Origin of the sequence: Burkholderia sp. BCC1047 (genome assembly GCF_902833155.1) — a bacterium.
In the GTDB taxonomy this organism is placed as follows: Bacteria; Pseudomonadota; Gammaproteobacteria; order Burkholderiales; family Burkholderiaceae; genus Burkholderia; species Burkholderia sola.
The window spans coordinates 1-54,116 of record NZ_CADFEH010000031.1; the positions used below are offsets into that span (position 1 = coordinate 1).

The following is a 54,116-nucleotide window of genomic DNA, read 5'->3' on the forward strand; positions in this document are numbered from 1 at the left end:
TCCGCCGGCCAGATACTCGTCAACGATGCCTTGTCTGAACTGCTCGTTGTACTTCGTCATGTAAAACACCCCAAAGGTTGGACTAGTGTCCAACTTTTGGGGTGCAGTTCACAACCGGCTGCCCTTTTCCGTTTCCGCGTCGCATCATGACCGGCAGGCGGCGTGCCGCCCGCCGACCGTCATTCGCTATCGCCGTCCTGCTCGTCGAGCGTCTGCTTCGGCGGCGGCGGGCGCTTGCCGATCACGACGTTCACGTCGAACTGCTTGCCCTTGCGTACGACGTGCACCTTGGTCGGCGTGCCCGGCTTGATCTGCGCGACGACGTTCAGCAGCTTCGTCGTGTCGGTGATGTCCTCGCTATTGACGCTCACCAGGATGTCGCCCGGCTTGATGCCGGCCTTGTCGGCCGGGCCGCCTTGCAGCACGCCCGCGACGATCGCGCCCGATTTCTGCTGGAGCCCGAACGACTCGGCGATTTCCGGCGTGACGTCCTGCGGCTCGACGCCGATCCAGCCGCGCGTGACCGAACCCGTCGTGATGATGCTTTCGAGCACCGTGCGGGCGGTCGAAACCGGAATCGCGAAACCGATGCCGAGCGAGCCGCCCGAGCGCGAGTAGATCGCCGTGTTGATGCCGAGCAGATTGCCGTTCACGTCGACCAGCGCGCCGCCGGAGTTGCCGGGGTTGATCGGCGCGTCGGTCTGGATGAAGTTCTCGAACGTATTGATGCCGAGGTGGTTGCGGCCGAGCGCGCTGATGATCCCCATCGTGACCGTCTGGCCGACGCCGAACGGGTTGCCGATCGCGAGCACGACGTCGCCGACGCGCGACTGGTCGGAGCGGCCGAGCGTGATCGTCGGCAGGTTCGTCATGTTGATCTTCAGCACCGCGAGATCGGTTTCGGGATCGCTGCCGATCACCTTCGCGGTGCCCGTTCGGCCGTCGGCGAGCGCGACTTCGATCTGGTCGGCGCCGTCGACGACGTGCTGGTTCGTTAGAATGTAACCTTCAGGGCTCACGATAACGCCCGAGCCGAGGTTGGCGGCCGGCTCGTCCTGCTGCTTGCGGGCGTTGCGGTCGCCGAAGAAGTAGCGGAACAGCGGATCCTTCGCGCGCGGGTCGGGCGGCAGCGAGCCGTCCTTGCTGGAGAACACGTTGACGACGGCCGGCATCGCCTTCTGCGCGGCTTCGGCATACGACGTGGTCGCCGGAGCGCCGCCGATGCCCGGCGCGACCTCGCGCAGCGCGACGATCGGCGTGGCGAGCTGCTTGCCGAGCTGTCCTTGCCGTTGCAGCCATTGCGGCTTGAGCGTCACGACGATGAACATCAGCGCGAGCAGTACGGTCACCGCCTGCGCAAAGAACAGCCAGAAGCGTCTAAGCATCTGAATGGATTAGAGGTTTATATGGATCGGATCGAACTCGAATTGTACTTGAACAATACCCTTGAAACCGCGCGCTTCAAGGACTATTGCCCGAACGGCCTCCAGGTCGAAGGGCGCCGCAAGATCGAGAAGATCGCCACCGGCGTGACGGCGTCGGTCGCGTTCCTCGAAGCCGCGCTCGAATGGGGGGCGGATGCCGTGCTCGTCCATCACGGCTATTTCTGGCGCAACGAGGCGCCGCAGATCACCGGCCGCAAGTATCAGCGGCTGAAGCTGCTGCTCGCGAACGACCTGAACCTGTTCGCGTTCCACCTGCCGCTCGACGCGCATCCCCAGCTCGGCAACAACGCGCAACTCGGCGAAAAGCTCGGCTTGATCGGCGAGCAGCGTTTCGGCGAAGGCGATCTTGGCTGGATGGCGACGCTGCCGATGCCCGTCACGCTCGAGCACTTCGTCGCGAAGGTCGAGCGCACGCTCGGCCGCACGCCGCTCGTGCTCGGCGATCCGGACACGCAGCTGCGCCGCATCGCGTGGTGCACGGGCGCCGCGCAGAGCTATTTCGACGCGGCGGTCGATGCCGGCGCGGACGTGTTCCTGACCGGCGAGGTGTCCGAGTCGACCACGCACGCGGCGGCGGAGAGCGGTGTCGCGTTCGTTGCGGCGGGGCACCATGCGACCGAGCGCTACGGAATCCAGGCGCTGGGGCGCCACTTGTCCGAGGAATTCGATCTCGAGCACCTTTTTATCGATATTCATAATCCGGTCTGAGCGGCGGATTTGCGGCGGTGCATCGAAATTTCTCTATGTGGCATCCGCTTAAAAGCGAAATGATTTAATCGCTCCGATAGTGGGGGATAACCCTTAACTATCAAACACTTCGAAGGGATTTTCATCTCCGGGCCTTGTAAATGGCGACTCCATTCGCGCAAACTAGCGGCGGAATGGAAAGTCGTGACGGAAAATCCAACTCAGAAGTGGGGCGTGTGATGCGAGACAAGGAAGAGAAACGCGTCGACAGCGGCCGCCGTACCTGGCTGATTGCGACATCCGTAGCAGGTGGCGTAGGAGGCGTAGCCACCGTCATACCTTTCGCGGCGTCGCTTGCGCCGTCCGCGAAAGCGAAAGCGGCCGGTGCACCGGTCGAGATCGACATCAGCGGCCTGAAACCCGGCGAAATGGTCACCGTGCCGTGGCGCGGCAAACCCGTCTGGATCCTGAACCGCACCGATTCGATGCTGGCCGACGTGGTCAAGGCCGACAAGGAAGTGGCCGATCCGACCACGAAATCCCCGTATTCGATGCCGTTGCCCACGTATTGCGCGAACGAATATCGGGCACGGGCCGATCGCAAGAACATTCTCGTCGTGATGGCCGTGTGTACGCATCTCGGCTGCACGCCTAGCCAACGCTTCACGCCGGGTCCGCAGCCGAACCTGCCGGACGACTGGCCGGGCGGTTTCCTGTGCCCGTGTCACGGTTCGACCTACGACCTCGCCGGTCGCGTGTTCAAGAACAAGCCGGCGCCTCAGAATCTCGACATCCCGCCCTACATGTTCACGTCGGCGACGACCCTCGTGATCGGCAAGGACGAGAAAGGAGAAGCGTGATGGCCGCCGACAACAAGGAAGTCTCCACGACAGGTTTCACCGGCTGGATCGACCAGCGCTTCCCGCTCACGTCCACCTGGAAGAAGCACGTATCCGAGTACTACGCGCCGAAGAACTTCAACTTCTGGTACTTCTTCGGCTCCCTCGCGCTGCTGGTGCTCGTCAACCAGATCGTCACGGGCATCTTCCTGACGATGAACTACAAGCCCGACTCGACGCTCGCGTTCGCGTCGGTCGAGTACATCATGCGCGAGGTGCCGTGGGGCTGGCTGATCCGCTACATGCACTCGACCGGTGCGTCGATGTTCTTCGTGGTCGTCTACCTGCACATGTTCCGCGGGCTGCTGTACGGGTCGTACCGCAAGCCGCGCGAGCTCGTGTGGATCTTCGGCTGCGCGATCTTCCTGTGCCTGATGGCCGAGGCGTTCTTCGGCTACCTGCTGCCGTGGGGCCAGATGTCGTTCTGGGGCGCGCAGGTGATCGTGAACCTGTTCTCGGCGATCCCGTTCGTCGGCCCGGACCTGTCGCTGTGGATTCGCGGCGACTACGTCGTGTCCGACGTCACGCTGAACCGCTTCTTCGCGTTCCACGTGATCGCGATCCCGCTCGTGCTGGTCGGCCTCGTGGTCGCGCACCTGGTCGCGCTGCACGAAGTCGGGTCGAACAACCCGGACGGCATCGAGATCAAGGCGAAGAAGGACGAAAACGGCATTCCGCTCGACGGCATCCCGTTCCACCCGTACTACTCGGTGCACGATTTCCTCGGCGTGTGCGTGTTCCTGATGGTGTTCGCGCTGATCGTGTTCTTCTCGCCGGAGATGGGCGGCTACTTCCTCGAGGCGAACAACTTCGTCCCGGCGAACCCGCTGCAGACGCCGCCGGAGATCGCGCCGGTCTGGTACTTCACCGCGTTCTACGCGATGCTGCGCGCGACCACCGACCCGTTCAAGATCGTGCTGATGATCGTGATCGCGCTGCTCGGCGTGCTCGCGCTGATCCGCGCGCGCGGCAAGTGGAAGATCGGGCTGCCGGTGCTGGCCGCCGCGATCGTCGTGTTCATGTATCTGACCGAGTCGAAGTTCTGGGGCGTCGTCGTGATGGGCTCGGCGGTGATCTCGCTGTTCTTCCTGCCGTGGCTCGACCGCAGCCCGGTGAAGTCGATCCGCTACCGGCCGCTGTTCCACAAGGTGTTCCTCGGGATCTTCGTCGCGGCGTTCCTGACCCTCGCGTTCCTCGGCACGCGGCCGCCGTCGCCCGCGGCGACGCTGATCGCGCAGTTCTGCGCGTTGATCTACTTCGCGTTCTTCCTCGGCATGCCCGTCTGGACGCCGCTTGGCACGTTCAAGCAGCCGCCGGAACGGGTGCGCTTCAAGCCCCATTAACGTGAGCGAGGAGAGAACGACATGAAGAAACTGCTTTCGACACTCGCGCTGATCGGGGCGACCGCCTGTGCGCTGCTGGCGGCGCCGGCCGTGCGGGCGGAAGGTAATTTTCCGCTCGACCGGGCGCCCGATAACACGGAAAATCTCGTTTCGCTTCAGCACGGCGCGCAATTGTTTGTAAACTATTGCCTGAACTGCCACAGCGCGAACCTGATGCGCTACAACCGTCTGACGGATCTGGGCATATCCCAGAAGGAGATCGAAACGAATCTCCTGTTCACGACCGACAAGGTCGGGAACACGATGTCCGTGGCGATGCGGTCCGACGACGCGAAGAACTGGCTCGGCACCACGCCGCCCGACCTGTCGGTCGAGGAGCGTGCGCGCGGCCGCGACTGGCTGTACACGTATCTGCGGAGCTTCTACCGCGACGATACGCGGCCGACCGGCTGGAACAACGCGGTGTTCGAGAACGTCGGCATGCCCCATGTGTTGTGGCAGCTGCAGGGGCAGCGCGTTGCCAAATTCGAAGACAAGACGGACGAGGAGACGGGCGAGAAGGCCCACGTGCTCGTCGGCTTCCAGCAGGTCACGCCGGGCACGCTGTCGTCGCCCGACTACGATGCTGCGGTGGCCGACCTCGTGGCCTATATGACATGGATGTCCGAGCCGGCCCAGCAGACCCGCAAACGCCTCGGCGTGTGGGTGCTGATCTTTCTCGGTGTCCTGACTTTCCTGGCCTGGCGGCTGAATGCCGCGTACTGGAAAGATATCAAGTAAACACGCCTGACCGGCGTGGGGCCGGCGCAAGGCGGAACCCGTGAAAGGGGTTGCGCCGCGTGCCGGCCCTCGGCTTTTTTGAGGAAACGCAAATATGATGGTTCTGTATTCCGGCACAACTTGCCCGTTCTCCCAGCGTTGCCGGCTGGTGCTGTTCGAGAAGGGCATGGACTTCGAAATCCGCGACGTCGACCTGTTCAACAAGCCGGAAGACATTTCGGTGATGAACCCGTACGGTCAGGTGCCGATCCTGGTCGAGCGCGACCTGATCCTGTACGAATCGAACATCATCAACGAGTACATCGACGAGCGCTTCCCGCATCCGCAACTGATGCCGGCCGACCCGGTGCAGCGCGCCCGTGCGCGCCTGTTCCTGCTCAACTTCGAGAAGGAACTGTTCGTCCACGTCAGCACGCTCGAGAACGAGAAGGGCAAGGCGGCGGAGAAGAATCACGAGAAGGCACGCCTCGCGATCCGCGATCGCCTGACGCAGCTCGCGCCGATCTTCGTGAAGAACAAGTACATGCTCGGCGAAGAGTTCTCGATGCTCGACGTCGCGATCGCACCGCTGCTGTGGCGCCTGGATCACTACGGCATCGAGCTGTCGAAGAACGCCGCGCCGCTGATGAAGTACGCCGAACGGATCTTCAGCCGTCCGGCCTACATCGAAGCACTGACGCCGTCCGAAAAGGTCATGCGTCGTTAATGTTGCAATGAAGGCATGACGGAGCGGGTGGCGGCGTGCCGCGCGCCCGCTCCGGGTTCGAGGATTGTGATGCAAGAGATTTCAACGAAGCCTTATCTGCTGCGCGCGTTGTACGAGTGGTGCACCGATAACGGTTACACGCCGCATATCGCGGTGAGGGTCGACAACTCGACGCGCGTGCCGCGTCAGTTCGTGCGTGACGGCGAGATCGTGCTCAACATCAGCTTCGAGGCGACGAGCCAGTTGCAGATGGGCAACGAGTGGATCGAGTTCACGGCCCGGTTCTCCGGGAAGGCGCACAAGATCGAGATTCCGGTGGCCAACGTGCTCGCGATCTACGCGCGCGAGAACGGGCAGGGCATGGCGTTCCAGGTCGATGCGGTTGCGGGCGAGGGGGCGGATTCGGGTGCGTTCGACGATGATGCCGCGCCGGCCGATGACGCGCAGCGCGACGAGTCCGTATCGCCGTTGGCGCCCGTCGCCGACAGCGGCGCGAACGAGGAGCCGTCCGAAGGCGCCGACGAACCGCCGAAAACCGACGGCGACGGCTCGAAAGGCGGCAGCAGACCTCGCCTCAAGATCGTGAAATGAGGTAGAATCTCGCGCTTACGCCGGCTTAGCTCATCTGGTAGAGCAGTTGATTTGTAATCATCAGGTGGCGGGTTCGAGTCCTGCAGCCGGCACCAATAAAATCAAGGGGTTACGTGAATTTCACGTAACCCCTTGTGCTTTCTGGGCGTTGAAAAGTACATTTTCGGTACAGTCAGCTCTCAGAACAGGCACATGGCGACCATCGTCAAGACACCTTCCGGCACGTGGAAGGCAGTCATCCGCAAGATCGGTTGGCCGACTACGGCCAAGACCTTCCGCACCAAACGCGACGCTGAGGATTGGGCGCGCCGGACCGAAGATGAGATGGTTCGGGGTGTCTATCTGTCGCGTGCGCCGTCCGAAAAGCTCACAGTGACGGCCGCGCTGAAGCGGTACATGAAAGAGGTGTCGGCCACCAAGAAGGCGACCACGCAGCGCAGCGAGAGCTTTTCCGCGAAGCACCTCGATGCGTTTTTCGGGAAGTACTCGATGGCGGCCGTCAGTGCCGAGCTCGTTGCCAAGTATCGCGATGAACGCCTCGCGGCCGGCAAATCAAACAACACGGTTCGTCTCGAGCTGGCGATGCTCGGGCATCTCTTCCGGATGGCGATTCAGGAGTGGGGGATTGGGCTGACGTTCAATCCCGTCGCCAACGTTCGCAAGCCGAGCCCCGGTGCCGGCCGGGACCGGCGATTGAGCCGTGACGAACAGCAACGCCTTTTCGCGACGGCCGACGCCCACAGCAACCCGATGCTCGGTTGGATCGTGCGGCTTGCCGTCGAAACCGGTATGCGATCGTCCGAGATCACGGGCTTGTGTCGCTCGCAAGTAGATCTGGATCGACGGGTTGTGACTCTCAGGGATACAAAGAACGGTTCCAGTCGTATGGTCCCGCTGACGCGTGAGGCCGCCGAAGTCCTCCGCGCAGCCCTGGACAATCCGATACGGCCTATTGACACCGATCTTGTGTTCTTCGGCGAGCCAGGGCGTGACGGAAAGCGTAAGCCGTATGTGTTCCAGAAGCTCTGGGCCGGCATCGTTCGCGACCTCGGGATGGCCGACCTGCATTTTCACGATCTACGACATGAGGCAGTCAGTCGGCTTGTAGAAGCAGGCTTGAGCGATCAGGAAGTAGCGTCGATCAGCGGGCACAAGTCAATGCAAATGCTCAAGCGTTACACGCATCTGCGAGCTGAGGATCTGGTGCAGAGGCTCGATAGTCTTCGGCGCGCTTGATTGCATTGAGGTGATTTGCTTCGTTTCGCTCCAAAAACTGCAGTCGCCCATATCGAGTGCGTGTACACGTATCCTTTTGAAAAATTGAATGCGTGTACACGCTCTGGTTACAAAAAGATACGAAATTGATGAGGATATTATCACTGAATCAGTTTCCTGTTCATAATGTATTGATTTAAAGGGATTTTGGGCGTTGCATACAAAAATATGGGACTAAGTTTTGCATCATTAGTGTGGTGTTGTGAGGAATCTGGTTAATCCGTAATCTTCCGTTGAAGACAAAAACATGGAGTTATTCAAGTGACTTCAACGGAAGAAAACATCATCGAGCGTTACGGAGCATTGCTGACTCTTCCTCAAGTGGCGGAGCTATTACATCGCAGTCCTGAGGGACTTCGGGTGACGCTCACGCGAGACAACGATGTGTCTCGAAAACTGCTGCCGGCACGGATCAAGATCGGTCGGCGTGTCCTGTTTAAGACGGCTGCTGTTGCACACCTCTTTGCGGAATAAGGTATGCAAGGGCGCATTGACACGACCTTTATCACCGTCCAGCAAGACCTTTACAGATCGGGCCTTGCTCGGAAACTTGGGTCGGACGCGTTGAACGTGTTGAACGCAATTAAGTCGCATGCCGACTTCAACACCGGGAGGGGCCATCCAGGTGTTCGCCGCCTCATGGCGGTCACGGGTTTGGCATCTGCCACTGTACAAAAGGCGTTGGCACGCCTCGAGGCAGAAAATTTGCTGAAGAAAGTGGGGAAGCTCAGGCAGTCGACTATCTACGTTGCACGTGAGCGCTTCGATGTGGTGTCGGAAAAAGGGACGTGTTCGATCGTCGTCGACTATGTACCCAAGAGTCTTTCCAAGTGGCTTGCACGGATCAAGGCAGCGCTGGAAACCGGCGAGCATGATTCGGACGCATTCGCTCATGTCGAAATCATTCCCGGTGCGGGACTTACGTGGGACTCGAAGACTGGGGAGTTGCGTGCGGCAACCCGTGTTGCCGTTACCCCTCAGGCAGCCGGGCCACCATCTGACAAGCCGCTTTCGCCACTAGCCGCACGCGTTGCGGAGATAGGGGCAAATGCAATGCGAGGCCCGGACAACGCAGCAAGCGGCCCGCCAAGGTGCACCAACACCAAGACGGGCCTGACCACAACCCACCTTCCAAGAGGTGAATCATGGCTAGAACTGAGTGTACCTGCAACTCACAGCAACACGAAGCGGCTAACGTCGCTCGTCTGAGAGGCTTGCTGCACAACATCTCCAGAACACAGGAAGCATTCCAGCTTCTCATCAACTTGAGCAGTTTCGTTGATCCGAGCGATCAAGAAGCGTATTTCACGATGCTTGATCTGCTGTCCCATTCGCTGAAGGACGGCGTGAAGACCTGCATGGTTAATCTGCGCTAGAAGCAAGTTGGCGAAAAAATCTCGAGTCAGAGAATATTTAAGTAGAACTGCTAACGTTAAAACGTTGTGAAGTTATAAAGTTACGACGTCACAACGCTACAACATCACGACGTTAAAACGTTACACGGAGGATGTGAATATGAAGAAGTGCCTCTACGTCCTGGTTGCCTGCGTTTTGGCCGCCTGTGGGCAGGAATATCACACCAAGGCTTGGTATATCCAGCATGACGCGGAGCGAGCCAGTAGATTCAAGGCATGCGAGAACGATCCCGCCCAATACCTGCGGCAAGGTTCAGACTGCCTGAACGCGAAAGAAGCAAACGCGATGGTTACTTTCTACGGCAAGGAAGCGGCGCTTAAAGCAGCCCGCGAGCAATAAGGAGCGAACCATGGCCTTCGATGCGGTAACGCAGATATTCGACTACATGGATGCCGTGACGCTCCAGATCGTCGCCGAAAACGTTAGCCGGATGATTGCATGGGTCACGCCGCTCGCGGCGCTTGGCCTGACCATTATGCTCATCATAGATGGCGTGGCGACGATGCTGCGGCCGAGCGGCGTACCGCTCACGCACCTCGTGGAGAAGTTCCTCAAGTATTACGCGATTGTGGGGATCGCCGGCGCCGGTGGCCTGTATGAAACAACGCTGGCCAGTACGGCCATCCACTTGCCCGATGAACTGGCGTCCAAGCTGCTGATACACGGGGGCCTGGGTGCGAGTAACAGTGCCATAGCAAGCCTGATCGATGGCGCGATCGACCACAGTCTGACCGTCATGCGCACGGTCTTCGCGAATTCGAGCCTACTGACGAGCACCGGGATTGGGGCTTTCATTCTGGGCATTGTGCTCGTGCTTTCCACTCTACTGATCTGCGGCGTGGGCGCTGTCTCGATACTGATTGCGAAATTCCTGCTCGCGCTGTCAGTTTGCTTCGGCCCATTCTTCATCTTCATGTTGCTGGCCCCGCCGCTCGCCAATCTCTTCGGGAACTGGCTCGGTTCGGTCTTGAACTACGTCATCCTCATAGCGATAACGGCGATGAGCTTCGGTGTTTTCATGCACTTCTACGACAGCGCCATCTCGGCCGCGGCCAAGCCGAACCCGGACGCGGCCATCATTGGCCCGATCATCACGGCCGGCCTTGTCACCGTTATGGCACTCGGTTTGTTGAAGGTCTTGCCCGATCTCGCGGCGCGATGGACGAGTGGCGTCAAGACAAATTTCGATCGTTTCCTGCCGCAGCCAAGCTCGTCTCCCGCGGCCTCCAGCGGAGGTGGGGGGAGCTCGTCCGGGGGTAACAACGGGGGCAGTGCAGGGGCGGGCAGCGGATCGAATTCCGGGGCAGGGAGCGCCGGCGGCAACTCATCGAGTAGCAGCGGATACAGCTACGCTCGAGGGTCGCAGGGCAGTGCAAGCGCGGGCAGCGGCTCGATTTCCGGGACCGGTAGCACCGGGGGCAGCTCGTCTAGTGGAGGCGGATACAGCTACGCTCAAGGATCGCAAGGCTCACAAAACAGGGGGACGTAACGATGACCGAGGTATCGGCTGACGCACTTCGAACGGTTGTGATTGCAGGCATGGCTGTTGTGGCCGCGACGGTAATTTTTAGATTCGTGGTCCCGTTCATCGGGAGCAGACGGCGTGGAGAAACCATCGCCGACCACGTCACTCGAGTCGAAAGCGAGCAACGGGAGAAGCGGCTGTTCCAGTCCAATCTGAACACGTCGCCGCGGGAAGCCTTATCGATAAGGCTGGTGAATATTGCGATCGCCCTCACTGTGATGTGGCTGCTGTCGCGCTTCCCAACCAGCTATCTTGTTGTGTACTTCGTCCTGTACGTCGCCGTTGGAATGGGTTTTTGCTGGTGGGCCAAGGTGATCCCGGATGAGAAATTCAACGGCCTGAACTGGAATAGCCGGCTCCAACTGCGCCTCTTCTACGTCTGGCTGTGGCCGATAAACGTTGCCCGCTCGCTCATGCGTTGACTGCACAACGCCGCTTCCGGGCGGCGATTAGTCTCTGATGCGCGGTAGTGCAAGCTGTTTCCGACGCTCAATATTATTCGATCTGTCGTTCGTTCACGTACCGGAAGGACGCCGGCGACGACGACAAAAATCCTGTCCGAGGTGTGCGAAGCTTCGCCAGCTTTACGTGTCACTCCCGCCTTTTCCGATCGATTTCTTGGTTGGCCTCGACTGCCTTTTAGCTCGTCTTTCACGATCCGGTAGTACCGCCGTGAACCAGAAAGCGAACGCGAGACCGACGATCAAGATGCCGCATGAGATTAAGTTTGAGACCGTTCCGTCGTTCATTTTCCCTCCAAATATCAAGCGCTTTGCGGCAACCGTGCGGCTATCCATTCGGCTAACGGCACCCCATCGCTTGCGAGACGAGGAACTGGCGTCAATGACTCGGGAACCTTCAAGTGCTGCACATCGTGTCCGGTTCTGGACCATTCCCCCCGCAGAAAGTCCGCGAGTTTATCCACCTGAGCCTTGATGGAATCGAAGCCGGGAGCCTTGTACATCAGGCGCAAAACCTTAGCGGCCGCGTCGTCCGGTCGGCGGGCTCGAACGGCGATGCGTATCTGATAACGCCACTGCCGCTTTGCTTCCTGCGACATGCACCACGTATAGTGAAATCCACCGCCTTTACTCTTCGATCGGGGGAGTTTGAGTAGTTCATAGCCTTCGACACGTAATCGGCTGCCCTTCCCAAACGCCTCTTTCAGCACTTCGAGTTTGTGTGCGGCGTGCTCGCCTTCCGTGACCAGTAGCCACCAGTGTAGGCCGTTCTGGTCGCCTAGATCAGCGAGAATGAACCGTGCATTACCTTGGCCTTTTGCGCGTCGATATGCGAGCTGATTGCGATTAAGGGAAATCAGATAGCGTTCGGAGAATTTTTCACAGAGAGCGTGTACACGCTCTGTTTTGACGACGCCCGATGTATAGCTGCTATAGCCCTGAATGACTGCATCCATGAGGCGCTGCATGAGCGCCGCACGGTCCGTGATTACGACCATGCTCATGTCCTCTCCGTCAATTGATTCAGCAGCAAGTCCAAGCCTTACTGGGTGAGGCTTTCGGGGTTTTTTAGCCTCTCTACATTCTGGGCTAATTATAAGAGATTCCGCGCGAGGAAATACGCGAGAAATGATGCGCTACCAATAGAGGCGGGTTAGGAACAAGAAAAAGCGGATGTGCTACATTCGCCGCAGATTTCCTGTGAGGATTCTGCATGAGTTCTGCATTCATTCGCGAAGGCGACACGACCAGCCATGGTGGTCGTGTGCTCGCCTGCACGTCGACCAATATCGTTTTCGGTAAGCCGCTCGCGCTCGAGGGCGACATGGTGTCGTGTCCGAAGTGTGGCGGCGTCTATCCTATTGTTGGCGTCCGAGTGCGCAGCATGACATTCGGCGGCCGAGCCGTAGCGACAGACGGCGACAAGACAGCCTGCGGCGCGACGCTAATCGCGTCACAAGGCATGGCGACGGTGGAGCCGACGTCTGGCGCAGGCGGGTCGGTCGGCGCAGGCAAAAGCGTTGTCTCGCAGACCGTCGCGCAAGACGACGGCGCATATCGCGGGCGCTTCCAACTCGTCGACGACCAGTCGCGCGAACCCCTCGCGAATCACCCATACACCGTTACGTCTGCCGACGGCCAAACGATCCGAGGCACAACGGATGCGAGCGGCCATACCGACTGGCTGAGCAGCCACCAGGCGTCGTCGCTGACCTTCGAACATGTCCCGGCGAGCGATCAATGACGAATTCGGCATCGGGCAACATGGGGGCCGGCCAGGGGAAAACCACGCAGGTCGGGATGACCAAGGGCAACTTATCCTCGGAAGACCGCGCGGTGCTCTGCGACGCTCTATGTCGCTGCAAATCGATAGGCGTCTACAGCCGTGATGCGAAGATCCTCCGCCAATCGTGCGTCGCACAGCGATTGCGAGCAAAGAACCTCGCCTCGAAGGTATTGACCGGCGAAACGACGCCGTACCTGCCGGAAGTCTCGTACGACATGCGGAATGAGCCCCCGACGCCCATCATGCGCGCATCGGACCCGTCAACCCCGCATCCGTGGCTTCCGGCGTGGATTCAGAAATACTGGCCGGGCGGCATGGATGCATACAAGCAAGAGGACAAAACCTGGTTCCGACGGCCCGACGTCGTGATCGTGAACGATCCGTCCAAGCCTCCTGTACAGTCGAACATTAGGAAGGTGGTGGAAATGAAGTTCCCGCCCGACGAGTTTTCGAAGACGCAGGAGGCCGCGTACATGGACATCGCCGGCGACGAATCGAAATACTCCGGCATCACGCCGGATGATTGCGGTTGCGGTGACGCCGATGAGCAATCTCAGCGATCGACTGCAAAGCAGACTCAAACGGACCTTGAGAGCATCCTTGGCGGCGGCTCCAATGCACGCTCGGGCAGTCTGTTCCCGCCGCTCATCCCCCCGGCGCTGCCGCCGACTCCGTTTCCCTTTTAAGCATCATGCCAATGACGAAGGACGAACTGATCGCGTGGGCCAACGACCCGAACCGAGCGGGCACGCTTCCGTTCGGCGCATTCGAGCCGAAGCACCAGCGGGCGATCGTAGGCGCGGCCCTCGCCGTGCGTGCCGTTATCTACTTCAAGGGCGGCCACACGCCGGCCAAACGCAAGGCGCTTAGCGCCTGCTTCCAGCGGTACAACGATGCGCTGCTGACTTATCAGCGCGCGGCCGAAAAGGCCGCCGGCCGCGACCCGTCCAAAGGCTCTCCGCTGCGATGGCTGTACCAAGATGGCAAGCAGCCGGTTGAGTTCGAAAAGGGGCCTTCGTTCGCTTCCTTGGCGACGAGCATCCCGGCTGATGCTCCGTTCGTACTGGCCCTCTCTAACGCGGGGGACAAACAAGAGGCCGGCACGATGGAATTTTCGACTTTCTGTCTCGAGGACTGGCAGGCGTCGATGAACCGAGGCATCGACGTTGCGACGTTCTCTGTCCCGCAAGCCTTCCTGACGCTCTGTCCGGACGTGTTCCAAGCGCTCTTCGCGCAAGCCGTCGACGAGCTTGACGTGGTGCACGGGCACGCGGGATATGCCGCGAACCTGTCGCTGTTGCAGCGGGCCCCGAATGAGGCGTCGGAATATTTTTGGGCGCGGAAATTCGGCCCCGGTCTGGACGTCGGCGACCCGATGCGTCGGAACCTCCGCCGGCTCACCGATCACATCAAGACGGTGGACTGGTTGACGGCAATCAATGCCGATCTCGTGCGGGAATTGGGGGGCGTAGACAAACTGGGCCTGCCACCGGACTGGTTCCGCAAGCAGCGCTACGACGACGGCGGCCTGATCATTCAGGCCGGCGTTGCGCCGCAGACGGGTATTGCTGGCGAGCCAGGCCATCCTCCTGAGCCCCCGCCTGCGTATGTGCTGCTGAACAGCGCTCTGCGTCCGATCATTGCTGATGCGCTCGGCACGTTACAAACCGGCACGGCGACTAGCACCGCTCCCCTGCTGAACACGCAGGTTGCGACCGAGGCTTGGCTTCGTCGGCTTGATGTCGAGCCGGACCGTATCAACGCATATTGGGTCGAACTGCACAAGACACCCAAACTCCCGGCAGCCGGGACGTAGCGGTGACTAGCATCGGCCATCTGCTAGAACGCTGATGCCCCTTTGGTGCGAGGTCCACCCGCGCCCGCCCGTGGATGGCTGCGCTGCCCACACCGCGAGGGTGTGGACAGTCCCGGCCTTCGCGGCCGGGATACCGCACCCGCCCACCGGCTCCCCGCGATGGGGCCCTTCGGGCCTGACGCGCCGCTGCGCGGCTTGCCCAAGTGAGATAAAAAGACCTCAATCCAACGCTACGGCGCGCGTTCGCCAAAAATCGGTGCGGTGAGCCGCTGAAGGTGCAGGGGTTGGTTGCGCTTGGGCGATGCGTCGGATCGGCACTGAGGGCCGGATTTCAAGCCGCAGGCCCATCCAATCTCAGGTCGCCCATTTTTGTAGACAAATATGCCTAGGTGGACCCCGGGCCGATCGGCCGGTGGCCCTCACAGGGGCCGGGTTGAGCAATCGGGACGGCTGTAGGACGGCCCGAGCGCGATCTATCCCGGTCTTAGCCGGTGGCGGGGCTTGCCCCGTCAGCGGCTTAGACCAAGGCTCCACGGGCCCGGGGGAACAATTGGGTGCTGAGGGGGCATCAAGGCGCGTAATACGATGAATTCTGGTTTTCGGGACGCTTGCGGGGCAAAAATTGGACCTCAAAAGACAACGGCTGTCGGTTGAAAGACAGTAAATGTCCAATTTTTGTCTTTGCGCTGGCTATGAGCCCTATTGGGGCACGCACACCGCCCGGTGGGGTTATCGCTGATCCGCCCGCGCGGGTTGCTCGTCGGTTTCGGCGCATTGTGCGCGGCAGGCTCCGTTCGAGGAAGTATCAACAGCCCGCGCGGTATTGTTCTCAATCGTTAACTTCGTTCTGTATCACGAGGCGATACAGAACTAGGGTGTATCACGCGATGACACAGAACTAGCCTGTATCACCGCGTGATACACCGCCTATTTTTTGAGCAGCGCTGCACTGGACTCAATCGGGTGAAGTGAGTCTAAGTGCGGCGGGGGCAGGAAAGGCTCGCATTGGAAAGCGCCATATGGGGCCTGTATCAGAGTGTTATCGGTACGTGGACCGTAATGCTATGATGATTTTGGGGAAAACAAAGTTATTCGGAAGCATGGGGGCGCGATACGGCAGACGTGCCAAGGAGCGGCTGACAGGAAATCGCGAGAGCTGTTGTTGGACCAACGTGGGGAACGTTGCAGGTAGTGAGGGCTCACCACGCTATAAACTAGTGCGCCTATAAAAGACCGGAAATCAAAATTAAGAGGGAAGCGATGAGACTAGAATCTGTTTCAATCAGAAATTTCCGCTGTTATCGCGAGGAGGTCACGGTGCCTATCGGTGACCTGACAACCTTTGTCGGGAAAAACGATATCGGGAAATCATCAATTCTTGAGGCATTGGAAATCTTCTTCAATAACGACACAGTCAAGATTGAGCAGGGCGATGCTAATATTTACAGCGGTGATGGTCAAGTTTCGATTGCTTGTGAATTCTCCGATCTTCCTCCGGCGCTGAGTCTTGATGCGGGAGCCGAAACTAGTCTCGCGGCGGAATATCTGCTTTCTGATAAAGGCACGCTAAAAATCAAAAAAGTTTTCGATTGCAGTAAGAAAACCCCGTCTGCGGAAGTTTTCATCTTGGCGAATCATCCAACTGCTCTCGGCGTGTCGGACCTTCTGGAGCAAAAGGAAAAGGATCTGCAAAAACTCATCAAAGAGCAAAAGATCGATGTTGCGCTTAAGGGAAATCCGGGCATGCGGCAGGCACTTTGGGCTGCAGCAAAGGATTTAGAGCTGAAAGAAGTCGAACTTTCTGTTACTAAACCAAAAGAAGATAGCAAGCGGATTTGGGACCAGCTTGAGAGTTACCTTCCGATGTTTGCGTTGTTTCAGAGCGACCGGAGCAGCAGGGATTCTGATGGAGAAGTGCAAAACCCGATGAAGGCGGCGGTGGCTGCTGCCATTGCGGAGGTACAGGATGACATCGGCCGAATTCAAGAAAAGGTAAGAGAAAAGGCCGAATTAATCGCGAAAAATACCCATGAGGCTCTGAAAACAATTGACCCCAGTTTGGCTAAAGAGTTGACGCCGCAATTTTTGCCGCCGACTGCAGCCAAGTGGACGGGGTTGTTTTCGGTGGGATTGGACACGGACGACGGTATTCCCCTGAACAAGCGTGGCAGCGGAGTCCGTCGCCTTGTTCTGGTCAGCTTTTTCAAGGCGGAAGCGGAGCGACGCCTGAAAACCGGCGCGAGTCGGAGCATCATTTACGCAATCGAGGAGCCAGAAACCGCCCAGCATCCGAACAATCAGCGTGTTCTAATCGAGTCGTTTAAGGCATTGTCTTCGGAGTTCGGGTGTCAGGTATTGCTCACGACGCACAGTCCCGGTTTTGCGTCGGATTTGCCTACCGCAAGTATTAGATTCGTGACGCGTGATGAAAAGCGCAATCCTGTGGTGCAGGAGGGGGCTGACGTCTTTGGGCAGGTGGCCGAAACGCTTGGCGTAGTGCCCGATAGCCGAGTCAAGGTTCTTCTCTGTGTTGAAGGGCCAACCGATGTGGTCGCGCTCAAATCTCTTAGTCGGGCGCTTCATGCGGCCGATGAGACTGTGCCAGATCTGGCCAGTGACGAGCGCGTTGCCTTCGTATTGCTCGGCGGGTCAACGCTCAAGCACTGGGTCGCAGAGCACTACCTGCGCTCGCTCAATCGTCCCGAAGTCCACATTTATGACCGAGATGTTCCCCAGTATGCGCAATCGGTTGCTGAGGTGAACCTGCGGACGGACGGTTCATGGGCGACGCAGACGATGAAGTATGAGATCGAATGCTATCTGCATGCAGATGCTATTAGAGATGCCTTCGGCGTCGACGTCATCGTCGTTGACGAGCCCGGAGCAGACGGAAAGGCTGTTCCAAAACTATTCGCCGAAGCCTATTCCGCACAGCAGAAATTTGACGGTGTGATGAAAGATGGGGCGGCAAAGTTGCGCCTTGCCGATAGGGCGTTTCCGCTGATGACAGCGGAACGTCTGGTTGCGCGCGATCCTGCTGGCGAGGTGCAAGGTTGGTTCCGCCGGATCGGTGAGATGTTGTAAGCGGTCGTCGTGGTGTGCCGGGGGGGAGTGTGGTATCCCTTCCGGTCGGGAGGACGGGACAATCCGTCCCCTTGCCGTATAGGCGACTCCCACCAACAGGGGATTGCGAGGGGGCCGAGCCGGAGGCCACATCGGGCAGCGCGATGGTGCTGTGGATTGCTGTTCGTAACGCGAGTCAGAGTCCTGTCCGCGCGAAGTTGCAGCGATCGGTTAGCCGTCGTGTCCAGTGTCTGATCAGGCCGCAGCAGCCTGTTCAAATACGATAAGATTGCGGGATGGAACAACGTATAGCCGCTATCGCACCCGCTGCCGAGTCAACGCAGCATGAACAGGATCCCGTGGTGCAGGTGCATCACGGCGACGCGTTCGATCTGTTCGAGACCCTTCCCAAGGCTTCTGTTGACTTGATCATCACATCCCCGCCGTACTGGGGGCATCGCGACTATGGCCTGTCTCATAACTGGGACTACTTCAACGATATTCCCACAGTTCGGAAGATTGGTGCCGTCAGCCCAGGCTACCACTGGTATAGAAGCCGAGGTGGTCTGCTGGGCTTGGAACCGTACCCTGAGTGGTTCGTGCAGCACTTGGCCGAAATTCTGGACAAGGCTAGATCCGGGTTGAAGGGTAGCGGCTCGATGTGGGTAAATATCGGCGACACCTATTTCGCGCGGTGGGCCAGCATTCGCGAGCAGGGTCGTCAAGGCTTAGGTTCCGAGGAGCGACATCGACGCAAGACTCCGTTGGGCGGTTTCCGTCAGGAGAAGAATCTACTTCTCATTCCGGCCCGCTTCGCGATTGCTATGCAGGAGAGGGGGTGGATTCTTCGCAACGACGTGATCTGGCATAAGCCAAATGCAGTACCTCGCCCAGAAGGTGATCGACTGCGGTCTGTGCATGAACACTTTTTCCACTTTGTGAAGAAGCCAACTTCCGGCCGACCAGCTTACTACTACGATATTGCTCAAGCTGAGCCTCGTGCTGGCGACGTAGTTACAGTGAACGTTGCGCCGGGCGAGGGGGGGCATAGTGCGACTTTTCCTCATGATCTGATCGAACCACGGATCCTGACATCTTGCCCACCCGGCGGTGTCGTGTTGGATCCATTCTCGGGTACCGGCCGAGCACTCGAAGTAGCGCTGAAGCATGGTCGAAAAGCCGTTGGTTTCGACGCTCAAAGCGTCTTCGTCAAACTTCAACAAAAAAAACTCAATGGCAAAAAACAAGCCGCGCGGAAACTACGTCAGTGAATGGTTCGGACAGCGTATATATCCCGATGTCCGGTTGGACATCGGGGGAGTAACTGGTGTTGGCGCGAACAAGTGCCCATTTCTCAGCGATGTTCTTCATCATCCAGCCAACTGCGTTAAAAACGAAAACAGCAAAGGCGTTTGTACAATCAGTAGTTCAAGCAACGGAGCTCGTCAAGATTGGCTTGTCTGTCCGTACCGGGTCATTAGCTCATCGATAGTTTCACGCGGCTGTCAGCTGATATTTAATCTTCCGCATGCCGTCGAACCGATTCCTGTATCTATTCTCGGCGACGCCGCGGAACTCGACAGGCTTACAGATGAAATCCGCGCAAATGGAGCGGGTTATGTCTTCTTCCAAGACAAACTCGGCGGCGAAGTTTCTGTGATTGGAACGAACCGATCACCAGAGCTTTCGTTTGACGTCACCATTGTCGAAATTTGTCCGACCGAAAACGGAGGCTTTGACGTCTCGCGCTATGGTGTTCTCGAAATTCAAACGATGGACTACCATGGGTCGTACAAGCACGCGGTTTCCAATCTCCGCGATGGCCTTAGGCTCCATCCGGAATCTTTTGCTGACGCGCTGAGGAGTAATCTGGAGCACTGGTCAGGTGAAAATGTTGAGGGCCCCAACATAGCCAACGTGTTCAAGCGGACGTTCTATCAGATGCTGCTTAAGTTCCGCTTGGCCGGTGATGGATCAGCTGCTGCGGGTACAGTGCTAGCGATTCCCGAGTCCGTATGGGACAGCTGGCAACCATTTTTGGGAGCGCCAGAGCTAGAGGACGAGTCTCCCGGCATAAAGCGACTGCGAGTTAATCCTGGTGCGCCGGATGAGCCTAAGCTGAACGCCTATATCTGTGTCTTCGATCTAGACGCAAAGAAACCGCAGTCGATTTCACCGGTAGTGATCCGGCACTTCATTCGTGTGTCGCCAGAAAGAATGACTCATCATGCATTCACTGAGGTTCCGATGCATATGCTTCAATCGATTCAGGGAGAGCAGTCGGTGATATCTACCATCCGGACGCGGCTTGGTAAGTGGTGGCCTGCGTTCAAAACGACAGGGACGGGGAGACGTCGGCGTCCTTCATCGGGCGGGGTGAGAAAATGAGGAGCGGACGATGGTAGGGGGCGACTGTCCCGCCATGCGTCCGGTGCAATAGTGGTACACGGACAAGTTTTTCTAGAAATCGCTCAGTTACGCTAAGTTGCTGAATACAAAGTACTTTGTATTGCGCTGCGTTACGGCTACTTTTCCTTGTATATCAATAACTTATTGATTTGCAAGGAAATTTGTAATCATCAGGTGGCGGGTTCGAGTCCTGCAGCCGGCACCATATCTGACAAGGGGTTACGCGATGTTTGCGTAGCCCCTTCGCGTTTCCAATACCCCCCTCACGTTTCCAATGCGCGTCAGCGAGACGGTTTAACCGGCCGTGCGCCTCGCACGTAACGCGCCGTCATGCCCGGTCCACTGTGACCCGCCAAGCGCTGTCCGGCCTCCAATCCTTCGTCGATCGTCTTGTGCGTCACGCCGCGCGCGCGGAGATCGCGGAACTGAAACTTCGCCTTGTCGATACCGGCCCGCTCGCGTGCCTTGTCGAAGCGCGACCGCAGCTTGCCCTTGGTGAGCGGATAGCCTTCCTCGTCGCGCAGCAGATAGGGAGAGACGTCGACCTTCGAACCACGCCAGGCCAGCAAGCGTTCGATCAGTGCCGCGAGATCGCCTGTGATTTGTACCGTAACGAATGCGCCCGTCTTCTGCGTGCGGAAGATGAGGTTGCCGCGCACGATGTTGGAGCGCTGCACGCGCAGGACGTCCGAAGGGCGTTGTGCGCAGAGATCGGCCAGTTCCATCGCGTTGCGTAGCGGCTGGTCGGCCACCGTGTAGACGGCTGCATATAGCTCGTCATCGATGAGGATGGCCTGGCGCCCTGTCTCTTTCTTGCCGCGCACGCCGGCGCACGGGTTCGCGATCGTCATCATGCCCCACAGCCGCCCGCAGTTCAGGACCAGCGACAGCACGGCCTTCGTGCGGTTCGCTGTCACGACGCCGCGTTTCTCTGCCGTCGCGCGCCAGATCGTGGCGACGTCGGCCGGCGTGAGCGTGTCGAGCTCGCGATCGCCGATGACGCCAGCGAGCCTGGAGAGGAACAGGTCGTACATGCGTTGCGTCGCCGCAGACTTCTGCGGCAGCTCGCGTGTGCGGTAGGCCTGCTCGAGCAAGGCGAACGTGTGCCGCGTCGTTTCCGACGACGGCGCACGCGCACCTTCTAACTCGGCCCAACGTTGGAGTGCGACGACGCGATCAGTGCCGAGCGGCTCAAGAATGCGCCGCCCGTCCACCTCGCCGTGATCGTAGTAGTAGCGCAGCGAGCCGTCCGCGTTCTTGCGCGAACGGAAGCGCGGAATTGCACCTGGAGTTTGTGCTTTGCCAGCCATCACACTGCGCCGAGATTCAGCGCCGTGAGACCGGCGGCCTGCGGTGCACGCACTTGTTTAGATTCGACGATTCCCATTTGCTTGTCGTGGTAAGCGCGTGCGACCAACACGCGGCCGTGCACGTCGACGACGTGCGGCCAACCCTGTCGAGCGAGCCACAGGATTTGGCGCGCGCGTTGCGGCGTGCCGGTCAGTTCGCGCAGTTCTTGTCGGCCGAGATACGCGCCGGTGCCGCGCTGCGAGCCGCGACGTGAATATTCTTGCATGGTGATTTTCAACGCGTAAAGAGGGGACACGCAGAACAACTAGTGGACTCGTGGCTAACGCGAATTTCGACGGTAAGTCGTTGATTCGTAATGGTTGTGTATGCCACTAGTTGCCATGAAAAACCCGTGGCACCCCCTTCCAACTCATGGCCTAAAAAATAGGCAGCGTCCGCGACTCGTGGCAAAACGCGCGCGACTCGTGGCATGGCTTTTCGGTCAATTTCCGCCCCTTCTACGTATTCTTTCTTCTTCTTTTTCAATGAATTAGAGAGAAGAGAAAAAGGGACGGCGGCGGCCGGCGCAAAAACCGGACTAGTGGCAAAAACGGCCCGACTAGTGGCAAATACGGGGCGACACGTGGCGGCACTCTTTTCAACAATCAAAGACTTACGAGCGGACATCCCCGAAAACCACGATTCGCGTGCGTTGCCTGCCCGTTCCCTGTGGAAAAACCGGTCCGGGCGCCCCCTCTCCCTCAAGGCTCGCGTAGTTGCCCGGCCGTTTCGACTCGCGGGGGGTACGGGGGGAAGCGGACAGTACGGCGGCCGCGTGACGACGTGCGCCGATTGCTGCGTGCATCGACGCACGCACCGGAAACCCGAGTACAGGGCCGCTACGCGGCCGGAAAGAGTGACGGAAGGGGTACGGCCGCACGGCGGCCGCATTGGCTGTGAGCGGATCATGCGCGGCCCCGCTGCTCGGTCGCATCGGTCGCGAGGTCTTCGCGAATCGATACGTGCAGCCCAAAGCCGGCAAGGCGGTCGAGCGAAATCGGCGTCAGGTACGGCACGCGTCGGGTGTAGATGCGCCGCTCGACTTCCTTCTCACCGACCACGACGCCGGCGTGCTTGAGCTGCGCCTTGAACACGCGATCGGATTTCACCGGCAGGCCGTTCCATTTGTCGCGCAGTGCGCTCGTGTGGGCGATGTGGTCCATCACGTGGCCGGTGCGCAGCAGCAGGCAGAACTCGCCGTCGACGGTATCGAACGTGAACGGGTGCTTGTAGTTGCCGCCGTCGATCTCCGAGAGCACGGTTTCCATGATCCAGACCCACGGCTCGCGATCGGCGCTCGTCTCGGCAACGTGACCGTTCATTTCGGTGAGCAGGTCGCGCGGGAAGTCCCCTTCGCTCGGGTCCATGCCGGCGAACTCGCACAGGTAGCGCCAGGCGAGCGCGACGGCCGCATAGTTGCCGGCCATCCGCTTCGCGCCGTCGTCCTCGCCGCTCGCGCGGCAGTTGGCCAGCGCCTTGTCGCGCAGCGTCGCGTACTGGTCGGACACGGCGCGCTTGTCCAGGCCGGCGAGGAATTCGAGCCACTGCCGCACCGGGAAGCGCGGCAGGTCGTCGGGCATCAGCGGGCCGCGCTTGCCGGTCAGCGTCGTGCGCACGAGCTTGCCGAGCAGGCTGCGCACAGGCACGTCTTCGCCGGCCAGCATCACGGGCGCGCACAACAGGTATTCCGTCATGTCGGTGCCGCGACGTGTCACGGTGTACTGGTAGTTCTCCTGCAGCAGGCCGACGGCCTTGTCGATCACGTCCTGCCGGCGCGCGGACAGCTCTTCCCATCCGACCGGATGGCTCGTGTGGCTGATGCTGGTCAGCAGGCGGAACTCGGTCTGCAGCGACTGCCCGGAAAACATCGTGAACGCGAGCGAGCGCTCGAGGCGCTTGATGAGCGTCGACTTGCCGGCGCCCTTGTTCGCCTGGATCGTGATGTGCGGCCAGAAGCCGAGCAAGGCCTTCAGGTGGCCGCCGAGCGCCCACACGAGCGGAATCGTCGCGGCGTTCTGCTTGAACGTAGCCTGGTATGCCGCGATGACGCGGCGCGCGTCGCTGGCCGGGCCGCTCGGGAAAGAGAGGTTGTGATACGGGCACTGCTTGTCGGCTTCGGTGAAGTAGCAGTCCGGTCCCTCGTTGACGATCAGACGGCCATCGCGCCAGGCGAGCCCGACGAAGTTCGCCGCCTGACGCGCGCCGAGGTCGGCGCCGCGCTCAAGGATGTTGACCATGCGCTTGAACGGCGCCGGCGACCAGATCGGGCCGAACTTGCCCCACTGGTCGACGTTGTGCAGTTGGTCGTCGAGCATGACGCGGCGCACGAGCTGCGCGCCGTGGCGCGGCGCCTGGACCGACACGGCGAAATAGACGGTGGGCGCCTGGTCGGCGTCGCCCGTCATCGTCGACGTAGCGCTTGCGACGGACACGCGGCTGATGCCGGCAATGCGGAAGCCGCACAGGTCCGTCATGACGGGCGTCTCGACGCCGCTTTCCTCGTTCTTGTCCATCTTCGTGATGTAGCTCGTGAAGTCCGGCCGGACACGGAAACGCCAGTACTGCGCGAAGTCGTGCGACGGCAGGAAGATGCGCGGCCGGCCGCGACGCGTGGTGTCGCCGGCGAGGCCGGCGATGAGCCACGGCTCGAGCTGGTCGAGTGCGCGCTGCAGATCGGCCGGGCCGCGCAGTTGTAGGTAGTCGTTCACGTCGTTGATCGGCTTGACGGCCTTCTCGCCGTCCGCGAGGTCGGCGAACCAATTCGCCTGGTCGACGAGCACGGCGCTGATGTTCAGCGCCGTGAGCCGTTCATAGAGCGCCCAGGCAGCTTCCGGCCCAGGCCGGCGGCCGGCGCGCGGGTGGCCGTCCGCGAACGGCTCGTCGTTGTCCAGGCAGATCACGACCTGCTTGCCACGCAGGAACGTGAAGTCGATGCCGTCGACGTTCGCCAGGCCGCGCAGCGCGAGCGCAGCGGCGCCAGGCACCGAGCAGGTGTCGATCGACAGCGCGTTGATCGCGCTTTCCACGATGAACACACGCTTCGCCTTGTCGAGCCGGCGAGGATCGGCGGTCCAGCCGTAGCCGGCTTTGTCGCCCTGGGTCTGCGTCTTGACTCCGCCGTTCAGCGCCGGATCGACATAGCGCATGTCGACGGCGACGACGCGGCCGTCGCCCGGTGCGCGCACGATGAACGCGGCTGCCGGGCCGGCGTGACCCACTTCGCCGGCCGCGACCTTCGAGCTGGTCCACGTGTTGAAGCCGAGCGAGCGCGCGGCGATCGCCGCGTCGATCGCGCCGGCGGAAATGCCACGGCCGACGAGGTAATCGCGCACCTGGTCGCGCTCGGCGAAGCACCGATCGGCGATGTACTCGACGGTCGTTTTCTCGCGGCGCTCGGCCGGCGCCTGGCGGTCGAGCGGGATGCCGTACGCGTCGTGCAGGTAGCGCACCGCGTCGGCGACCGTGCCGCCGCGCGTGTGAATGACCAGGTCGATACACGAGCCGCCGACGTCGGCGCTATGGTCGCGCCAGCCGGTGCCGTGCTTCGGGTGGTTCACGTAGATCGACAGGGACGGGCTCTTGTCGTCGTGCTGCGGCGAGTGGTACAGCGCGCGGTCACCGCCGCGACCGCGCTTCAAGCCGAGGCGATCGGCGAGGTCGTGCAGGTCGATGCGTTGTTTCAGTTCGTCAATCGAGGCCATCGTTATTGCTGTTGGTGCAGGGAGAGGGCGGCAGGGTTGCCGGGTGTCGAGGGGCTGTCGACGAGCGCGCGCAGCGCTCCGGCCGAAGCCGGGAAGGCAAGCGCGAGGCGATCGCCGAGGACGCTGACGAACAGCGCGAGCACCGCGACGCGCTGCAGGCCGCCGGGTTCATGGTCGAAGCGAAGAACGTCGGCGGCCGCCGCGATGGAAGCCGCGAGCGCGGCGTCGTGAGGGGTAGTTGTGTGCGTCATGCTGCTGCGCCTCCGAGGATGTCGTGATGGTTCTGTTGCAGGCGTTGAACGGCGTGCTGCAGCTCGTAGCGCGAGGTGATCGCCTGGTCGAGCATGGTGCGCAGGCGCTTGCGGTTGCGTTCGAGATTCGACGTCGCGTTCGCGAGGGCTGCGGTACGCGTCGCGCCGTGGCCGATGCGGATGCCCGATATCAGGTGCGTGACGACACACTTTTCGGGGTGGCCGTCGTGCAGGTGCGACTCGGTGTGAATGCCGAACGTGGCGCCGGCGTCGTTCGGGATAGCGACGTGATCGCCTGCGACAGTGCGCAGGCCGGCCGAAGTCAGCAGCTCGTAACGAATGGTGGGCTCGTTCGTCATCGTGTCAGCCCCGCGGCGGAACGGCCCAGGCCAGCGCTGCGACCAGGGCGATCATTGCGACGACGCCGATCACAAAAGCGATCGGCCGGGCGAGCCGAACGTCGAACAGGCGCAGCACGTCGGCGGCCAGGTAGTAGACGCCGGTGAGGGAAAGGGAAAGCATCAGCAGCACGCCGATGCTGAAGACGTAGGGCTTCATGGTGTGGTTCCAGGTGAGTGTGCCGGCGGCCGGCGCGGAAAGATCAGTCGAAGTCGTTCGCGGCGCGGCGCTTCCCGTCGATGGCCGGCAACTCGGGCGCGGGTTCTCGATCGCGCCATACGTTCGCCGTACATTCGAAGGCGTGGCGGGCGGCCGGACATAGGGCATCGAAATTCCCGACCATGCGCAGGCGGCGCCACATCGCGCGCAGGTCGAGTTCGGTGAGGGGCGCGCGCATTGCGTCAGTGCATCCAGTCGAGCACCGGCGTGCCGCGCGCTAGGTCCCACGACACGACGAAGCCCAAGGCACGGGCGTACGCGACGAACACATCGGCGCGGACGTCGGCAGCGGAGATCTTCGTGAGGTAGGCGACGCGCTCGTCGTAGGACAGCGATTGGGCGAGTGCGGCGATCGGTGCGGGGATCAGCGTCTGCATACGGCCTCCAAGAAATTTCAGGCAAAAGGAGTCCCTCACGCCCGCAGAGCGGGCGCGATGGGTGTTCAGCGAAAAGGCGGGTTAGGGCTTAGGCGTCGAGCAGCGGGAGCTGTCGCGAATCGGTCGGAATCCGATCAACCTTGCCGATCGGCACGTACACGTGCGGATTCGGATTGAGGCTCGGCGCGATCGTATGGACGGTCGCGACGTGAATCTTGTAGGTCGTCGCGCATTCGATGTTCGTGCACTGGCAGTACGCCTCGCGAACGAGAGCGGACAGCGTGCGACTGGTTCGAATGACGGCGCGGCTGCCGCAGTGATGGCACTTCAATTTCATTCGGGATGCTCCTACGGGCGGCTGCATTCGCCGCGACCTTGGCGCGCGCATTGGCAGAACATGCCGACTTCACCCAAGGTCGCGACAGCGTCGAGATATTTGCGGGTCACACAAACGAAGCCAACGGCGGCAACTAGCGTGTCAATCTTGTCGATGACGATGCCCTTGCCGCCGCTCAAAAAACGGCTGACTTCGGAGTCGTCCCATCCGAGCGCTGTTTGTACTTCGTGACGTTTAGGACCATGCAACGCATGGCGCAACGCGGGTTCGATTAGGGCGGGTGGTTGCATGACTCAACGCCTGGCAAAAGAGGTTGAGTGCGGTTGAGCCGTGGAGCCGGTAACTTTGGCGCGGTACCGTTCAACGCCCTCGAGGTAGATGAGACGGGCGACGCTCGACGTCGACCGGTTCAGAAACGTGGACAGCTCTTCTAGCGCGCGGCGTTCATCCGGCATAAGCCGCATGTAGACAGGCTTGCTGGATAGGACGCCGCGCGGCGAGCGTGTGATGGGAGCTTTCTTGCGAAGCATGGCGGTATACTTTCCCTTCGTTAACCTTGCACAAGCTAAGTGTAATTGCCAATTTGGCAAATTGCAACGGAAAACTTGCCCGTATGGAAATTTTTGGTGAGCGTTTAAAAGCGGAACGGAAGCGGCTCGGCCTTAAACAGGCCGAGCTTGCCGACCGAGCAGGGACGACCAACGTCGCCCAAAGCCGCTACGAGAGCGGCGATCGTTCGCCTGATTGGGGGTATTTGTCTGCCGTAGCCCAAGCTGGGGTCGACGTGCTCTATGTCCTGACAGGGCAACACAGCACGTTGGAGCTATCGGCGGACGAACATGTCTTGTTGGCGGGATACCGCTCGCTCGACGCGCAGGGGCGCGCCGGCGTGTTGGGCATGATCGGGGGGATGACGCAGCCAGTCACCGCCGCACCGTCTGCCAAGAAGGCCACGACGGTTCATCAGAATTTTCAGGGCGCTAGCGTCGGGCAGCACGTCACTGGTGATGTGACAGGCCCCTTCTCAATCAACATGAGTGGCGCGGGGCGGAAGAAGAAGCGAGAGAGTTGACTGTAGCGAAAGTGCACTACACGGCAGGGCCAGCCGTAGGAGAAAAAGAAGTCAATGAATCAGAAGTTCAGTGGTGATGTCGGGCAAGTTGCTGGTGGGGATGTGAAGAGCAATAGCGCGCAGACGAACGTCAACGTGCACTTCCACGGCGGTGAATCTAAGCCCGTTGTGACGAAATTCATCAGCGACAAGCAGCGCAACGCGATCGCGCGCAAGGCGTTTGAGATACAGGCGAAGACGGGCACCGATAAGTTGATGGTGTACCGTCGGCTCATGTCTGTGTTCGACTTCGAAAGAATGGACGAGATGCCGCGCCACGTGTACGAGCGCGCGATCAAGTATCTCGATGGCTGGATACGCAGGGGTACTCTCGGCCAGACGCCGGAAACGCCTGCACAACCGCAAGTCACGGCGCCAGTTTTGACTGCAGCTCCGTCGACCGTACGGAATGAGTTTCTCGCCGAACAGCCCAGTCCATCGATTGTTGCGGCGCCACTGGAACCCACTCCCGCCGCGGAACCCGTACCAGTAACAGCGTCGGCACCAGTACAACAAGAGAGAAAGCGATTGCCATGGGTTGCGGCGGTATTGATCGCCGCAGCGGTGATGGTGGCCGCTGCGCTGTATGTCGTGGCGTCCCGCCGTGATGTGCCAGCCCAATTTCAGGCAGTCGAATTGCCACAACACTGCGAGTATGGCGGGAATCGCTATTCACCAGGCGGCGTAGTCATGCAGGCGGGCATCCGCCAGCAGTGCGTTACCGACGGAGTACGAGGTGCGCGATGGGAGCGCGCTCCTGGCGGTCGGCACTAAACGGCGCACTATAAAAATTTCTAACAGGCAATCAATTGCCATGCATCCGGGGGATCGATGAAGAAAGCACTCAATATTGCGGGATTCGGGAACGCGGTGGTGTTCGCGGTGGTGTTGGCGGTTGGCATATCCGGTTGCTCCGATCAGAAGGGCAACAAAAGCCCATCACCAGATAGCGCGGCAAGCGTCGTAACACCACAAGCTGCTGAGCAAAAGGCGAGTTCGGCTGCAGAGGCGAAGACCGAACAAAAGGACGATTCGCCTGTAGAGGCGGAGGCTGCCGAAAAGGATCTGGACATGACGGCAGATCAGTACGCGAAAAACTTCAATGCCATCATGGTAAAACTGAAGGAACCGTTCCGGATCAAGCCGCGTGTGGAGAAAGGTGAGTCCGCCGATACATTCAAATCCGCGCTCAACGACAACCTGTATGTGATCGGCTCTATCAGTAAGACCACGGGGAAGCTGATCAGCATCGTGTTTATGGGCGCTGGTGACGGCACGGTGGAGTCTGGAGCGAACATTATCATCGTGGCCACCGCAGCCCTGACGGCTGCGGTCCCTAACGGGACGACGAAGACCGTCGGTCCGGTCGTTGGATCGCTGATGAGTGATTTTGACGAGAAGTCCGGCAAGTCCGCGTCGAAGGTCTTTAACGATGTGAAGCTCTGGCACACTCGAAGCGAGCAGATGGGAGCATGGTTCGGAGCGGAGCCAGCGTAAGGGCCCGACGCCTAGGCAGTCTCATCCGAGGTGTCGATCTCCGGCACCTCGCTCGCCTTGACCTCTAGATCGAGGTCCGATGTAAATCCGCCGTTACCGTCGATCGAATGTGTAACGCGCGCAATGATCCAGTTGCAATCATCAATGACACGTTTGTAACCGCGCACGGTTACAGGTAATTCGGTCATCAGCTCGGGGCGGCCGAGCGCCAGCACGATGCTGAACTCTGCAACGCCGCGCTGCAACTTCTCCCATTCCGCTTTCGCCGCGCGCGTCGCATTCGCCTTGTTCGCGTACGTGTGCCGCAACGTCTTCACGTTCTCGGCCGTGCCGAACAACACGTCGCCGCTCTTGTCGATCGGCTTCTTCTTTTTCGCTGTCGTGCGACGCCGGCGCCGCTTCACGGTCGTCGACTGCTTCTTCGCGGTGCGCGTGTTCAGGTAGAACGCCTGCACGCCGGAATACGTATCTCGGTCGGCGACGCCGAACTCGTGGCGATCGCCGACGTCGCGCGTGATCGTGACGGCCGGCAATGGCTTGCCACTCGCCGTGGTCGCCTCGCCGGCCTTGATGAAGAGCAGCAGCCCGTTCTTCACGGTGGCGATCGCGTCGAACATCTTCGCCAGGCGCGACAGCAGGTTCGCGTCCGATTCAGCCGTCTGGTCGATGTGGTCGACGAGCTGCGCGTCGAGCGCCTTGCTGATGCGCGCCTCGACCTTGTTCTGACTGGCGATCGCGCGCACGATCGCGCCGACCGTCTGCCGATGCCAGGAGCGCTCCTTCTTGATCGACAGGCCCGCGCGCAGATCGACGCTGCGCGCGCGGATCGTCAACACGTCCGGCGTGCCGGTGTGCCGAACCTCATCAACTATGAATTCGCCCTTGTCGACCAGGCCATTCGCCGCACCGGCCCAGCCGATCGCCAGCTTCAGCGTGACGCCGCGACTCGGGATCTCGAGGGCGCCGTCAGAATCGTCGAGGCTGATATCGAGCTGGTCCGCTTCGAAGCCGCGGTTGTCCTGCAGCGTCATCGAGATCAGCCGGCCGTCGAACTTCTTCGTGATGTTCTTGCCGGCCAGCGTGATGGAGTAGATCGCACGCGGCACGCGATCGTCGGCCAGCACGACCTGCTGCACCAGGTCGGCGCCGGGGATGTCGGTCAGGGTCATAGCGAGATCGCCCCCTTGATGGCGTCGGTCATGATGCCGAGCATGTCGAGCTCGTCGTTACGCGTCAGCGCGATCGTGAACTCGATGCGCCGTGCGGTGCCGTCTCTGAAGAACAGCGTGCGCGTCGTATCGATGCTGTCGATCGTGAACATGCCGTAAATGTGGCCGGTGCCCTCGATTAGCGGCCAGGCGGTGTGCTGACCGGCCATTGCCTCAATGACCGCGAGGGACATGTCGCCGCCCGTCAGCTCGGGCAGCAGCACGCCGGACAGGCTGATGGTTTCGTCGTCCTCGCTGACGAACTGCCGCGCGGGCCTTTTGCCGACGCGGTTGTTGCTGGCGAAGCGCCAGCCGCGCCGGCGCTTCAGCTCCTGGTAGGGCAGGGTCGACAGGCTGAACACGAACAGCCCGAGCGCCATCATCATGAGAACCTCTCCTTCAATCCCGATCGCGCAGACGCGAGCGCTCGCGCGCGGCCTGCGCGGCCTGTTCCTGGCGCATCACCTGCAGCACCTTCTGCGCGAGCGCCTGCTCATCCATGCCGGGCGCCGCATACACCTGGATCGTGATCGGCGCCGGCGCGACCGGCGCGCGGGCAGCGGCCGACGCGACCGTGAGCGGCGGGCGATTGTCGACCGTGAGCGGTGCGCCGCCGGCGATCGCCGTGCCCGTGATGCCGATGCCAGCGCCGGCGGCAACGATCCGCTTGCCGACTTCGAGCACTGTCGACAGCGGCCCGTCCTGGCCCTCGCGTAGGCCCTGTTCGAGGCCGGCCATCGTGAAGCCGCCGAGCGCGGCGAACACGCGGCTCGGCGAATGGATGCCGAGCTTTTCCTTGAACCAGCCGATCACGCTGCCGCCGGCCGACTCGATCGCATCTTTCACCGAGCCCAGGCCGCTTTTGATGCCGTTGACCAGGCCGGACATCAGATTCGCGCCGAAGTCGACGAAGCGCGCAGCAGCCTGCGCCGCGACAACGACGATATCCGCGAGCCACGCGCCGAATCCCTTGCCGGCGCTGGCCGCCGCGTCGAGGCTCTTCTTGCTGGTGTCGACCGGCCCCAACAGGCGCGTGATCCAGTCCCACGCGCTCTTCACAGCGCCGACCAGCCAGTCGAACACGGGCTTCAGAGGCGCGAACGCCGCGCCGAGCGTCGCGAGCACGCCGCTGAAGATCGGCGCGAGCGGGCGCAGGCCCTCGGTCAGCCCCTGCCAGAAGCCCGAGAAAAACGCCTTGATTGGCTCCCAATACTTGATGACCAGGAGCGCGGCGAGCGCGATGCCGGCGATCACCAGTCCGATCGGATTCATCAGCGCGGCGCGGCCGACGAACAGCAGCGTCTGCGCGAGCCCGCCGAGCGCCGCGCGCACGCCGTTGATAGCGCCCATCGTGCCACCCTTGACCAGATTGAAGCCGCCGCGCGCGGCGTCGCCGGCAATACCGGCCGCACCGCGCCGGCCGACGTACTGCCGGGCTGCGGTCCAGCGCGACGCCGCAGCCGCGCGTGTCGCGGCCACCTGGGCGGCGACGGCGCGCCACACCTGGACGGTGTACTGCCGCGCTGCGCCGGCGCCATCCTTCATCGCGGTCGCGGCCGACACGCCCCATTGCTGGATCGACGCCTTCGCGGCCAGGCATGCGGCCGGTACGCGCTGCGCGAGCGACGCGACATAGGTGCGCAGTGACGAGGCGGCCGCTCGAGGCGACGACGCGTGCCATGCGCTCGACAGCGCCGTACGGATGCGCCCGGCTGCGGACTGCGTGCCCTTGCTGGCTGCGGTGACGCCGGCGGCTGCGCCGGATGCCGTGCGGGAAATGCCGCGCAGCGCGCCGGCGCTGGCGCCGAGCGCGCGCGCGAATGCTCCGCCCTGAATGCCGAGCATCGACATGCTGAAGCGCACGATCGCCAGCGGCCCGAGGATGCCGGCGAGTGCGATCGTCAACGTGCCCAGCACGGCGAGCAGCACGCCGAGGCCGGCCGCGCCGATCGCGACAGCGCGCGTGAAATTCGGGTATTCCTTCGCGAAACCGAGCAGCCGCTCGAGCACGCTCGTCGTCAGCTCGAGCGCGCGGTTGTACACGGGCAGCACCTGCTCGCCGATGACGGTGCGCAGGTTGCGCACCTTCTCGAGCGCGATCAGCTCCTTCCCTTCGGTTTGCTTCTGGCCCAGCTCGTGCAGCTTGTCGATGCCGTACGCGCCACGGTTCAGTTTTTCGTTCTTGTGAATCTGCTCGCGCTGCATGTACATCGTGGCGAACAGATTCGCGCCGTTGCCGTTCGTCATGAACGTGGAGAATTCCTCCAGGATCTTCGCGTCGGACGTGATGCCCTTGGCCTTCAGCTTCGGCAGCAGCACCTTCTCCATCCACTCGAACGGCGACGCGTTGAAGAGGTCGCCCTGCATCAGCGCGCCGGGCTTGATGCGCTTGATCGTACCGGTCGTCGTGTGTTCGACGTCTTTCTTGTCGACGAGTCCCAGCTCGACCAGGCGCTTCGATGCGCGCACGGTCGTTTTGCCCTGCATCAGGTTGCTGTAGGCGGCCTGCACGCCGGTACCGGCGGCATGCCCGCCCATTTCCTGAATCAGCGGCTCCATCTGGTAATAGAACGCGTCCTGGCGCATTTGCTTGGCCGCGACCTTGCCGGTCTGGATGAAGTTGCGCCATTCGTCGCCGCCAACTCGCCCGCCCGTGGCGGACAGCACCTGCTGGACCATGTTCGCTTCGCTCTTGAACTTCGCTTCGCTTTTCGTGCCGCCGCGCAGCTCGATCACCTTCAGCATGTTCATGAACTTTTCTTCGTTCTCGTGCCCCTGGCCGGCACCGAACATCGCCTCGTTCGCGAACTTCATCTTCGAGAGCGTCGGCATGACCATCTGCGCATGATGCTCGTCCGCGAAAATGGACATCGCGTCGCGCATCAGCGTCATGTTCTCGGACGTCGACACGCCGACCGATTTCATCGAGCGCACGTAGCGCTCGGCGTCCTGCGTGGCGTGGTCGCCCAGGCCGAGCGCCTGGATGCGGCCGCGCTCGTTCTGGATCTTCTTCGCCTCGCCCAGCGGTGCGCGCAGATCGTTGAGGATATGCGAGCCGGTCGCGCGCGCGGCATATCCGCCGATCGCCATCTCGGCAGCGGCGCCGCGCGTGGCGCCCATCTTGGCGCGTGCGTCCGCGATGCGCTTCTGACGGGTGTTCAGCGCGTCGAGCCGGCGCGATTGAGCGTCGATCGCGCCGGTCGTCGCGGTGATGTCGGTGCGCAGGGTGCGCTCGTGCCCGGAAAGATTGCGCGTGTCGACGCCGGCGCGCCCGAGCCGGTTGCGCAGCTCGTCGACACTGGCGGATTGTTTCTTGAACGCGGCGCCGAGCTTCGACGAGGCTTGCCGCGCCTTCGCCAGCTCGGCAATCATCTGCTGCGACGGCGGCCCAGCCTCACGCAACGACTTCGCGAGTTCCTTGACCTTCTTCTGCGCGTCGGCGAGCTTCGTCGCGGTGTTGGCGAGCCCCGTGCGCATCTCGCGGAACTCGCCGATGCGCCGCTGCGTATCGTTGAGTTCCTTGAGGCGCGCGCGGGAGTCCCGCAGCTCTTTCACGAGCGTGCGGTTCTTCGTGGCGATCTCGCGGATCGGCCGGCTCGCCTGGTCGAGCGCCTTGAGGACGACCTCGAGGCGCAGGGAACGGTCACTCATTCATCGCCCCGTTCGTGGCGGACGCGCGCGTGCTCGCGCCAGGTCATCAATTCGTCGAGAGACATGGCGTTCATCACGTCGGGCGTCCAGTGGAAAACGAGGGCGATGTCGGCCATCACTTCGTCGACGGCTCGAGGGATGCGTCCTGCTTCACGGAGTTCGGGACCAAAAAACCGGCAAGCTCCGTGCCGAGCTTGACCAGGTCTGCCGGGTCCATGCGCAACACGTCTTGCTCGGTCAGCATCGGATTGCTGATGCGCGGCAGCACCTTCGACAGAGCGATGACGTCGAGCTGCAGGACATCGGTGAGCGTGACGCCGCGCAGCGCGCCGCTGCCCGACATGGTCAGCGTGACGGCATCGATTTTTTGTTCGCCACGCGCGATCGGGGTATCGAGGGGCAGCGGGTCGGTTCGTTTCAGGGACATGGTCATTCCTTAGAGGGTGCGGGTGATGGGTTACAGGCCGAGTGCGCGGCGCTGCTGGGCGAGGCGATCGACGCCGCCGACGATCTCGACGAAGTTGGGGATGTCGATCTCGATCAGGGTTTCGCCGTTGACGACGAGGCGGTAATACGCGAGCGACATGGTGCCGGTCTGGTCGGCGTTGTCGCCGGCCTTGGCCTTGCCGGGGTCGATTTCCTTGTAGCGGCCGCGCACGTAGACCTCGACCGCGTCGGTTTCTTCGGTGTCGTCGCGTTGATAGGAGCCGGCGAAGCGTACGGAGACGCCGTCGATCTTCGACGTGCCCCACGTCTTGAACATTTCCTTCATGAAGCCGCCCATCGTGAGGCCCAGCTCGAGCTTCTCCATGCCAAGGTCGATGTCGACCTCGGCGTTCATGCCGCCGCCGCGATACGCCTCCATCTTGCGTGTGAGCTTCGGCAACTGGATCTCGGGCACCTCACCGACGAACGAGACGCCGTCCTCGAACACGTTGAAATTCTTGAGTTTGGATGGCAGAGCCATTGCGTTTTCCTATGGTGAGTGGCGGGCCGTCAAACGGCGATGCTTTCCGCGAACTTGAGCAGGTAGCGATCCGTGATCCGCTGGCGGAACGTCAGGTTTTCGAGCGGCGGGGTCGGGCAGAAGTCGTAGTCGAGGAAGCCCTGCCCGGCCTTGAGCGAATCCTTCTCGTTGGCGGCCGGGTCGAACCAGCACTCACCGTCGATCAGGTAGCCGGCCGTTTTCCACGCGCGGAACTTCGAGTTCACGCCGTCGACGATGTCGCGGATCAGCGTCCGGCTCATCGGCTGGTCGACCGCCCACAGGTGCGCCTCGGCCATCGTGTCGGCGATCACTTGCGCGCTGCGCACGTAGTTCTCGAACGCCCACAGCTTGTCCTCAGAACAGGTGCGCGATCCCCACAGACGGTAACCATTCGCGTTCACGATCGTGGTGACGTCGTGGCTGTTCAGGTAGCCGGCGTCGGTGTTCGGGTCCTGCAGGTCCCAGAACACGTCGCGGCTGATGCCGGTGACGCCGTTCACGACGACGTTCGAGATCGTCTTGTGCCAGCCTGTCTCTTCGTCGATCTTTGCGCGCATGCCGAGCGCGCGTGCCGTGGCCCAGGTGATGTCCTCGGCGTTGCTCGTGGTGTTCCAGTTCACGAAGTCCGGCCAGATCGTCATCAGCTCGCGCTGACCGAAATTCGCGCGGTAGGCGACGGCCTCTTCTTTCGTTTTCGCACCGAAAGCGTTGACGTATGCGAAGCCGCGCAACTGTTGAGCAACCGTCGCCAGCTCGGTCGCGACCGGCAACGTGTCGAGGCCCGGACAGCCGAGCACGCGCGGTTTGACGCCCAGGCGGGTATGCGCAGCGAGCAGCGCCTTGATGCCGGTGTACTGGCCGTCCGCGGTCGTCGTGCCGATCACGTTGCTGGTCGTTGCGTCCGCGTCCTTGCCGGTCGGCACGCGCACGGCGACGATCAGCGGCGAGGTCTGCGCCGCGATCGCGTCGAGCGAACGCGCGAGCGTGCCCTTCGTGCCGGCGCGGCCGATTGCGGAGCGCACGTCTGTGATGAGGACGGCACGGTTTTCGGGGAAGGTGGTCGCGTCGGCATCGTCGCCGGTGCTGACCAGGCCGATCACGGCCGTGCTGACCGTGCGGATGGGGCGCGTACCGTCATTGATTTCAATGACGCGTACGCCGTGGTGGTAATCAGAAGGCAAGCTTTTCTCCCGGAAGTGAGCCTTCCGAAAGATTGCCTTCCGCGCGCGCGGAGATCACGTGCGGGAGGTTGTGCAGCGGCAGGGCACAACCGAAGCCGCTGCAGGGTGTCGCTACGCGGCTACGGGCAGCTCGTCCAGCTCGGCCAGGCGCGCGGTCGCGACCTGATGATAGGTCGGCTCGAGCTCGCAACCGATCCAGTTCAAGCCGGCCTCCTTCGCTGCGGCGAGGAACGTGCCGGACCCAGCGAACGGGTCCAGGACGACGCCGCCGGCCGGCGCCAGGCGCACGACGTCGCGTGCAAGTTGGGCGGGCTTCTCGGTCATATGGCGTTTCGGATGCGCGAGGCGCTCGGAGAACACGCCAGGCAGATACACGTCGGCGCGGCGCACGGCGCCCTTGGTCGCCCAGACCAGGAATTCGGTCTGCTGCGCGAAGCCGCCCATGCGCGGCCGCGTGCGGCCGCTGGTCTTGTCCCATACGGCGACGCCGCGCCAGGTGAAGCCGGCGGCCTGGATCGCATCGGTGAGGCTCGGCAACTGGCGCCAGTCGACGAAGCAGGCCAGGTGCGCTTCGTTGCGGCAGACGCGATAGGCTTCCGCAAGCCAGGTCATGCACCAGAACGTCCAGGAGCGCTGGTCCTTGGTGTCGTGCTGGAATTCAGGATAGACGGTCTTCACGTCGCCGCCGATGTACTTGCTCGACGGCGCCTGGCTGCGCGAAGCGCTCGTGGTGCCGCCGGACGAGTAGGGTGGATCGGTGAAGACCAGGTCGACGCACGCATCGGGCAGCGCACGCATGACGCTCAGGGCGTCTGCCTGATGCACGCGGTTGATCAGATCAGCGGATAGAGTGTGTTGCATGGGGCGAATCCCTTGTATCGGAGGCTCGGTGGCCTGCGGGTAAGGGGCTCGCGGCCCTCAGAATATTCATTGCGCCGCAACGCGGGCATTTGATGGTGAGCCGGACGTATTCGCCGGCGCCGAGTTTGCGGTTACAGCTTCCGCATCGGATGTCCTGCATGGTGTGATTCCTGCTGTGCTAGGATGCCGGCGCCTCTCGAGAGGTGTCGCGGCCCTGGCCAATCCTGCAGGCGTGCTCTGCTGGTGCGGGGCGTGCACGATGTTCCTGCATCGCGCACGTCGCCGCGTCCTTTTCTTCCTATGGCGCGTTACGCAACGTATTCGCCGCCGGCCAGCATGTAGCGGTCGGTCGAGCCGTACATCATCGATCCGTCCGCATTCCCGGCATCACCATCGGGCTTCGGTTCCACGAGTCGCCGCTGGATGTATGCGAACGCACCCTCGTCGGCTTCCGGCATGCCCGACACGAAAATCGTGACGCCGCCCTGCAGCGGCTGTTTCCCTGCCTTGAACGTCGCTTCCGATACGTAGCTCTGGATCGTCCCGCTCGTGAACTTCGACGCCGCGTCGATCGCGACGTTGCTGATAACGTGATAGGACGCCTGCGCGCCGGTCGATTCGAGAACGAGTGCTTTCTTGATTGCCATGTTCGATTCCTGGAAATAAAAAATGAAACGGGACTGCGGTTTGTGGTGATGCGCGACTACGCGGGCAACTGCGGCCAGACGACGTCGAGCGGAAAGCCTGCCTGCTGCGGTACGTCCCGCAGCGCAGCGCGATAGCGCCGAAGGGCGGCTTCGCGATCGGCGTCGCCGGTGTCCGCCGCGCGCTCGACCAACCGATCGGCTTCGGCGAGCAGCGCGTCGCGCTCTTTGCGTACGCGCTCGGGCGCGTCGATCGTCAGTTCGTATTCCGCTTCGAATTCCGGCCACCAGTTCAACAGGTCTACCGGTGTCGGCTGCGGAATGTCGCGCGAGTACCAGATCGGCACCCATGCCGATTTCGTCTGCTTCAGTGTTTTCTCATCAACCGGGTGCGAGACCCAGTAATCGACGCAGCGCGCAAGCTTCGGAAATTTCTTCGCCAGAATGAAAGCCGCTTGCTCGACGTGGAGCATGGTGTTCGAGTTCGTCATTGGTTCCTCAAAACTACGCCGTAGACAGTGATCGCATTGGCCGTGCCGTTGCCCGGACCGCTCAGGCCGCAAACGACCCACGGCGCGGGTAGTGCACCGTTGAGCCGGTCGACCGTGCCGAAATTGTTCACGCCGGAATCCCACTGCACGCGCGCACCGGCGTTGGCCTTCGTGTTGTCACGGTTGTACAGATCGTCGAGGATGGCGTTCATCCACGCGCCGCGATACGAGCAGAACAGGTTCCCGTCCGTGTTGAGAATCTGCTGGCCGCGCATGTACATCGTGCCCCAGTCGTCTACCGACCATGTGACTGCGTTGTACGCGTTGTTGATGAGTTCAATGCCGCCAGCGCGCCGCGCGCGCAGGTACGTCTGTGCGCCATCGGCGGCACGTAGGCCAAGGTCCGCATCCCATCCATCCCGCGCGAGCGTCAGGCGACCCCACATCGTGCTGCCGGCGCGGCTGACGTAATTGGCCGGTAGGTGGTTCGATAGCCATCCGCCCCACAGGCTCCCGTACAGGTTTCCATCCGTGGTAACGCGGACTGCGCCGTCGGCAGCCTGCAACTCGCCGTGCGCGATGACCGTCCCCGCTTCGGTGACTGTCAGGTTGGCAACGGTGTTCGCGCCGTTCGTGACCATCCACTTCGCCGCCGACGCCTGCACCTGAATTCGCGGCGTGTACCCGTTCGAGTTGAAGACGAGCTGCGACCCGTAGTCGCCGGCTCCGTACAGCGTCACGTTTGCATTGACTTGACCCCCGGCGTTCTTGTCGAGAGGCGTGACGTTCATGCTGTCCCACGGAATCGCGCCGGCCCATGTCGGACGCTTCACGAAACTGGCCACCTGCGAGGCGCGCGGAATATTCAGTACGCGACGCTGCGTGACACCGTCGTCGTCAAACGCGCTGAGTGCGAAATCGTCTGTATCGGATTTGCCGATCGTCCAGCGGTTTTTCCCGCCGTTCTTCAGGTAGATCGTGCTCCAACCAGCTCCGCTGTCGATGATCGCGGCGGCCGAATACAAGGCACCTGCGAGCCTCGCCGCGCCGGCGATTTGCAGCTTGTTCGCGCCATCATCAGCTGTTGTCCCGATCAAGAGGTTTCCGGCCGCGCTGATGCGCGCTCGCTCGGTCCCTCCCGTGCTGAACGTGACGGCACCTGCGCCAACTGTCGCGCTGCCGTAGAAACCGATGTTCGGCCCGTTGGCCCCGTTGTAGATCCCAACCAGGCCAGAATCACCGACACCCTGGCCGTTGATGAAGTAGTTCAATGCCCGCACGCTTCCACCTACCTGCGCCGCGTTGACACCGTCGTCTTCCGTCCGGCCGATCGTCATCCGACCGCCGGGAACCAGCAACGCAGCTTGGGCATTGCCCGCGACCAGTTGCAGCATGCCGGTCGAACCTTCGCTGCCGACCGAGACGTTGCCGTTCGAGCGAAAGTAACCCCAATCACCACCGCTGTTGGCCCATGCGGTCGTTTTGCCGTTGCCGAACCGATGCAGCCCACGCGTGACCGCGTTGCCGCTGACCTGCAACATGCTGCCGTCGTCGGCCGGCGGTCCGATGAGAACGCGATTGGTATCGCCGGCGAGAAACCGCATCGTTTCGCGTCCGTTGTTCGTGACCGCGAACACGCCGTCCGCAATATGGAAGAAGCCAGTATCCGGCGCGCCGTCGTTCACGAACGCGATGCCGGGCCTGTCCACGCTTCCCTCGGCGGCCAATATCTGCCCGGACATCGTGAAGCCCGTGGTCTGGGCCGGCTTCGGCAGATTGCCTGCGTTCCACACCTCGTTCCCGACGACGACCAGGTTCTTCTTCGCGAAGTCGAACGCGAACATCGCGCCCGTCGACGGGAGGTAGAAGCCGGCCGCATTCGCGGTGCCGAAGAAGTATCCGCCGCTCGGTCCGAGCAGCATGCGAGCCTCATTGGGGCCATTGCTGACGTTGAGCATGCCCTTGACGGCCAGCTGGCCGCCGACATACGTCCCGGCGCCGGTATCGTCCAGCATCACGGCGCCCGTGACGACGTTGACGGTCAGCGGCCGAAAACCGTTCCACGATGCGCCGGGGTCGCTGTTGTTGGTCAGCAGAAGGTAGAAGTTCGAGCCATCGTTGCGCAGCAGGACATCGCGGCCGTTGCGCAGTCGGATGTTTGCCCCGCCGGCATCGAGGCCCGAACTGGTGATGCCGCCGGAGAACGTGCCGTTACCTGCGACCTGAAACACGTTCGTGCCGTCATCGTCGCGGTTGCCGACAAGAAGGCGGCCGCCGTACGTGATCCGCATGGCGCGAACCTGATTCGCGTCGCTGTTGGAGTCGTTGGGCGCGCGGTTGATCCAGAAGTCGAGGTACTCCCGGCCCCACGTGCCGCCATCGTAGCCGGCGCGGATCGATGCGATGAGGCGAGCGTTGGTGTCCGCCGTGCCGGCAGCGAAAGTACCGTGAAAGCGGATCTTCGCCGCACGGTTGAGAGCGCCCGATGTCGCCGCGACGGCGAGCTGCGCGTCCTGGTCCGTCGCCGTCGACGTGACGCTGACCGGGCCGGTGAGCTGCGGCCGCACGAGCGGCGCGTATCGCGCGGCTGCGGTCTTCGGCGTCACGGCGCGCGTGTCGTCCGCACCGTCGTCGACCTCGGCCTGCGTCGCCAGCTCGACGACGCCCTTGCGCTCGGTGGTCGCCGGCGGATTGAGGAACGACGTCGGCCCGAACACCAGTTTCGTCACGTCGATCGACACGAACACGGTATCGGCGGCCAGCAGCAGCATCGAGGTCGCCGCTTTTTCGAGGATCGGATCGTTCTGCACATAGACGCCGAACAGCACGCCGTTGTCGAGGTACAGCCCGAAACCGTAAAGCGTGTACTGGTCCGCGCTGTCGTCCTGGATCACGATGTGGATCGTGTCTTTCCCGACGGTATCACCGCCGAACGTCGTGATGCGCTTCAGCTCGCTCGGCAGCGCGGTCATGTCCGGCTTGAAGACGAAAGCCGCCGTGGCGAGGCCAATCTGCGTTACCTGGCGCGCGGTGGTCCCGGTGTTGCCCGGCGCCACCAGTGCGGCGCGGCCGGCGTCCGTGATGTAGATGAGGTTTCCAGCCATGTTCGTTAATCCGTGAGAGAGAGGCGGCGATAAACGGCCGCGCGTACGCCACATGCGACGCCAATCGGGCCGTGCATGCTGAAGCCCTGCGTGAAGGTGTAGTGGGCAGTGCCGCGCTTCGCGCGATCGACCTCGGCGCGGATGTCGTTGACGTACTGCGCGGTGGCCGGCACGCCGTCGCGTGCGCCGACCGTCATCACGATCTCGAACGTGCCAGGCACGCCGCGCGGCGTCTTCTCGAACCACTCGCGCATGACGACGTTCGCGCCGAACGACGCGCACACGTCGCGCACGGCGTCGGCCGTGCCCTTTTTGCGGGCGATCCGGATCGCGGATTTCACGCGTGCGCGCTTTATCTGCTCGGGCCATTCGTCGCGCCACGTATCGACGCCCATGTGCCAGGCGAGCCAGGGCAGGAAGCGCAGCGGGATTCGATCCGGATCCATCAGCGTGTCGATCTCGACCGGGATGTCGAGCACGTCCGCGTTGGCTTGGGCCAGGCGCCGCTCGAGCACGGTCGCGTTCGGCGGCAGCAGGGAGATGGCCGGCTTAGTCATCGGCCACCCCACCGTCCGTCAGCTCGATACCCGTGCAGTACGGCGCCTGGTCGATCGCGATTGGCACGCCTTCGGCCGGCGTGTCGAGCAGCACCTTCTGGACGCCGGCGACGCGCATCGACGCGTACAGGCCGTCCTTCGTGACCTCGGAACCCGGCCGGTGCATCGATTCGGCGAACTGCAGCGTCTTCTTCTTCGCTTCCGCGAGCGCGACAGCGCGGTCCGGGCCGTTGAAGAAGCGCAGCGTCGCGCGGATAGCGTACGGCACGATCTTCGCGCTCTGCACGATGACCTCGTCGGCCTGCGGCCGCTTCTTCTCCAGCGCCTTTTTGACGATGTCGATCAGCTCCTGGCTCGCCGTGCCGTCGCCTTCGCGAGACAGAACCGTGACGATCATCACGCACGGCGACGGGCTGTAGGCGGTCGCCGCTTTCACGCGCCCGTCAGCGGCGCGCGCATGGAACACGTACGCGTCGTCGGGGCCAGCGACGGAGAAACCGCGCGGCGCGAGCTGGATGCGCTCGCGCAGGCTGTCGTCGTCCTCGTAGACAGGATCGATGCCCTGGTCGGGGTCCCCCGGCGAGATCAGCAGACGGTCGACGTCGAAGAGGGCGCCGATGTGCTCGAGCGTGGTCCGTTTCGCGTACGCGAGCAGGATGCCGCGCGCCTTCTCATTGATGAGCGCGAGCAGCAGCATTTTTTCGTACGCGCCTTCCTGCAGCAGCTTCACCATCGGCTCCGATTCGAGCTCGAGCGTGGCCGCAATGTCGTCCTGCTGTTCCTTCGGATACAGCGAGATCAGGCGTGCTTTTTTCTCGGCCAGGATCGTTTCATAGTCGAGTTCGTCGACGATATCCGGGGCGGGGAGCTGCGACAGATCGATCGGCGTGGTTCTCATGCAGCACCTCGTCCGTTCGTCGCCGGCAGGCGCATGGAGAAGGCGGTGCCCGCGCGCTCGCCTTGCAGCTCGAGCACGGCGCCGCCGTCGATGCCGGTGCTACCAAAGTCCACCTGGTTGACCTGGATGCGCGGTTCCCATCGGGCCAGCGCCATGACGGACGCCGCCATCACGCGCATGCGCATCACTGGATTGACCGGGCCGTCGATCAGTTCGGGCAGGAGCGAGCCGTATTCACGGCGTTCCACTCGCGTGCCGAGCGGCGTGAACAGGATGTCCGCGACGGACTGCTCGATGTGGGCCTGGCCGGCGATCGCGCGGCCGGTGCGTGCGTTCATGCCGATCATGCGCCACCCGCGATCGGCTTCGAGGTCTTGGCGAATTCGCCCTGCGCCTGGTGCGGGTGCGTTACCAGGCTGACGCCTTGCGACCGCACGTCGACGTCGGCGGTCACGGTGCCGGTGAGGTGCGCGCTGCCCTGAATCTCGATCACGGGGCCGCCGCCAGCGCCGCCCCCATTCTTGCCGGTCGCGCCCGATTCGAACGTGAGCGGTCCCTTCACGAGCAGCGAGCCGGTCACGGTCGTATCGTCGGCGTCGAGCGTGACGGATTTCGCCTTGACGGTTGCGGTTTTGGTTTCGACCGTGACGCTGACCGGCGCGGCGACACGCACGGTCGCCCCAGCCGGCAGCTCGGCCATGAGCGAATGCGATGCAAAGTCATACGAGATGCGCGCCTTGTCCTTGTAGACGCGGACGTGCTGCGTCGGGCTCGAGCTGGGCGCATCGTGGCCGTCGCAATAGACGCCAGGGATAAAGAGGCCGGTTGTCGGCTCGCCGGACGGACAGAACAGCAGCCCAGGCTCGCCCTCGGACGGCGGGTCCCATGTGATGCTGTCGCCCGTGCGCTGCGCGAGCCAGCGAATCCAGTCGGTTTGCAGGCCGCCGGATTCCACGCGTACGCGGCGGGCATTGTGATCGACTTCGATCACGGTGCCTTCGCGAAGCAGGTTCTCGATGCGGCGGTTCAGGTCAGCAAAATCATCCATGCACCGAGGATGCCGCGCGCGCGGGAGCGGGTCACGCGCTGGAGGTTGTACAGGGCCGGGCGACAACCAAACCCGGCCGCGCGCGCTACCGCGACGGGGGATTGATGGTCAGGTTGGAGGTGGCGGCGATGTCAGCGCTGGCGAGGCAGCGCAGCGGTCTGCCTTCGATTGGCCGGCTGCGACCCGAAGCGGAAATTCGAGATGCGGATCAGAATGCCCTGAAGCGGACGTTCAGTCAAAACAGCGCTATCTACCTAGTTTAGGGTTTGGACTCGCGGCCCGTCGCGAACTGCGTCAGCAGCGCTTGCATCGCGTCCGGGTCAGATGGTTCACGGGTCTCGACGTGCGGCAGGTATGTCGCAGAGTCGGCGCCCCAGTCGAAATACAAGCCTGCCCTCGGTGTCTCTAACGAAGCGGCAATTTGCGATGTAATCTCAAGCTCCTGGGTGAATAGCAGCTTGTGGTGTCGATCACCGAGTATCCGCGCGAAGACTTCGAGCCGATAGTGTCCGGCGGTGAACCTAAAGTGACCGCCGTCTTCAGGCGTAAGAAAGTGGTGGTTTGCCCCGACGCCTATTTCACCAACGAACAGGCCACTGCCCCTTACGAGCTTTTCGTCGCCGTGCACCCAGATGTTAAATGTCTGGTGTGTCTCGTTCCGATGAACGGCCACATGCATGCTCTCGATGATTCGCCCGCGTTTAGATGTGGAAAATATCAGTGTCCGAAAAAAGACCTTCGGCAATGGCGCTCGCCCTCGGGAGCGAGGCACATCAGGCCCGAAGAAGATCACGGTGGGCTGCGTCATGAGCACAGTACCGCGTCGAAAGAGCGTCAGCCAAGCCGTCGTTGCCGACACGAACAGTGCAAGAACCGAAATTGCAAGGGCAACTGGATTAGACATATTGCCTCCGAGTGGATGCCCGGATAGTGCCATATCTGTATGAGGCATCGTAAAAGCTAGAGAACATTAATACGCGCTGGCCCTTCAGCGCTTTGTCTCGTCAAGATACGAAGTCTGTACGGGCGTACCTGAAAGCCGCAATTCGTGACCGGCAGCTTATGGCTGAAGCCGGTCCGACGTAGGTTTGGGCTGACGGATGACGACGAATACCTGCTGCATGTCGCACTACCGCGACAGGTGATCGAGGATGAGGTCGGCGATGGTGGCGACGTCGGCGTCGGCGAGACCCAGCAGCTCGCGCGCTGGATACTGGACTACCGGGCCGTTGCGCTCGACGCGATCGCGCAGGCCCTCCTGGTGGACGCGTGCAATGCGCTCGACCTGGCGCGTGAAATGCAGGACCGAGGCGTCGGCGGTCGACGCGGTTTTGAGGAAACGCGCGGTGCGCAGCTTTGCGAACATCGCGCGCCGGATGCGGCCCTTCTTGCGGCGGGCCTGCGGCTTGCGAGGCTCGTACCGGCTGCCGTCCGGGTTGCGCGCCTCGGCGATGCGTCGCGAGTGACGCCGGCGCAGCTCGACGGCCAGCCCTTTCGCCAGGACCGCACGCTGCGCGCTCGTGAGCTGACCGAGCAGGCCGGACGCCCATTCCTCGGCGCGGGACAGTCGGTCGACCATCAGGCCCCCGCGATCGGCGGCTCGCCGAAGTGGCGAATCTCGTAGCCGTCCGGCTGCTCGATGACGCCGACGCGCTCGGTTAGCTTCAGGAGAATCTCGACGTCGGATTTGCCGTTGTCGAGCATCTCCGCCTGGAACTTGAACCCGTCTCGGCAGAGGTCGCGGTTCAACAGCAGCTCGGGCTGGTGGATCTTCAGCCAGGCGATGATCGGCACCATCAGGTGATCCGAATGGCCGGCGTAGTCGGTTACGACGATGTCGAGCGTGTACGCATACTCGAACGACAGAGACTTCGCAGCGGTGACGGCAATCGACCCGTGTTCGATGAAGATGTGCAGCCGGTCGGGATTGCGCGCGAACTCGGGCAGGGCGGCGGTGAGCGCCGTGCGCAGGCTGTCGGGCTTGTTCATGGGGCTGGTTCCTCCTGCGGCTCGTCGAGATCGCGCACGCGCGCCTGCAGCGCGATCAACTGCTCGGCGTTTTCGTGACAGGTGGTGTAGTTGCCGGCGACGGTGGCGGCGACGGCAGAGAGCGCAACGCCCGAGGGGGCCGCATCAGCGTTTCCGGGATCGCCCACCGGCACGTTGGCGATGGCGCCGTCGTGCACGCGGACAAAGCCGACAGGGACAGTACAAGCGCGATCGGCTTCGCGATCGACATAGACGGGAACCTCCTTGATGATGGTGTCGCCCTTTTCGCGGACGACCTGGACGCGGTCGACGTACTGCGTGATGATTTTGACGTCACGGCGTGCCGCATCGCGCTCGGCCGTCCGCGCGCGCATGTCGCGCGCGAGATCGTCGACGCGCTGGCCGGCGTCGACCAGGCGCGCATGCTGGATCGCGATGACGACGACCGCGGTGGCCAGCGCGATCGCGCCGACGACGAAGATGCGGGCGCCGGTCGTCACGCGGCCGCCCGGCTGTAGCGGTCAAACGCCCGTTCGAGTTTCACGTCGTACAGGTTTTCGGCGTATGCGCGGCCGTTGTACAGCTCGGCGAACTTCGCCCACTTTCGGCCGCGCAGTGCGGCGAGCAGCGTCTTGTCGGCGAGGATGAAACGGACGAACGCCTCGAGCTGCTCGGCCTCGCTGACCTTCATTGCGTCGACGAACGCGAACACGTGCGGGTAGCCGAGCGCCTTCCAGTGGAACCCCATGATTTGAAACGCGCCCCAGCTCGTCGCCTCGAGCGCGCACGCGGCCGAAATCTGCGACGCGCTTGCCAGGCGCGCATATTCCGCCGCGTCGCCGGCGTAGCCGCCGCGCTTCGGGTTGACCAGGGCCGGATACTTCGCCGCCAGCGCGTCCGCGTCCATGCCGGCCGCCGCGAGCTGGCGGTACATGATGTGCCGTTCGTACAGGATCACGGGTCGGCCGTCCGGCAAGAAGCCGGCGCCGTGCGATTCCACTTCGTTGACGGCGCGCACGGCCGCGAGATCGACCTGCAGCCGATCGGCCGCGCGTTGCAGATCCGCGTCGGTCAGGTGTCGCGGGTCGCGCCGACCAGCCGCGAGCGTCGACCAGGTCTTCGAGCCGGCGATGCCGTCGGCGACCAGGCCGTGCGATGTCTGGAACGCCATCACGGCGCTACGGGTTGCGCTGCCGTAGATCGCGTCGGTGTCGATGCGTGCGCCGGTGGCGACGAGCTGGCGCTGCAGGTAGCCGACGTCCGCGCCACGGTCGCCCGGGCGAAGGGTCTTATACATGGCGCCCCCACACCTTGAATTGCAGCACGCGCGCGATCAGCGAGTCTCGCGGGTTGCCACGGTGGAACAGCTCGACGACGTTGCCGCGCACACCGTACACGGCCAGGCATAGGACGCCGACCAGCACCGTGTCGGCGAGGTTCGCCGGCGGCAGCATGCCGAATGCCGCGCGGATCGGCGCCGCGCCGGCGGCGACCGCGATCGCGTAGGCTAGGCACGACGCGAGCGGCCGATGGGCGCTCGTGCCGCGACGGAACAGCACCAGGCGCAGCGCGAGCGCGGCGCACAGCAGCACGTAGAGGATCGTGAGCATTACTTTTCCCTCCCCTTGAACACGTTCAGCAGCCGGTCGGGCGCGTCGGCCTGGGCGATCAGCCACAGCAGCAGTTTCACGACGAGTGCGGACGCGATCAGCGCGCCGATGCCGGCGTGCACCTCAACGCGGGCCGGCAGCACCGCGTCGAGCGCGGCGGCGAACAGCTCGGCCGTGAGGCAACCGGCGACGAACGAGATCACGAAGAACGCGATGCGCTTCGGAATCGACGGGTCGGCGGCCGTCATCACGAACAGCAGCGAGCCGGCGAACGCGCCCATGACGACGTTGGCGTCGACGCCCGGAAACAGCGACAGCGTGGCGACGCCGAGCGCCGCGACCGTCGCGGACGACGTGGAAATAGGTTCAGCCATTCTCAGTCCCATAACTGGAGCCGCTCGGCGCCGGATTGCGCCGCTTGCGGTACTTCGTCGGGCAGCTCGACGAGCAGCCCGTGAGGCAGGATCGGGCCGTACTGCGCCAGGTCCCGGTTGAGGTCGAGCACCGTTTCGACGACGCCGCGCGTGCGGCCGAGCACGCGCCAGCACAGCGCATCGACGGTTTCGCCCTGCAGCGCGCGCACCTCCATCAGATCAGCTCCACGGTGACGCGCGGCTGGTCGACGATGTCGCTGATTGCCCACCGGGCGTCGCGGCGCAGCTCGTCGCCCTGCGGCTCGAGCTCGTCGGCGCGGCGCGCACCGTCGGCCGTCGTGTCGTAATCGCGGTACCGCTCGATGAGCGTCGCCTTCGCCAGGCAGTACACGGCGCGCCGGTAGTGCTGCAGCAGGACGCTTTCGTCGTCGAGCCGGTCGGCCGGCACGTCGGCGAGCCGCACGATGCCGGCATCGCGCCACGCCGCGCGGGCGCTGCGCAGCTCGTCGTTCACGCTCGCGATCGCGGCGAGCAGCTCGTGCCGCAGGCGTGCATCGGTGACGGAACCGTCGAGGCGCATCGTGTCGCGCGCATGCTCGAGCGACACGTCCGGGTAGAACGGATCGTTCTTGATCGGCTTGGCTGACTCCGTTTCCGCCGGCACACGCGACAGCGGCGGGGTCGAGACAAAGGTCATGGTCGGGCTCGTCGGGTTGAGAGGGTGAGGCGGTGGACGGGGCTTTCGCGCGGACAGTGCCGGCTACGGCCCCGTGCCGCCTGGTGCGCGGGGTACGCTCGGTGTCAGCCACCGGGGCCGGACTGGCCCCCGGTGGCGGAATTCTTCAGCTCGCGCTCGAGCCGCTCGATGTCTTTCTTCACGCCGACGTTCGCGAAGAGCTGCAACGCGCGGCGTAGATGGTCGAGTGCACGCGCGGGATCGGAATCGGAGAGACCGTAGCCGATCGCCTTGTGCAGCTTCGCGCGCACTTCGTCGGGCATGTCGGACGTTGCCGTGAGCCGCTCGATCTCGACGAGCGGCTCGACCTGGATCGCATCGCCGGCGCGATGGGCGCGCAGCGCGGCCTCGGCGAATTCCTCGACGAGCAGACACGGCGTGCTGCGTTTGTACTGGTCGGGCAGCGGGAGAGCGTGCTGCAGCGCGTACGCGCCGATCTCGAGCGCGCCCTGGTAGTCGCCGACGTCGATGCGCCACACCATGATCGTCATCAGCACGTCGTCCTGTGCGCCGGCCGCGCCGTCCAGCACGCCGGCGACCCACGCGTCGTATGCGGGTAGAAACTGCCGCTTCAGGTCGGCCTTGCGCTCGAGCGACTCGACGGCCTTCAGCGCCCGGCGGTGTTCGTCGAGCTGCGCGAGCATCAGCGTGTACGCCGAGTCGTCGCGCAGCCCGCCGACACTCGTCGGCGTACCGCGCGCGGCCGTGGCCGCGACGGTGCGCTGGAAGTGTTGGCGGAACGGGTTCGTCATGCGCCACCCTGCGGAGCAGCCGGGGCAGCGTCGACGAGCTGGATGTCTTCGACCACGCAGCCCGCGCCGTACTGCTCGATCACGTACGCGTCGTTCGAGCTTTCATAGTTCTCGATGCGATCGCGCTCGGGCACTTCCTTCAGCGAACGCCGGCGCGCACTGATTTGCCAGTAGATCGACAGGTTGTCCAGGCGCGTGACCATCAGCGCATGAGCCGGGAAGTACGGAACGCTGACGGCCGGCAGGTTGCCGATACGTTTCTGCGAGACGACGATGTCGGTTGCGAGCGTTTCGGTCGACGGCTGCGCCTGGTTGATGAGCGGGAAATACTTGTCCTGGAGCAGCTCGCGGCCGCAGATCACGACGAGATTCGGGTCTTCGGCGTACCACGGGTCGAGGAACTCGTTGCGCGCGAGCGAAACGACCGCGTCGAGATTCTTGAATTCCGCACCCTTGCCGATCTTCACGCCCGAGAACACGCGTTGTTTCGCGTTGTTGCGGTACTGCTGCAGCCAGCCGATGTTCACGTCCTGCAGCAGCGGGTTCGCGTTGAGATCGGTGTCGGCCGCAACCTTGACGCCGTTCCAGCCGATCATGATGCGATCGAGCGCCTGGCGCACGATGATGGAATCGCGCACGCGCGCCTGAAAATCCGGGAACTTCGCCCACGCGTCGAGCTGCTGGTAGCGAATATGGGTGTCGTAGTCCGTCTTCTCGCAGCGATATTTCTGGTTGTCGAGTGCCGAGACGTCGCGAGTCTCACGCGCGCGCTTGGTCGTATCGGTTCGGCTTGCGATCGGCCCGGACACGCCGAGGCCGATCTTCTCGCCTTCCATTTCCTCGACGCCGTGGATGTTGATGCGGCCGAGGAAGCTGCTCGATTCCTGAATTTTGGTTTCGAGCGTTTGCTGCACGCTCGGCACGACCGAAAACTTCTTCGTCGCATCGCCGACGCCGTTCAGTTCCTGGATGCGGGCCAGGTACCGGTTGTACTGCTCGCGGGTAGTGTTCCGCATGGGTTCTCCGTCTTTCGAAAATGGGATGAGGGTCGGTTAGCAGTCGGTCTGCGCCCCGCTGTCGCTGCCCGTCGACATCGGCCGCTGTTGCTCGCTGCTGTCGGTACGCGACAGCTTCTGGACCAGGTCGCTGTGGCGTTTGTCGCCGTCCTTCTGCGCCCGCTTCAGTTCATCGAAATTCGTGTTGAACTTCTCGAGCTGCTCGAGCACCTGGCTCTGGCTTTCGGCGAGCGCGACGACCGATTGCGACAGGTCGGAAAAACGCTGGTCGTCGGAGGCTTCCTTTCGGTTCAGCAGGCCGCGCACCTTCGAGAACAGCGACTTGCCTGCGTCGTTGGTGCGCGGTGCGTCGTCCTCGATCTCGATGTCGGCTTCGACGGCAGCGCTGAAGAGGTTTTCCGGGCGTTGCTTACGCGTGTCGAATGTCTTGTGCTTCGCGCTGAAGGCGAGCATGTCGGTGCCAAGACTCGCCGGGTTGTCGGTGACGGCCAGGCCGACCAGGTACGCCTCGCCGGTGTCGGCGAAGTCCGGGTCGACCTCCATCGACGTGTAGACCTTCTGGCGTTGCTCCGTGGTCATTGCGACCAGGTCTTTCGTCGGGGAGAGCTGCGCGAGCAAACGCATCTTGCCGTCTTGCTCTTCGGCCTTGAGTGCGATCACGTCGCCATACGCGCGGAACGTGCCATCCGGGGTGTAGCCGCGAATGTGTTCCATGTTGATGCGTGCGCCGTACGTCTTCGGGTCGTAGCTGCTCGCCATCTGTTCGAGCATCGCGCGATCGATCGTGCGGCCGTCCGTCGTCGCGCCTTCGGTCGCGATCCGGAAAAACTTCGTCTTCTTTGCGTCCTGTGCCATGTGCGAATCCGCTGAGAGGGGGCTGTGTTCAGGGATTCCAGTGTCGGCAGTTCGAACCGACGTCGCAACGCATGTTGGTTGTGCGCGCAACCGATACAACCGTGTGCAGTAGGGCCTACGCGCGCGCGTCGGTAGCCTTGCTGCATGACTGCACTTCCCATCGATTCAACCGACGTTGATCCACGCCGACGCGCACGCGACCTGTACTGGCAGGGGTATCGCATCGCGCGTATCGCCGAGCTGCTCGGCGTGAAGCCTGCCACGCTCTATAGCTGGAAAAAGCGCGATGGATGGGACGAGACGGAACCGATCGATCGCGTCAACATGACGATCGAAGCGCAGTTGATAAAGCTCGTCACGAAGGAGGCGAAGGAAGGGCGCGACTACAAGGAGATCGACCTGCTGACGCGTCAGCTCGACAGGTTGCGATCGCGCCCAGCGAACGACGCGAAGGTGAGCGAATCCGGGAGCACGGGCGGCACGCGCCGGTCACGCAGCTCGGACGATCGCAACGCGTTCAGCGAAGAGCAGATCGAGAAGTTGAACGATGCGTTCCTCGAATCGATCTTCGACTATCAGCGCACCTGGTATCGGGCAGGCTTCAAAGAGCGCATTCGCAACATCCTCAAGAGCCGGCAGATTGGCGCGACCTGGTACTTCGCACGCGAGGCGCTGCTCGATGCGCTGAACACCGGCCGCAATCAGATTTTTCTGTCGGCCAGCAAGGCGCAGGCGCACGTGTTCCGGCAATACATTGTCCAGTTCGCGAAGGATGCGGTTGGCGTCGAGCTGCGCGGCGATCCGATGGTGTTGCCGAACGGCGCGACGCTGTACTTCCTCGGGACGAACGCGCGCACCGCGCAGAGCTATCACGGCAACCTGTATTTCGACGAGTATTTCTGGGTGCCGCGCTTCCAGGACCTGCGCAAGGTTGCGTCCGGTATGGCGATTCATTCGCAATGGCGACAGACGTATTTTTCGACACCGTCGAGTCTCGCGCACGATGCGTACCCGTTCTGGTCCGGTGCGCTGTTCAACCGCGGCCGACCGAAGGATCAGCGCGTTTCGATCGACATCTCGAACGCTGCGCTCGCGGCAGGCCGCGCGTGCGCGGACGGCCAGTATCGGCAGATCGTGACCGTCGAGGATGCCGTGCGCGGCGGCTGCAACCTGTTCGACCTCGAGCGCCTGAAGCTCGAATACAGCGCGGACGAATACGCGAACCTGCTGCTGTGCCAGTTCATCGACGATTCGCTGTCGGTCTTTCCGCTCGCGACGTTGCAGACGTGCATGGTCGACACGTGGGAGGTGTGGGACGACTTCAAGCCGCTGTACATGCGCCCGTTCGGCGACGAAGAGGTGTGGATCGGTTACGACCCGTCGCACACGGGCGACAGCGCGGGCTGCGTCGTGCTGGCGCCGCCGAAGTACCCCGGCGGGAAATTCCGCGTGCTCGAGCGGTTCCAGTGGCACGGTCTGGACTTCGAAGCGCAGGCCGCGCAGATCGAGGCGCTGACCAGGCGCTACCGCGTGACCTACATCGGCATCGACACGACAGGGATCGGGCAGGGCGTCTATCAGCTCGTCACGAAGTTTTTCCCGGCCGCGACGGCGTTCCACTACTCGGTCGAGATCAAGACCGCGCTCGTGATGAAGGCGCAGAACGTGATCCGCAAGGGCCGGATCGAGTTCGACACGGGGTGGAAGGATCTCGCCGCTTCGTTCATGGCGATCAAGAAGACGATCACGCCCAGCGGGCTGCAGGTCACGTACAAGGCAAGCCGATCCGAAGAGGCGAGCCACGGCGACCTGGCCTGGGCGTGCATGCACGCGCTCGCCAATGAGCCACTCGAGGGCGCCACGGGCACCAATACCGGATTCATGGAGATTTTTGATGGCAGGTAAGTATCGACGCGGCGCCGGGCGCCGCACGCATAGCCGCGCCGAGCCGGCAGCCGATTCGACGTCGGCGCCGGCGCCGCGCGCAGAGGCTTTTTCGTTTGGCGATCCGATCGAAGTGATGGATCGGCGCGAGCTGCTCGACTATGTCGAGTGCATGCGGATGGGAAACTGGTATGAGCCACCGCTGCCGCTCGACGGGCTCGCGCGCTCGTTCCGGGCCGCGCCGCATCACAGCTCGGCCATCTACGTGAAGCGCAACATCCTTGTGCAGTCGTACATCGAGCATCCGCTGCTGTCGCGGGCCGACTTCAGTCGGTTCGTGCTCGAGTACCTGGTCTTCGCGAACAGCTACCTCGAGCTGCGCACGAACCAGCTCGGCAAACCGATGGCGCTGAAGTCGTCGCTTGCGAAGTACACGCGGGTCGGCGTCGAGCCGGATCAATACTGGTTCGTGACGAACGTGCGCGAGCCGTATGCGTTCCCGAAGGGCGCGGTCTATCACCTGTACGAGCCGGACCTGAACCAGGAGATCTACGGGCTACCCGAATACCTGTCGGCGTTGAACTCGACCTGGCTGAACGAAAGCGCGACGCTGTTCCGCCGGCGCTACTACAAGAACGGCAGCCACGCCGGCTTCATCATGTACATGACCGATGCGGCCGAGCGTCAGGAGGACGTCGACAATCTGCGTACGGCGCTGAAGAACGCGAAGGGGCCGGGCAACTTCCGGAACCTGTTCATGTACGCGCCGAAAGGAAAGAAGGACGGCATCCAGCTCCTGCCGATCGGTGAGGTCGCGGCGAAGGA

Annotated in this window: 65 protein-coding genes and 1 tRNA gene (1 of these 66 running past the window's edge); 25 read left to right on the plus strand and 41 right to left on the minus strand. The window is 62.5% G+C overall.

The annotated features are described in order from the left end of the window. Window positions 1–179: 179 nt before the first annotated feature. Window positions 180–1,385 carry a Do family serine endopeptidase gene (locus HWX55_RS26925; RefSeq protein WP_175977923.1) on the minus strand — a complete coding sequence of 402 codons (1,206 nt, stop codon included), beginning with the start codon at window positions 1,383–1,385 and terminating at the stop codon, window positions 180–182. Window positions 1,386–1,406: 21 nt separating this feature from the next. Between HWX55_RS26925 and HWX55_RS26930 the strand changes: the two genes are divergently transcribed. From HWX55_RS26930 to HWX55_RS26995, 14 genes are all read left to right on the plus strand, one after another. Continuing rightward, a complete protein-coding gene (locus tag HWX55_RS26930; protein ID WP_175977924.1) occupies window positions 1,407–2,153 on the plus strand; it encodes a Nif3-like dinuclear metal center hexameric protein in 747 nt (248 codons plus the stop codon). Window positions 2,154–2,371: 218 nt separating this feature from the next. Then, entirely contained in the window at window positions 2,372–2,992 is a 621-nt protein-coding gene (gene petA, locus HWX55_RS26935) for a ubiquinol-cytochrome c reductase iron-sulfur subunit (RefSeq protein WP_175977925.1), read from the plus strand. Next, a complete protein-coding gene (locus HWX55_RS26940; protein ID WP_175977926.1) occupies window positions 2,992–4,374 on the plus strand; it encodes a cytochrome bc complex cytochrome b subunit in 1,383 nt (460 codons plus the stop codon). Before petA ends, HWX55_RS26940 begins: the two co-directional genes overlap by 1 nt. 21 nt (window positions 4,375–4,395) lie before the next feature. After that, window positions 4,396–5,154, plus strand: coding sequence for a cytochrome c1 (locus HWX55_RS26945; protein WP_050013114.1), 759 nt, complete (start codon window positions 4,396–4,398; stop codon window positions 5,152–5,154). A 94-nt stretch (window positions 5,155–5,248) separates the two neighbouring features. Beyond that, window positions 5,249–5,860, plus strand: a complete 612-nt coding sequence (locus tag HWX55_RS26950; RefSeq protein ID WP_006400565.1) for a glutathione S-transferase N-terminal domain-containing protein — start codon at window positions 5,249–5,251, stop codon at window positions 5,858–5,860. Window positions 5,861–5,929: 69 nt separating this feature from the next. Beyond that, window positions 5,930–6,451, plus strand: a complete 522-nt coding sequence (locus HWX55_RS26955) for a ClpXP protease specificity-enhancing factor (RefSeq protein ID WP_124557212.1) — start codon at window positions 5,930–5,932, stop codon at window positions 6,449–6,451. A gap of 19 nt (window positions 6,452–6,470) precedes the next feature. Further along, window positions 6,471–6,546: transfer RNA gene (locus HWX55_RS26960), tRNA-Thr, on the plus strand. A 97-nt stretch (window positions 6,547–6,643) separates the two neighbouring features. Then, a complete protein-coding gene (locus HWX55_RS26965) occupies window positions 6,644–7,687 on the plus strand; it encodes a site-specific integrase (protein WP_175977927.1) in 1,044 nt (347 codons plus the stop codon). Window positions 7,688–7,987: 300 nt separating this feature from the next. Continuing rightward, entirely contained in the window at window positions 7,988–8,200 is a 213-nt protein-coding gene (locus HWX55_RS26970) for a hypothetical protein (protein WP_038761028.1), read from the plus strand. 3 nt (window positions 8,201–8,203) lie between these two features. Continuing rightward, window positions 8,204–8,935, plus strand: coding sequence for a DNA-binding protein (locus HWX55_RS26975; protein ID WP_175977928.1), 732 nt, complete (start codon window positions 8,204–8,206; stop codon window positions 8,933–8,935). Window positions 8,936–8,940: 5 nt separating this feature from the next. Continuing rightward, window positions 8,941–9,102, plus strand: a complete 162-nt coding sequence (locus HWX55_RS26980; RefSeq protein ID WP_154302346.1) for a hypothetical protein — start codon at window positions 8,941–8,943, stop codon at window positions 9,100–9,102. Between the two features lie 139 nt (window positions 9,103–9,241). Continuing rightward, window positions 9,242–9,481: an EexN family lipoprotein gene (locus HWX55_RS26985; protein WP_175977929.1), complete on the plus strand. Its 240-nt coding sequence runs from the start codon at window positions 9,242–9,244 to the stop codon at window positions 9,479–9,481. Window positions 9,482–9,491: 10 nt separating this feature from the next. Beyond that, the gene (locus HWX55_RS26990) at window positions 9,492–10,631 is read left to right on the plus strand and encodes a type IV secretion system protein (RefSeq protein ID WP_175977930.1); all 1,140 of its coding nucleotides are present in this window, start codon (window positions 9,492–9,494) and stop codon (window positions 10,629–10,631) included. Between the two features lie 2 nt (window positions 10,632–10,633). Further along, complete coding sequence (locus HWX55_RS26995; protein ID WP_175977931.1) at window positions 10,634–11,089, plus strand: hypothetical protein; 456 nt, start codon at window positions 10,634–10,636, stop codon at window positions 11,087–11,089. Window positions 11,090–11,430: 341 nt separating this feature from the next. Here the strand turns inward: HWX55_RS26995 and HWX55_RS27000 are convergent, their stop codons facing one another. Further along, a complete protein-coding gene (locus HWX55_RS27000) occupies window positions 11,431–12,132 on the minus strand; it encodes a hypothetical protein (RefSeq protein WP_175977932.1) in 702 nt (233 codons plus the stop codon). A 209-nt stretch (window positions 12,133–12,341) separates the two neighbouring features. Here HWX55_RS27000 and HWX55_RS27005 point away from each other — a divergent pair, with 209 nt between their 5' ends. The 6 genes from HWX55_RS27005 (at window position 12,342) to HWX55_RS27030 (ending at window position 20,181) form a co-directional block, all read left to right on the plus strand. Continuing rightward, the gene (locus tag HWX55_RS27005; protein ID WP_126285110.1) at window positions 12,342–12,872 is read left to right on the plus strand and encodes a PAAR domain-containing protein; all 531 of its coding nucleotides are present in this window, start codon (window positions 12,342–12,344) and stop codon (window positions 12,870–12,872) included. Further along, window positions 12,869–13,600, plus strand: a complete 732-nt coding sequence (locus HWX55_RS27010; protein ID WP_175977933.1) for a VRR-NUC domain-containing protein — start codon at window positions 12,869–12,871, stop codon at window positions 13,598–13,600. Before HWX55_RS27005 ends, HWX55_RS27010 begins: the two co-directional genes overlap by 4 nt. 11 nt (window positions 13,601–13,611) lie before the next feature. Next, complete coding sequence (locus HWX55_RS27015; protein WP_175977934.1) at window positions 13,612–14,730, plus strand: DUF3396 domain-containing protein; 1,119 nt, start codon at window positions 13,612–13,614, stop codon at window positions 14,728–14,730. 1,260 nt (window positions 14,731–15,990) lie between these two features. Next, window positions 15,991–17,814, plus strand: coding sequence for an ATP-binding protein (locus HWX55_RS27020; RefSeq protein ID WP_175977935.1), 1,824 nt, complete (start codon window positions 15,991–15,993; stop codon window positions 17,812–17,814). 275 nt (window positions 17,815–18,089) lie between these two features. After that, complete coding sequence (locus HWX55_RS27025) at window positions 18,090–19,064, plus strand: site-specific DNA-methyltransferase (RefSeq protein ID WP_089430520.1); 975 nt, start codon at window positions 18,090–18,092, stop codon at window positions 19,062–19,064. Continuing rightward, window positions 19,027–20,181 carry a hypothetical protein gene (locus HWX55_RS27030; protein ID WP_175977936.1) on the plus strand — a complete coding sequence of 385 codons (1,155 nt, stop codon included), beginning with the start codon at window positions 19,027–19,029 and terminating at the stop codon, window positions 20,179–20,181. The genes HWX55_RS27025 and HWX55_RS27030 overlap by 38 nt, the downstream gene beginning before the upstream one ends. Before the next feature lie 302 nt (window positions 20,182–20,483). On the opposite strand, the gene HWX55_RS27035 is transcribed toward HWX55_RS27030, so the two are convergent. The 11 genes from HWX55_RS27035 to HWX55_RS36210 form a co-directional block, all read right to left on the minus strand. Beyond that, on the minus strand, window positions 20,484–21,512 hold the full coding sequence (locus tag HWX55_RS27035; RefSeq protein WP_175977937.1) for a tyrosine-type recombinase/integrase: 1,029 nt from the start codon (window positions 21,510–21,512) through the stop codon (window positions 20,484–20,486). Further along, a complete protein-coding gene (locus HWX55_RS27040) occupies window positions 21,512–21,808 on the minus strand; it encodes a DUF4224 domain-containing protein (RefSeq protein WP_244140650.1) in 297 nt (98 codons plus the stop codon). The genes HWX55_RS27035 and HWX55_RS27040 overlap by 1 nt, the downstream gene beginning before the upstream one ends. Before the next feature lie 649 nt (window positions 21,809–22,457). Continuing rightward, window positions 22,458–25,253, minus strand: a complete 2,796-nt coding sequence (locus tag HWX55_RS27045) for a toprim domain-containing protein (protein WP_175977938.1) — start codon at window positions 25,251–25,253, stop codon at window positions 22,458–22,460. Window positions 25,254–25,255: 2 nt separating this feature from the next. Further along, window positions 25,256–25,504 carry a hypothetical protein gene (locus HWX55_RS27050; protein WP_175977939.1) on the minus strand — a complete coding sequence of 83 codons (249 nt, stop codon included), beginning with the start codon at window positions 25,502–25,504 and terminating at the stop codon, window positions 25,256–25,258. After that, a complete protein-coding gene (locus HWX55_RS27055) occupies window positions 25,501–25,863 on the minus strand; it encodes a hypothetical protein (protein ID WP_017424051.1) in 363 nt (120 codons plus the stop codon). Before HWX55_RS27055 ends, HWX55_RS27050 begins: the two co-directional genes overlap by 4 nt. A 4-nt stretch (window positions 25,864–25,867) precedes the next feature. Then, entirely contained in the window at window positions 25,868–26,062 is a 195-nt protein-coding gene (locus HWX55_RS27060; protein ID WP_175977940.1) for a hypothetical protein, read from the minus strand. Between the two features lie 43 nt (window positions 26,063–26,105). Then, window positions 26,106–26,300 carry a hypothetical protein gene (locus tag HWX55_RS27065; RefSeq protein ID WP_175977941.1) on the minus strand — a complete coding sequence of 65 codons (195 nt, stop codon included), beginning with the start codon at window positions 26,298–26,300 and terminating at the stop codon, window positions 26,106–26,108. A gap of 4 nt (window positions 26,301–26,304) precedes the next feature. Continuing rightward, window positions 26,305–26,499 (minus strand): hypothetical protein, encoded by a 195-nt coding sequence (locus tag HWX55_RS27070; RefSeq protein WP_006757080.1) that lies wholly within the window; start codon window positions 26,497–26,499, stop codon window positions 26,305–26,307. Window positions 26,500–26,587: 88 nt separating this feature from the next. Then, the gene (locus HWX55_RS27075) at window positions 26,588–26,836 is read right to left on the minus strand and encodes an ogr/Delta-like zinc finger family protein (RefSeq protein ID WP_069240897.1); all 249 of its coding nucleotides are present in this window, start codon (window positions 26,834–26,836) and stop codon (window positions 26,588–26,590) included. Between the two features lie 11 nt (window positions 26,837–26,847). Beyond that, window positions 26,848–27,126, minus strand: a complete 279-nt coding sequence (locus HWX55_RS27080; RefSeq protein ID WP_006757082.1) for a hypothetical protein — start codon at window positions 27,124–27,126, stop codon at window positions 26,848–26,850. Between the two features lie 3 nt (window positions 27,127–27,129). Further along, window positions 27,130–27,366: a hypothetical protein gene (locus HWX55_RS36210; protein ID WP_081472749.1), complete on the minus strand. Its 237-nt coding sequence runs from the start codon at window positions 27,364–27,366 to the stop codon at window positions 27,130–27,132. Window positions 27,367–27,449: 83 nt separating this feature from the next. On the opposite strand from HWX55_RS36210, the gene HWX55_RS27085 reads away from it, so the two are divergent. The 3 genes from HWX55_RS27085 to HWX55_RS27095 are packed head-to-tail and all read left to right on the plus strand — an operon-like array spanning window position 27,450 to window position 29,444. Then, window positions 27,450–27,908 (plus strand): helix-turn-helix transcriptional regulator, encoded by a 459-nt coding sequence (locus HWX55_RS27085; RefSeq protein WP_006757083.1) that lies wholly within the window; start codon window positions 27,450–27,452, stop codon window positions 27,906–27,908. 54 nt (window positions 27,909–27,962) lie between these two features. Next, the gene (locus HWX55_RS27090) at window positions 27,963–28,721 is read left to right on the plus strand and encodes an alpha/beta hydrolase (RefSeq protein ID WP_175977942.1); all 759 of its coding nucleotides are present in this window, start codon (window positions 27,963–27,965) and stop codon (window positions 28,719–28,721) included. A gap of 57 nt (window positions 28,722–28,778) precedes the next feature. Next, window positions 28,779–29,444 (plus strand): hypothetical protein, encoded by a 666-nt coding sequence (locus tag HWX55_RS27095; protein WP_175977943.1) that lies wholly within the window; start codon window positions 28,779–28,781, stop codon window positions 29,442–29,444. Window positions 29,445–29,455: 11 nt separating this feature from the next. Here the strand turns inward: HWX55_RS27095 and HWX55_RS27100 are convergent, their stop codons facing one another. From HWX55_RS27100 to HWX55_RS27235, 28 genes are all read right to left on the minus strand, one after another. Next, window positions 29,456–30,613, minus strand: coding sequence for a phage late control D family protein (locus HWX55_RS27100; protein WP_175977944.1), 1,158 nt, complete (start codon window positions 30,611–30,613; stop codon window positions 29,456–29,458). Then, on the minus strand, window positions 30,610–31,038 hold the full coding sequence (locus HWX55_RS27105) for a phage tail protein (protein WP_175977945.1): 429 nt from the start codon (window positions 31,036–31,038) through the stop codon (window positions 30,610–30,612). Before HWX55_RS27105 ends, HWX55_RS27100 begins: the two co-directional genes overlap by 4 nt. A gap of 13 nt (window positions 31,039–31,051) precedes the next feature. Next, complete coding sequence (locus HWX55_RS27110) at window positions 31,052–34,303, minus strand: hypothetical protein (protein ID WP_175977946.1); 3,252 nt, start codon at window positions 34,301–34,303, stop codon at window positions 31,052–31,054. Beyond that, on the minus strand, window positions 34,300–34,419 hold the full coding sequence (locus tag HWX55_RS27115) for a GpE family phage tail protein (protein WP_012327657.1): 120 nt from the start codon (window positions 34,417–34,419) through the stop codon (window positions 34,300–34,302). Before HWX55_RS27115 ends, HWX55_RS27110 begins: the two co-directional genes overlap by 4 nt. Further along, a complete protein-coding gene (locus tag HWX55_RS27120; protein ID WP_124453355.1) occupies window positions 34,419–34,730 on the minus strand; it encodes a phage tail assembly protein in 312 nt (103 codons plus the stop codon). The genes HWX55_RS27115 and HWX55_RS27120 overlap by 1 nt, the downstream gene beginning before the upstream one ends. A 30-nt stretch (window positions 34,731–34,760) precedes the next feature. Then, the gene (locus HWX55_RS27125; RefSeq protein ID WP_175977947.1) at window positions 34,761–35,270 is read right to left on the minus strand and encodes a phage major tail tube protein; all 510 of its coding nucleotides are present in this window, start codon (window positions 35,268–35,270) and stop codon (window positions 34,761–34,763) included. A gap of 29 nt (window positions 35,271–35,299) precedes the next feature. Beyond that, on the minus strand, window positions 35,300–36,472 hold the full coding sequence (locus HWX55_RS27130; protein ID WP_175977948.1) for a phage tail sheath protein: 1,173 nt from the start codon (window positions 36,470–36,472) through the stop codon (window positions 35,300–35,302). Window positions 36,473–36,583: 111 nt separating this feature from the next. After that, entirely contained in the window at window positions 36,584–37,333 is a 750-nt protein-coding gene (locus HWX55_RS27135) for a site-specific DNA-methyltransferase (RefSeq protein ID WP_175977949.1), read from the minus strand. Further along, window positions 37,311–37,493, minus strand: coding sequence for a Com family DNA-binding transcriptional regulator (locus HWX55_RS27140; protein ID WP_175977950.1), 183 nt, complete (start codon window positions 37,491–37,493; stop codon window positions 37,311–37,313). The genes HWX55_RS27135 and HWX55_RS27140 overlap by 23 nt, the downstream gene beginning before the upstream one ends. Window positions 37,494–37,641: 148 nt before the next feature. Then, window positions 37,642–37,980, minus strand: a complete 339-nt coding sequence (locus HWX55_RS27145; protein ID WP_059454858.1) for a hypothetical protein — start codon at window positions 37,978–37,980, stop codon at window positions 37,642–37,644. A gap of 56 nt (window positions 37,981–38,036) precedes the next feature. Continuing rightward, on the minus strand, window positions 38,037–38,468 hold the full coding sequence (locus HWX55_RS27150) for a tail fiber assembly protein (protein ID WP_175977951.1): 432 nt from the start codon (window positions 38,466–38,468) through the stop codon (window positions 38,037–38,039). After that, on the minus strand, window positions 38,465–41,572 hold the full coding sequence (locus HWX55_RS27155) for a phage tail protein (protein ID WP_175977952.1): 3,108 nt from the start codon (window positions 41,570–41,572) through the stop codon (window positions 38,465–38,467). The genes HWX55_RS27150 and HWX55_RS27155 overlap by 4 nt, the downstream gene beginning before the upstream one ends. A gap of 5 nt (window positions 41,573–41,577) precedes the next feature. Further along, window positions 41,578–42,129, minus strand: a complete 552-nt coding sequence (locus tag HWX55_RS27160; protein ID WP_175977953.1) for a phage tail protein I — start codon at window positions 42,127–42,129, stop codon at window positions 41,578–41,580. Further along, complete coding sequence (locus HWX55_RS27165) at window positions 42,122–43,027, minus strand: baseplate J/gp47 family protein (protein ID WP_175977954.1); 906 nt, start codon at window positions 43,025–43,027, stop codon at window positions 42,122–42,124. The genes HWX55_RS27160 and HWX55_RS27165 overlap by 8 nt, the downstream gene beginning before the upstream one ends. Further along, entirely contained in the window at window positions 43,024–43,374 is a 351-nt protein-coding gene (locus HWX55_RS27170; protein ID WP_175977955.1) for a GPW/gp25 family protein, read from the minus strand. Before HWX55_RS27170 ends, HWX55_RS27165 begins: the two co-directional genes overlap by 4 nt. After that, the gene (locus tag HWX55_RS27175) at window positions 43,371–44,075 is read right to left on the minus strand and encodes a phage baseplate assembly protein V (RefSeq protein ID WP_175977956.1); all 705 of its coding nucleotides are present in this window, start codon (window positions 44,073–44,075) and stop codon (window positions 43,371–43,373) included. Before HWX55_RS27175 ends, HWX55_RS27170 begins: the two co-directional genes overlap by 4 nt. A 259-nt stretch (window positions 44,076–44,334) precedes the next feature. Then, complete coding sequence (locus tag HWX55_RS27180; protein ID WP_175977957.1) at window positions 44,335–44,979, minus strand: hypothetical protein; 645 nt, start codon at window positions 44,977–44,979, stop codon at window positions 44,335–44,337. Window positions 44,980–45,204: 225 nt separating this feature from the next. Further along, window positions 45,205–45,654: a phage virion morphogenesis protein gene (locus HWX55_RS27185; RefSeq protein ID WP_175977958.1), complete on the minus strand. Its 450-nt coding sequence runs from the start codon at window positions 45,652–45,654 to the stop codon at window positions 45,205–45,207. After that, window positions 45,654–46,064: a phage tail protein gene (locus tag HWX55_RS27190; RefSeq protein WP_175977959.1), complete on the minus strand. Its 411-nt coding sequence runs from the start codon at window positions 46,062–46,064 to the stop codon at window positions 45,654–45,656. The genes HWX55_RS27185 and HWX55_RS27190 overlap by 1 nt, the downstream gene beginning before the upstream one ends. Beyond that, a complete protein-coding gene (locus tag HWX55_RS27195; protein WP_175977960.1) occupies window positions 46,061–46,564 on the minus strand; it encodes a hypothetical protein in 504 nt (167 codons plus the stop codon). Before HWX55_RS27195 ends, HWX55_RS27190 begins: the two co-directional genes overlap by 4 nt. Further along, a complete protein-coding gene (locus tag HWX55_RS27200) occupies window positions 46,561–47,361 on the minus strand; it encodes an N-acetylmuramidase domain-containing protein (RefSeq protein WP_175977961.1) in 801 nt (266 codons plus the stop codon). Before HWX55_RS27200 ends, HWX55_RS27195 begins: the two co-directional genes overlap by 4 nt. Next, window positions 47,354–47,674, minus strand: a complete 321-nt coding sequence (locus HWX55_RS27205; protein WP_175977962.1) for a phage holin family protein — start codon at window positions 47,672–47,674, stop codon at window positions 47,354–47,356. The genes HWX55_RS27200 and HWX55_RS27205 overlap by 8 nt, the downstream gene beginning before the upstream one ends. After that, window positions 47,674–48,048, minus strand: coding sequence for a putative holin (locus tag HWX55_RS27210; RefSeq protein ID WP_012327676.1), 375 nt, complete (start codon window positions 48,046–48,048; stop codon window positions 47,674–47,676). The genes HWX55_RS27205 and HWX55_RS27210 overlap by 1 nt, the downstream gene beginning before the upstream one ends. A 2-nt stretch (window positions 48,049–48,050) precedes the next feature. Beyond that, complete coding sequence (locus tag HWX55_RS27215) at window positions 48,051–48,263, minus strand: tail protein X (RefSeq protein WP_175977963.1); 213 nt, start codon at window positions 48,261–48,263, stop codon at window positions 48,051–48,053. After that, on the minus strand, window positions 48,263–48,745 hold the full coding sequence (locus HWX55_RS27220) for a head completion/stabilization protein (protein ID WP_175977964.1): 483 nt from the start codon (window positions 48,743–48,745) through the stop codon (window positions 48,263–48,265). The genes HWX55_RS27215 and HWX55_RS27220 overlap by 1 nt, the downstream gene beginning before the upstream one ends. A gap of 104 nt (window positions 48,746–48,849) precedes the next feature. Further along, window positions 48,850–49,536: a terminase endonuclease subunit gene (locus HWX55_RS27225; protein WP_175977965.1), complete on the minus strand. Its 687-nt coding sequence runs from the start codon at window positions 49,534–49,536 to the stop codon at window positions 48,850–48,852. Beyond that, a complete protein-coding gene (locus HWX55_RS27230; protein ID WP_175977966.1) occupies window positions 49,533–50,552 on the minus strand; it encodes a phage major capsid protein, P2 family in 1,020 nt (339 codons plus the stop codon). The genes HWX55_RS27225 and HWX55_RS27230 overlap by 4 nt, the downstream gene beginning before the upstream one ends. A gap of 36 nt (window positions 50,553–50,588) precedes the next feature. Continuing rightward, entirely contained in the window at window positions 50,589–51,407 is an 819-nt protein-coding gene (locus tag HWX55_RS27235) for a GPO family capsid scaffolding protein (RefSeq protein ID WP_175977967.1), read from the minus strand. A gap of 144 nt (window positions 51,408–51,551) precedes the next feature. On the opposite strand from HWX55_RS27235, the gene HWX55_RS27240 reads away from it, so the two are divergent. Then, entirely contained in the window at window positions 51,552–53,312 is a 1,761-nt protein-coding gene (locus tag HWX55_RS27240) for a terminase ATPase subunit family protein (protein ID WP_175977968.1), read from the plus strand. Beyond that, window positions 53,302–54,116: the 5' portion of a phage portal protein gene (locus HWX55_RS27245; protein ID WP_175977969.1), read on the plus strand. The gene runs 238 nt beyond the window's last position; only the first 815 of its 1,053 coding nucleotides appear in the window; it begins with the start codon at window positions 53,302–53,304; its stop codon lies off the right edge, out of view. The genes HWX55_RS27240 and HWX55_RS27245 overlap by 11 nt, the downstream gene beginning before the upstream one ends.

Excerpts from the sequence above, each read along its gene's own strand:
- HWX55_RS26925 (WP_175977923.1), bottom strand. The coding sequence starts at position 1,385 with ATGCTTAGACGCTTCTGGCTGTTCTTTGCGCAGGCGGTGACCGTACTG.
- HWX55_RS26930 (WP_175977924.1), top strand. The coding sequence starts at position 1,407 with ATGGATCGGATCGAACTCGAATTGTACTTGAACAATACCCTTGAAACC.
- petA (WP_175977925.1), top strand. The coding sequence starts at position 2,372 with ATGCGAGACAAGGAAGAGAAACGCGTCGACAGCGGCCGCCGTACCTGG.
- HWX55_RS26940 (WP_175977926.1), top strand. The coding sequence starts at position 2,992 with ATGGCCGCCGACAACAAGGAAGTCTCCACGACAGGTTTCACCGGCTGG.
- HWX55_RS26945 (WP_050013114.1), top strand. The coding sequence starts at position 4,396 with ATGAAGAAACTGCTTTCGACACTCGCGCTGATCGGGGCGACCGCCTGT.
- HWX55_RS26950 (WP_006400565.1), top strand. The coding sequence starts at position 5,249 with ATGATGGTTCTGTATTCCGGCACAACTTGCCCGTTCTCCCAGCGTTGC.
- HWX55_RS26955 (WP_124557212.1), top strand. The coding sequence starts at position 5,930 with ATGCAAGAGATTTCAACGAAGCCTTATCTGCTGCGCGCGTTGTACGAG.
- HWX55_RS26965 (WP_175977927.1), top strand. The coding sequence starts at position 6,644 with ATGGCGACCATCGTCAAGACACCTTCCGGCACGTGGAAGGCAGTCATC.
- HWX55_RS26975 (WP_175977928.1), top strand. The coding sequence starts at position 8,204 with ATGCAAGGGCGCATTGACACGACCTTTATCACCGTCCAGCAAGACCTT.
- HWX55_RS26985 (WP_175977929.1), top strand. The coding sequence starts at position 9,242 with ATGAAGAAGTGCCTCTACGTCCTGGTTGCCTGCGTTTTGGCCGCCTGT.
- HWX55_RS26990 (WP_175977930.1), top strand. The coding sequence starts at position 9,492 with ATGGCCTTCGATGCGGTAACGCAGATATTCGACTACATGGATGCCGTG.
- HWX55_RS26995 (WP_175977931.1), top strand. The coding sequence starts at position 10,634 with ATGACCGAGGTATCGGCTGACGCACTTCGAACGGTTGTGATTGCAGGC.
- HWX55_RS27000 (WP_175977932.1), bottom strand. The coding sequence starts at position 12,132 with ATGAGCATGGTCGTAATCACGGACCGTGCGGCGCTCATGCAGCGCCTC.
- HWX55_RS27005 (WP_126285110.1), top strand. The coding sequence starts at position 12,342 with ATGAGTTCTGCATTCATTCGCGAAGGCGACACGACCAGCCATGGTGGT.
- HWX55_RS27010 (WP_175977933.1), top strand. The coding sequence starts at position 12,869 with ATGACGAATTCGGCATCGGGCAACATGGGGGCCGGCCAGGGGAAAACC.
- HWX55_RS27015 (WP_175977934.1), top strand. The coding sequence starts at position 13,612 with ATGACGAAGGACGAACTGATCGCGTGGGCCAACGACCCGAACCGAGCG.
- HWX55_RS27020 (WP_175977935.1), top strand. The coding sequence starts at position 15,991 with ATGAGACTAGAATCTGTTTCAATCAGAAATTTCCGCTGTTATCGCGAG.
- HWX55_RS27025 (WP_089430520.1), top strand. The coding sequence starts at position 18,090 with ATGGAACAACGTATAGCCGCTATCGCACCCGCTGCCGAGTCAACGCAG.
- HWX55_RS27030 (WP_175977936.1), top strand. The coding sequence starts at position 19,027 with ATGGCAAAAAACAAGCCGCGCGGAAACTACGTCAGTGAATGGTTCGGA.
- HWX55_RS27035 (WP_175977937.1), bottom strand. The coding sequence starts at position 21,512 with ATGGCTGGCAAAGCACAAACTCCAGGTGCAATTCCGCGCTTCCGTTCG.
- HWX55_RS27045 (WP_175977938.1), bottom strand. The coding sequence starts at position 25,253 with ATGGCCTCGATTGACGAACTGAAACAACGCATCGACCTGCACGACCTC.
- HWX55_RS27050 (WP_175977939.1), bottom strand. The coding sequence starts at position 25,504 with ATGACGCACACAACTACCCCTCACGACGCCGCGCTCGCGGCTTCCATC.
- HWX55_RS27055 (WP_017424051.1), bottom strand. The coding sequence starts at position 25,863 with ATGACGAACGAGCCCACCATTCGTTACGAGCTGCTGACTTCGGCCGGC.
- HWX55_RS27060 (WP_175977940.1), bottom strand. The coding sequence starts at position 26,062 with ATGAAGCCCTACGTCTTCAGCATCGGCGTGCTGCTGATGCTTTCCCTT.
- HWX55_RS27065 (WP_175977941.1), bottom strand. The coding sequence starts at position 26,300 with ATGCGCGCGCCCCTCACCGAACTCGACCTGCGCGCGATGTGGCGCCGC.
- HWX55_RS27070 (WP_006757080.1), bottom strand. The coding sequence starts at position 26,499 with ATGCAGACGCTGATCCCCGCACCGATCGCCGCACTCGCCCAATCGCTG.
- HWX55_RS27075 (WP_069240897.1), bottom strand. The coding sequence starts at position 26,836 with ATGAAATTGAAGTGCCATCACTGCGGCAGCCGCGCCGTCATTCGAACC.
- HWX55_RS27080 (WP_006757082.1), bottom strand. The coding sequence starts at position 27,126 with ATGCAACCACCCGCCCTAATCGAACCCGCGTTGCGCCATGCGTTGCAT.
- HWX55_RS36210 (WP_081472749.1), bottom strand. The coding sequence starts at position 27,366 with ATGCTTCGCAAGAAAGCTCCCATCACACGCTCGCCGCGCGGCGTCCTA.
- HWX55_RS27085 (WP_006757083.1), top strand. The coding sequence starts at position 27,450 with ATGGAAATTTTTGGTGAGCGTTTAAAAGCGGAACGGAAGCGGCTCGGC.
- HWX55_RS27090 (WP_175977942.1), top strand. The coding sequence starts at position 27,963 with ATGAATCAGAAGTTCAGTGGTGATGTCGGGCAAGTTGCTGGTGGGGAT.
- HWX55_RS27095 (WP_175977943.1), top strand. The coding sequence starts at position 28,779 with ATGAAGAAAGCACTCAATATTGCGGGATTCGGGAACGCGGTGGTGTTC.
- HWX55_RS27100 (WP_175977944.1), bottom strand. The coding sequence starts at position 30,613 with ATGACCCTGACCGACATCCCCGGCGCCGACCTGGTGCAGCAGGTCGTG.
- HWX55_RS27105 (WP_175977945.1), bottom strand. The coding sequence starts at position 31,038 with ATGATGATGGCGCTCGGGCTGTTCGTGTTCAGCCTGTCGACCCTGCCC.
- HWX55_RS27110 (WP_175977946.1), bottom strand. The coding sequence starts at position 34,303 with ATGAGTGACCGTTCCCTGCGCCTCGAGGTCGTCCTCAAGGCGCTCGAC.
- HWX55_RS27115 (WP_012327657.1), bottom strand. The coding sequence starts at position 34,419 with ATGGCCGACATCGCCCTCGTTTTCCACTGGACGCCCGACGTGATGAAC.
- HWX55_RS27120 (WP_124453355.1), bottom strand. The coding sequence starts at position 34,730 with ATGTCCCTGAAACGAACCGACCCGCTGCCCCTCGATACCCCGATCGCG.
- HWX55_RS27125 (WP_175977947.1), bottom strand. The coding sequence starts at position 35,270 with ATGGCTCTGCCATCCAAACTCAAGAATTTCAACGTGTTCGAGGACGGC.
- HWX55_RS27135 (WP_175977949.1), bottom strand. The coding sequence starts at position 37,333 with ATGCAACACACTCTATCCGCTGATCTGATCAACCGCGTGCATCAGGCA.
- HWX55_RS27140 (WP_175977950.1), bottom strand. The coding sequence starts at position 37,493 with ATGCAGGACATCCGATGCGGAAGCTGTAACCGCAAACTCGGCGCCGGC.
- HWX55_RS27145 (WP_059454858.1), bottom strand. The coding sequence starts at position 37,980 with ATGGCAATCAAGAAAGCACTCGTTCTCGAATCGACCGGCGCGCAGGCG.
- HWX55_RS27150 (WP_175977951.1), bottom strand. The coding sequence starts at position 38,468 with ATGACGAACTCGAACACCATGCTCCACGTCGAGCAAGCGGCTTTCATT.
- HWX55_RS27155 (WP_175977952.1), bottom strand. The coding sequence starts at position 41,572 with ATGGCTGGAAACCTCATCTACATCACGGACGCCGGCCGCGCCGCACTG.
- HWX55_RS27160 (WP_175977953.1), bottom strand. The coding sequence starts at position 42,129 with ATGACTAAGCCGGCCATCTCCCTGCTGCCGCCGAACGCGACCGTGCTC.
- HWX55_RS27165 (WP_175977954.1), bottom strand. The coding sequence starts at position 43,027 with ATGAGAACCACGCCGATCGATCTGTCGCAGCTCCCCGCCCCGGATATC.
- HWX55_RS27170 (WP_175977955.1), bottom strand. The coding sequence starts at position 43,374 with ATGATCGGCATGAACGCACGCACCGGCCGCGCGATCGCCGGCCAGGCC.
- HWX55_RS27175 (WP_175977956.1), bottom strand. The coding sequence starts at position 44,075 with ATGGATGATTTTGCTGACCTGAACCGCCGCATCGAGAACCTGCTTCGC.
- HWX55_RS27180 (WP_175977957.1), bottom strand. The coding sequence starts at position 44,979 with ATGTCTAATCCAGTTGCCCTTGCAATTTCGGTTCTTGCACTGTTCGTG.
- HWX55_RS27185 (WP_175977958.1), bottom strand. The coding sequence starts at position 45,654 with ATGGTCGACCGACTGTCCCGCGCCGAGGAATGGGCGTCCGGCCTGCTC.
- HWX55_RS27190 (WP_175977959.1), bottom strand. The coding sequence starts at position 46,064 with ATGAACAAGCCCGACAGCCTGCGCACGGCGCTCACCGCCGCCCTGCCC.
- HWX55_RS27200 (WP_175977961.1), bottom strand. The coding sequence starts at position 47,361 with ATGTATAAGACCCTTCGCCCGGGCGACCGTGGCGCGGACGTCGGCTAC.
- HWX55_RS27205 (WP_175977962.1), bottom strand. The coding sequence starts at position 47,674 with ATGCTCACGATCCTCTACGTGCTGCTGTGCGCCGCGCTCGCGCTGCGC.
- HWX55_RS27210 (WP_012327676.1), bottom strand. The coding sequence starts at position 48,048 with ATGGCTGAACCTATTTCCACGTCGTCCGCGACGGTCGCGGCGCTCGGC.
- HWX55_RS27215 (WP_175977963.1), bottom strand. The coding sequence starts at position 48,263 with ATGGAGGTGCGCGCGCTGCAGGGCGAAACCGTCGATGCGCTGTGCTGG.
- HWX55_RS27220 (WP_175977964.1), bottom strand. The coding sequence starts at position 48,745 with ATGACCTTTGTCTCGACCCCGCCGCTGTCGCGTGTGCCGGCGGAAACG.
- HWX55_RS27225 (WP_175977965.1), bottom strand. The coding sequence starts at position 49,536 with ATGACGAACCCGTTCCGCCAACACTTCCAGCGCACCGTCGCGGCCACG.
- HWX55_RS27230 (WP_175977966.1), bottom strand. The coding sequence starts at position 50,552 with ATGCGGAACACTACCCGCGAGCAGTACAACCGGTACCTGGCCCGCATC.
- HWX55_RS27235 (WP_175977967.1), bottom strand. The coding sequence starts at position 51,407 with ATGGCACAGGACGCAAAGAAGACGAAGTTTTTCCGGATCGCGACCGAA.
- HWX55_RS27240 (WP_175977968.1), top strand. The coding sequence starts at position 51,552 with ATGACTGCACTTCCCATCGATTCAACCGACGTTGATCCACGCCGACGC.